The following is a 57,671-nucleotide window of genomic DNA, read 5'->3' on the forward strand; positions in this document are numbered from 1 at the left end:
ACCCGTTGTTCCAATCCTGAAACAGACAGAACGACCTTTTGCCTCGTAATCAACAAAATCAGCCCGAACTGGGTTGAATAAGAGAGGTTCTCAGCCTTCTTATTGGTCATAACGACGTTCGACATAGCCAGAGCGCCGCTTTTGAAGCCTGCATCGATTGTGACAGGAAGCGAAATCAACGTTCCGCTTTTCTCCTTCAACGCCTTATTATCCGTATTGTGCAACAGAAAGCGATACACATTCGTCTCGCCAATCTGCTCCTTTTCCAAACTATGCCCTTCGATCCGCTCACTGTTCAAAGTGACAGAACTTAGATCCAATGTCATACCTTGCGGAATAGCCAGATCAAACTGCAACGCCGTTATAGAATCGGTATTTTCCAGTGCCAACTGGATAGTCGGTTTCTCTCCGGACTTTACGCTTATCGCCTCCGTTTTCCAGATATTCTGGGCGGTGGCAGTTACTGCTGCCGATAGCAGCAGTAACCCCATAGTCAAACTTTTCTTTATTGTATGTGTATTCATAACTTACTTAATCATAAATGTGTTAGACTTACTGTATGTAGTAACCCCTTGCTTTTGAGTAACAAGACGGTAGATATAAGTACCACCGGTAAGACGGGTTGAATAGACAAAGCGGTTCTCACCTGCCTGCGTACCCAAACCTTCCACTACATCGACCAATGAACCGTTGAGTGCATATACCTGGATAAATGCATTGTCGACGGGTTCATCCAACTGGTAAACCAAAGTAGTCGTTCCCCGGAACGGATTCGGATAGTTGAGGATACGGTCGTAAGAAGACAGGCCGATCTTCTCGTTCGATGTCGCAATATCGCCTCTTGTTTCAACCTTCAGGCTACGGGCTTGCGCATCAGAGAAGGCAGCGCCAGCCAGACGTGCACCTTCCGGCCACCTCATCAGGGTAGTCTTACCTGCGGGAATCGTTTCTCCCTTCAGGCTATAAGCAAGCATACGGAGCGTATCGCCGGCATAGGAAGCTTGTGTAAAGCTGGCAGCCTTACCCAACAACGGCTCTGCTTTTACCATACCGGTCAGTGACAATTGCACGCCGGCGACCGGAATATCTGTTTCCATGCAAAGGAAGCCATCTTCTGCGGTCAGGCAAACGACCGGAACAAATTCGCTACGCAAATCGTTGCTCTTTGTCACCGGCTTACCCATAATCAAATTGGCTATACCTGTGATATCGGCAATTTCTATTTTATCATCGACATTCACGTCTGCTTCATACCAACCGAAATCAGAATTAGGAAGAACATTTTCATTTTGTAATATCCAGTTTGCCGTAACTGAAATATCACGGACATCCACTTTATCATCGAGGTTGGCATCTCCGTCACGGGTATAAAATTCGCCACAGACAGACATCTCCCAACCCGGGAAGGTCTCGTTGGTGATAATTGCTTCAAAGCGATCTTTTGCACGGCCAGATATTGTAAACTCGCCCTCACCGGTTACCTGCATTGCCTTTTCTGCCTCTGTATCACGGTCATAAGCGGTCCATTTCACTTTCGAAGCCTTACTACCTATTAACATTTCGGATGAAAGGTCGATAGGCTGGCCGGCAGGTACCAAATAACGGGTTACTCCCGAAGCATAAGATCTGAATCCTTCTATCGGCAAACTGGTCGAATAATAACCTCCGGACCAGAGTTTCCCCTCCTTCAACTTTACAGTCGAGAACTTGAGTTTCGAATAAGTAGGGTCTAAAGTCTGCAATGAATCCAGTGTATTCATATCAAATGATTCAACGTTTCTTGGTACACCATATCCCCTTAATTTCTGAAGGCTACTAACATCAACATCCAACTCCATACCATTGCACCAGAGGTATTCCAGTTTTGACAATTGCGATAGCTCCAGCGACTCAAATTTACAGGAGCGTACACTCAGGCTTATAAGATTTGTATATCCGGCGACATCCAATGTTTCGAGCTTCGTACAGCCGTCACATTGCAAAAATTCCAAGTGTGTTTTATCTTCAGGCAATGTAAGCGTTGTCAGTTCAGGGCTATAGCCGCAAGAGAGAACTACCAGGTTGGCATTTTCAGCGACTGACAAACTTGTCAAGCCGGAACTTTCACAAGACAGAGCGGTTAATCCCTCAAATGCAGAGACATCTAATGTAGTAAGAGTATCCTGCAAACTATTAAGCTGTAAGTCGGACAAATGGTATGTATTCGTTTCCTGATCCAACATCCACCATGCATTGAAACGCCAATCATCCAAATAATACCCGTTTTTCCATGCCTCACTGTCCCACCAAGCTTTTAATGAGGGGCTCTTACAACCATCCACGATCGCTTTCAGGGCAGCAACTTCGTCTGTATCGTAAGTTGCGGGAGGAGTCTGGATTTGTATCTGATAAGTTTCAAGACGCCAACCGCTCCAACTGTTAATCGTCCAACCGTCTCCGGTATATTTTTCATTTGTGATAATACAGAAATAGTTCTTACCGGGCTTACCATTTGCAACAAACACCCCTGGTCTGTCTTTTACCGGAAGAAACGCATCCGTTACTTCAGTTCTGGATTTGTTGTCTACCCAAGTATAAACAGAAGCGATCCCACCCATTACCGCTTCGGAAGAAAGGTCTACCGTATCACCATTTTCGATTACATATTCATCAAATACATTTAAATCGAAGCCTGGAACAGGCATCATAGTTCCACCACCAACATAAATTCCATCCTTTGCTTTCAGAGTAGAATACTTCAAACCGGAGCCACTTACTCCCATATTACGAATATTTGTATTGGTAATATCCAGCTCTGTCACCTGCTTAGGTACACCATATCCCACTAAAGACGGATATTTCGATAAATCCAAAGCGGGATAATCGGTCCCGGTATAATATAAAGATTGAATAGTTGAAGGAGGATTTACTGCGTAACGTTCCAACTTAGAGGTATTGTCCATCCTCAACGTAACTAATGGAAGTCCCGCCAGATCCGTTTCCAGATCATAGCAAGCAGATACATCCAGGTAAGTAAGCTTCCGGCAATTAGAGATATCCAAGTTTTTAAGCACATGGCTTGACGAGAGGTCCAGATCTCGCAATTCCGTATTCTTTGACAAATCAACTTCACTCAACGTCTGGTAGTTACCGGAAGCATACAAAGACTGCAACTTCGTATTCTTGGACAAATCCAACTTTGTCAGGTTTAGCTCTACGCAATCCAGATATTCCAACTCCGTGAAACCGGAAAGATCTAACGAAGTAACCGTTTTCATAGACCGTACACGCAGTTTGGAGATACGTGCCGGGGTCTCGTTATTCCAATCGACAGCCACCTTCCGGTTTTCGTCTAGCCAATAACTGTCCGGCCAGGATTCTGTCCAACCCTGCACGGTATCGGCAACAAACATCCGCAACTCCTCACAATCCGGATTGGCCGTAGCAAGTGCTTTCAAGAGCTTTATATCATCAGGATTATAATTGACAGGTCCACGGCCCAGGCGGATCTGTTTGGTTTCATAAATCCAATTAGGATATTTTGTAGTTGATATTTCACAAGAATAAGTCACATAGTTCTCTATCTCTGACGGTAAAATAAAGACACCTTCAGAAATTGATTTCAATGTTATTTCCATATGTGAATTATTATACCAAGTAAACTTCACACCATCCTGTGCTGCATATTCCGATAGATCTACTGTATCGCCAGCCTGAATTTCACACAGATATTCTTCTTGCCCCTGTACAGGTGTGCCGATTGCTTTGGTTGGCATCCTACCCCATACAGACAAGCCCGGATTTTCCGGCAACTTCACATCTGAATAAGTACTGATTTTAGTATTATATATAGACAATGAACTCAAATTTCCAAGAGAAGTTAAATCCAAAGAAGCGACATCGCAATTCTGTATACTCAAGTCCTGTAACGCGTCAAAAGAGACATCACTACTCCATGCGGTCAGTCCCTCTCCGAGGTTGTTCAATGACAAAGAGCTCAATTGTGCAGGAGAAACTTTTTCATTCCAGCGTGTATAGACAGCAACATCCTGACTTCCCTCACCCTGCGTCAGCCAACCCTTATTTGCTACATAGTCTTTCAACTCTTGGCTACTGTTAGCATTGGCTATTGCCTGTAAGCCTTTAACGTCCTGTTCCGACACCGAATATGGTATTTGAACCGGTATATGCAAACTGTTAGGTATTTCTATTTCTTCCGTTCCTTCTATTTTTTCTCGTAAGCTGACATAAAGTTCATCATTAACCTCTTGATTCGCACTCAGATTAAAGGAATAGGTAGTCTCGGCCATAACCTTGTCAACCTGAATCCACCACCCATTATATTCTGACTGTAATGCCTGCTCATCTGTTGAAGTAAGGTTGAAAACAGTACTGTTATTATTACTAATTCTCAATACGAGATTTTCACGGTTTGTAAAAGTGTCACCCCCTCTTAGCGTTATAGAGAATTGAATACCATCATTAACTTCTCCTCTAATCTTTTTTATGGAAGGGATTAATTCGACAGGATTAACAACTACCACACTGCCGGTAAATGTTGCTAACGGATCCGCATCGACACTCTCACTGTGAACAGAGATTGTATAATCAATAACTTCTCCTGCAGATGAGCCATCAGCACCATAATATATAAAATAAGAGTATTTATTTCCTTCTCTTATTGCTTCATCCAAAGGAAGCCAAAGTTTCCCATCTGATCCCAGAACATAATCATTAGTATCAGATGTCCTACCAGCCTCAAACTGGAATTTAGCAATCTGTTCAGGTTTTGTCAGTTTGAATAAAAGGTAAGCCCCCTGAGCACCCTCTGAAGATTCAAGGTACAAACCACCTCCTGTACCTTGATTTATACCTAAATAATTTTTTCCTACACAGCCTCCGGACAAAGTATAATTCCCTTGTGTTTGAGACCATTGTCCCTTCACCGGTAGACACCATGCCGTAATAAACATGAGCATGAGAAGGGCTGTACGTTTAAAAGTAACATATTCATTCATAAGCCTTAAGTATTGAAATATGATTAGTAATAAGTAATTTATTCGTTAACACTTTTTAGTAAGGGGTATGGGAACACCGTTGTTCCCATACATATCAACACCACTGTTCCCATATACCTCAACGCCTCTGTTCCCATACCACTCAACACCAGTGTTCCCATAGTGAGGGACACCGGTATTCCCTACATGTCCAGAAGGAGCCTATAACTCTCCGGGACGTTCTTCTTCGCCGCCGGGATCTCCGACCGTCAGTAAGATAGGAAGACGATACGTACGGGGTTCCTTCACCATTGAATATCCGGCACCAGCTTGCGTCGTTACACTCAGGTAATAATTTCCGTCGGCCAACGCCGGGATGGAGACGATGATCTGAGACGTTGTATTCGTGACAACCAGAGCCACTTTGACCGGTTCACCTCCATTTTCGGGAGTAAAGTAAACACCGACAGAAGGGTCGGTGCCTTTCAACAACAACGTGCTGCCATTGATAATAGCGGGGGCAGAAGGAGTTAAAATGCTGTCTACTGCACCTGTAGTTGAATCGGTGATGTGTTCGATCATTGGTCCTACTGTTGCGATATCTGCATTTACATAGATGTTTTCCAATAGCTTCATCAAAGCGGCACTGGGAATAAACGTAACGCCGATTTTGTTATCAGGAGATTTATAATCGGTTTTCTTGCCCGGAAAGGAGCCACCGATGTTAAGAAAGAGATGTCCTAAGCCGTCCGAGATGCATTTGCCCTCTGCAAGAGCCTGCAGCTTCTTATCATCTGACATACCCAGGATGTTTTCAATGGTTTCCGGACGGTACTCACTACGGTCGTCAGTGATCCCGGTGGAAACTTCTTTGTTACGAAATGTGCCGGTGATACGGATTTTTCCTGAATAGTCCCCAGGTTTTTCTGTTAGCACATTGTCGTACAAATCGACAGTCAAAATGGTCTTCTTAATTGCCATAATTTCATAAATTTAAGTTACCCGGTGGTAAGACGGGGACTACCAATACAATCATTTATTACCCTTAATTCTGATATAAGGGTAATAACCGCTCGACCTAAAATCCTACCATAAAACAAAAATCAAAACAGCCGGATAACCCTGTTTTTTGACCGGATAGAACCACAATTTACAAAATTGGACATAGGTAAATCCGATGCCCCGGACTTTCATGTACCTTTAAACACAGTTATTTAAGCCTGTTTGATTTAAACAAGTGAATTTGTTACTTTAAACTTTGTTTTTTATAAATATTCTTTACCTTTGCAAGCAAATCATTCCAATATCCGATATAAAATAAGGTTCTTTCAATATAAACACCCTACCTTATATCAGAATTAAGGTTAAGCCCTCCTCTTCACAATATTATCTACAGTTCCCGTAATCAAAATATTTGCCTTACTTAATTCCGACTGGTCCAATTGTGCCAGATAATGCCGTGTCGTCTTCTCAGAGGTGTGTCCTAACGCCTGGCTAATAATAGCGACCGGAGTATATTTCCGGTAGGCGATCGTCGCCCATGAATGGCGGATGACATACGAGGTCAATGAGGTCGGCAGATCCAGCCGTTTCCCGATTTCTTTCAAACAGTCGTTATAGTTGCGTAAAAGAGACTTGTAATGTTCATGTGGGACAGGTCCTTCAGGCGGAAGGAGGGAAAACAGATACGGATTGTCTGCCGAGCTATATTTGTCCAGTAAATAATTCATTCCCGGAGTAAGATCAATCCGTATAGGTGCTCCGGTCTTCGCCCGATTATAAACAAGTGTGTCACCGTTGATATTTTCGCGTGTAAGATGAGCCAGATCGACAAATGGCATACCACAGGCGATAAATGAAAAGACACAAAGATCAGCAGCCTTTTGCATTTCAGGCTCATCTTTCAAATCCAAAGCTGAAATCCTCTCAAAGACATCTAACCCGACTGCGCGTTTTGTTGTTTTCTCAGGATGGATAACGATATGCGCAAAAGGATGCCGACAAGGGATATAGCCATGTTCACGGGTTATTACATTATACATTGCCCGAAACGCACACACATAACTATTGACCGAATTCACCTTCAGGCTGCCAAACCTTTGAAGGTAAACGATAAAATCATCGACAAGAGCCGGAGTGATTTCCGATAAACAGAGGTTCCGTTTCTTGACAAATTTTCTTAACCAATTACTGGATGCCCGATACAAATCGGCTGTCGAATCTTTTCCTATGCTACGCTTACGCAAGATTAATATATCCATATGGTTAAACAAATCGATCTTGGAAGCCTGCTTTTTTGTTTTGTTTGTTGCCATATTCTAACTATTTATTAATAAAACGAATATACAACAAACAGAAAAGAGAAGTGTTTTAAATCTATATTGGATAGTAAACTAAAAGATGCTATCTTTGTAAAGCTCGTACACAAACGTACCCGCAACCGGCTTATGAACACAGCGATCAGAAAGATGCCGATCGGCATACAGAGTTTCGAAGAGATACGGAAGGATGATTATGTATATGTAGACAAAACAGAAATCGTCTACAATCTCGTCACGATGGGAAAGCCTTATTTCCTGAGTCGCCCGCGACGTTTCGGGAAGAGTTTGTTCATCTCCACACTCGAAGCCTACTTCCTCGGGAAGAAGGAACTTTTCAAAGGGTTGGCCATCGAGAAACTCGAACAGAACTGGCTGACTTATCCGGTGCTGCACCTCGATTTGAATGCCCGCAAATACAAAAAAGTGGCAGACCTGGAAGCTATGCTAAATCAGCATCTCGAAATATGGGAAGCGACCTACGGAAAAGAAAAAAACGACAGGAGCCCGGAAGAACGCTTCGCCAACATCATCCGCCAGGCCAAACAGCAGACAGGCCGCCACGTTGTTGTCCTGATCGACGAATATGACAAGCCGCTACTACAGGCTCTCGGTAATGAGGAATTGCTCGACGCATACCGGTCGACACTGAAAGCGTTCTACGGAGTACTGAAAAGTGCGGACCCGTTCCTGAAGTTCGTGTTCCTTACCGGCGTGACCAAATTTGCACAGGTGAGCGTGTTCAGCGACCTCAACCAGTTGATGGATATCAGTATGCATCCTGACTATATAACAGCTTGCGGAATCACAGAAGAAGAATTGGTTGCTAACTTCCAGCCGGAGTTAGAACGCATCGCCCGGGAAAGCCATCTGACAGATAAAGAGATCGTCGAGCTGATGAAAAAGAAATACGACGGTTATCACTTTAATGAACGATCGGTCGGAATGTTCAATCCGTTCAGCGTGCTGAACGCGCTGAATAGCCGGAGGCTCGACTACTTCTGGTTCCAGACAGGCACGCCCACCTTCCTCGTCGAACTGCTCAAAAAGAGCGAATACGACCTGCGCAAGCTAATCGACGGGCTGGAAACACAAGCGTATGCCTTCACTGAATACCGTGCGGATGCCAACAACCCCATACCGCTTATTTACCAAAGCGGCTACCTCACGATAAAGGACTACGACCGCGAATTTCAACTCTACAAACTCGAGTTTCCAAACGAGGAGGTCCGCTACGGTTTCCTCAGTTTCATCGCGCCTTTCTACACTTCCATTACGGACGACGACAAGGGGTTCTATATCGGCAAGTTCATACAGGAGCTACGGGCCGGCAAGGTGGATGCTTTTCTTACCAGACTGCGTGCCTTCTTCGCCGACTTCCCCTACGAGCTGAACGCCCGTACGGAACGGCATTATCAAGTCGTATTCTATCTCGTGTTCAAGCTGATGGGACAGTTCTGCGAAGCCGAAGTACGCAGCGCACGCGGACGGGCCGACGCGGTCGTAAAAACAAAGGACTACATCTATGTATTCGAGTTCAAGCTCGACGGTTCCGCTTTTGATGCGCTGGAACAAATCGAGCATACAGGTTACCTGATCCCATACACCGCCGAAGGGCGCCAATTAGTGAAAGTAGACGTCTCCTTCGATGCCGGGGAACGGAACATTGGGGAGTGGGAGATTGAGAACGGTAAATGATGATTTACCGGCATCCTGACATTTATTATCCAACCCTTTTACACCTTAACGCAAAGTATAGGATATACAAGAATGCCAGTAGCGGGACCACAAAGCCTATCGCCATATTATCGGCACCGATATAGCCCATCAGCATCGGGGCGAAAGCACCGCCGGCTACTCCCATGACGATGTAGGAAGAGGCTTTTTTAGTATGGACGCCCATGCCTTCCAGGCCCAATGCGAAGATTGTCGGAAACATAATGGACATAAAGAAGAATGAGAGATAAAGCGCATACAGCGAAACCGTGCCGATAGAAACCACCACCAACGCCATACAGATAGCATCCGCCAGCGCAAACCACGTCAGGAGACAAGCCGGAGACATCCATTTCATCATAAAGCTACCGGACAGGCGGCCGATCATGAACAAGGCCATTCCACCGAAAGCCAGGATACGCGAAGCCTCGATATTTGTCATAGAAGCGTCAGCCTCCGTCACGTAATTAATGAAGAAACTGAAAATTCCCGTCTGTGCGGCGCAATAGCAGAACTGAGCTATAACAGAACGGACAAACTGCAGATGCCTCCACATGGGAACTACACCCGCACCGGGTCCGGATTCGTTTTCAGCCGGATTCGTCTCTTCTTCCTCAACCTGCACCTCCGGCAGTTTGGTAAAAAAGAAAAGTATAGCTACAAGCAAGACAATCGATCCGACCAATATATAAGGTTTCGTCAAAGCGAACGGATCATCTTCCGCACCTCCGAAAATCAGCATTCCACCTACAAGCGGACCCAATATCCAACCCAACCCGTTGAAAGATTGCGACAGGTTCAACCGCTGTGCGCCGGACTCTTTCGGTCCTAAAACAGTGGAATAAGGATTGGCTGCCGTCTCCAGAATACACAATCCGCAGGCAATTACGAACAATGCCACCAAAAACGGCGAAGCCGAATGCAAGTAAGCTGCCGGGATAAAAGCAAACGCCCCGGCGGCAAATAAAGACAAGCCCAATATAATTCCTTTCTTATAGCCAAACCGCTTCATGAACATTCCGGCAGGGAGCGCCATCAGGAAGTAAGCGATATAAGTAGAGAACTGCACAAGCCCGCTCTCCGCTTTCGTCATCGTAAAGACACCCTGAAAATGTTTGTTCAATACGTCCAGCAAACCATGAGCAAAACCCCACAACAGGAACAGGCTGGTGATCAATATAAACGGGACAAGATAAGATTTCCCGTCAGGAGCGGAAAACAAAGTTTTCTGATTATTTTTTTTCATACTTGCTATTTGTTATGAGTCGACAAAGGTAAGCATTTATAAAAATATTATCCGGTTAAAGCAAACCATTCTTTTTTTATCTATATCTTTGCCTGTATAAAATTGTATTGTATTATAAATCTAATTGAAAGAAAGGAAACAGAATTATGATTTTAAGCAAGAAATTATCTGAAGCATTTAACGCACAGGTAAATGCAGAAATGTGGTCATCAAACTTGTACCTGTCCATGTCCGTACACTTCCAGAAATTGGGGTTAAACGGTTTCGCCCACTGGATGAAGAAACAGGCTGAAGAAGAAATGGAACATGCCCACAAAATGATCGACTTTGCTATCGACCGCGGCGGTGATATCACAATCGGCCAGATCAATGTCGTTCCTACTGCATGGGGCAGCGTTATCGAATTATTCGAACACGTCTACAAACACGAATGCTACGTTTCCGAACTAATCGACAAAATGGTCGACATCGCAGAAGAAGAAAAAGATCACGCTTCAAGAGACTTCCTTTTCTGGTTCGTCCGCGAACAGGTTGAAGAAGAATCTACAGCCAAAGAAATCGTAGAACAGTTGAAGAACTACGGCGAATGCCATGTCGGTATTCTTGACCACAGATTAGGCAAACGATAATAAAAATTGAAAGTGGAAAATTGAAAATTAAAAGAATGGTTCAATATTATTTTTCAATTTTCCATTTTCCATTTTTAATTATATCAAGTATTGCTTTCCCCCAAAGCTTCCCCAACGCCGAAGCCCCTTTTTTATTAGGATGTAAATAGAAAGTTCCCGCATTTCCTTTTTCAGGAAACAGCTCGCCTTTGTGATGAGCCTTGAAATACTCGAAACCGTCCGTATCTCCCATAAAGACCTGTCCGGGAAACCGTTTGGAATAATCGAGGACCAGTGCCTGTAACTCCGGATAATAACTTTGCAGGCGATTCAATCCTTCTTCCAGATATTTGGCTCCGTTATATGTATTCGGGCTGTACCATACCGGACGATGCAATACGATCTTGCAATCCGGGTAGAGTGCCAGCAACTTATCGATAATCGTTTTCATATTCTCATAATATTTGGCAGGAGAAGCCGGAGCCCCGTTAGGCCCCGTAATGGCACTATCGTTCGTACCAAGCATAATGGAAAAGATCAAAGTTGCCCATGTCTCATCCTTGAACTGGTCGGCTACCTCCACTACTTTCGGAAAAAGAAATTCGGTCCGGGGCAGGAAATCAAGCGTGGTACTTCCGCTTACCCCCTGGTTGGAATAGCGGACAGTTCCGATTGACGGTTGACTGCGCAGATATAAAGCAGCTTTCACAGGAGGCGCGTCATGCCGCGGGTTTTCCAATAAAGCCCCTTGCGTGATGCTGTTTCCGATAAATACTATATTCAGGTTTTTCTTCTCCTCACCCATCATATAACAACTGATTGTCATACACAACAACAATACTATAATCTTCCGGATATCCTTCATAATTCAATTTTTTCTACTACTCCGCGAATGTAGGAAAAAATTCATTTACTTCAGGATGTTTGGATAGCCAAATTTTTACTTCCTCTTCTTCATGCATCGGATTACCTTCCACCAAATCCATCAATTCGCTCAATTGTTCGTTATCGAGGGAAAAGTTCCGGAAGAATGCGGCGGCATACGGATCTTTTTCAGAAAAACCTTTGGTAGCCATAATCTGGATATGCTCGGCATCACCGTACTGCTTCTGCGAATCATCCAGGAATTTTAGGTCGTAGCGGGAGAACATCCAGTGAGGGGTCCAGCCGGTTACAACGATCCATTCCTTATTTTCGATGGACTTCTGGAGGAATGCGACCATTGTCGCACCGCTCGAAGGCTTCAAGGTCAGCTCGACCGGATATTCCTGAATGACACGTTCCGTTTCGTTCATCAGGCCGGCCCCCACGTCGATACCGATTATCTCGTTGCGAAATTCATCTTTATGTCCGTTCAATTCTTCTATGGAGCTGATCGTGACATACGAAGGGACTACCAGCCCCATCCTGGCATTTTTGTAGGCAACACCCAACGTTTCCAGATTATCGCCATATTTTTTTATATAATCGGCATGCGTGGCCGGAAGCCAGGAGTCCATAAAAACATCGACTTTGCCGGCCGCCATAGAGACAAAGATCGGCGCGATATCTGCATTCCGCAGCATCACATCATAACCTTTGCTCTCAAGCATGACTTTCGCCAAATAGCTCATTGCAATTCCTTCCGACCAGTTTACATAACCGATCGAAACAAGCTTCTTGTCTTTCGAGGAATTGCTGCAATCTGCAAACATCATCATGAAGGCAACAATAAGGGATAAATTTATAATGATAATCAATCTTCTCATAAATACTTTTCTTTTTATCTGTTTTACTTTCTGCGGACAAAGCCTTGCGTAATGCGGTCCAGGACGATCGCCAGAATCACAACGGCAATACCGCCTTCAAAACCGAGTCCGATTTTCATCTGCGTGATTCCTTTCAGCACGATCTCACCTAATCCGCCGGCCGAAATCATGGCTGCTATCACAACCATAGACAAGGCCATCATGATCGTCTGGTTTACCCCCGCCATAATGGTCGGTAAAGCCAACGGGAGCTGGACCTTAAAAAGAAGCTGTCCCGAAGTGGCTCCGAACGAACGGGTTGCCTCGACAATATCGTCCGGCACCTGACGGATGCCCAAGTCGGTAAGGCGGACAACCGGAGGCATGGCAAAAATCACGGTGGCAAAAGCACCCGGGACAGGTCCCAGCCCGAAAAACAAAACTGCTGGAATCAGATAGACGAAAGCGGGCATCGTTTGCATCAGATCCAGAAGCGGGCGGATCACTTTAGCCGCCTTATCGTTACGCCCGGTCCAGATTCCCAGCGGGACACCGAACAGGAGGGCGATAATCGTCGACGACAAAACGAGCGCCACGGTCTGCATGGTCTGTAGCCAGAACCCCATTCCCCAAATCAAAAGTAATCCGAGCAAGGTCAGGACGGCGGTTCCTTTTCCGGCTTTCCACCAGGCTAAAGCGGCGATAGCCGCAATCATCAGGTAGAACGGGATCCACATCAGGATTCCCTGGAAACCGTCGATAAAGCCGCCCACGATTCGGTTGATCACATCAAAAAGGCCGGCAAAGTTTTCTGTAAGCCAGTTAATGGCTATTTCTATATATTTTCCGATATTCATAAGTCTATTGCGTTTTGAATGATTTCTTCTATTTCCTTCTGATCCTTTCCGGTCATCTCGATGATGATGGCCGAGGTCGATACGACGCCTTTCAAACGATTGTTCTCATCGACTACCGGCAGAGCCTGCTGGACTTTCGGCAAAAGGGGCAACATATCTTCCACTGTCGTATTCTCCAATACGGAAGGGACTTCTTTCATGACGATCGAACTAATGTCTCCCGTTCCCTCCTTACGCAGTCGCAACACATCTTTCAACCGTATTTCGCCGAGGAACTGATCGTCCGTACCGATCACAGGCAAGGCATACAAATGTTTTTCCCTCATCTTGCGGATAATGGCCTCCGGGCCATCCCTACGAATACGGACGACAATCGGCTGAGTCAGCATGATGGAAGAAGCCGTAACGACACGGCCGCGATCCACGCTCTCGGTAAAACGGGTGACATAGTCATTCGCCGGATCCGTCAGGATCTCTTCGGGCGTCCCGACCTGCACGACTTCGCCATCTTTCATAATGGCTATACGATCGCCCAGCTTGATCGCTTCATCCAGGTCATGTGTAATAAAGACAATAGTACGTTTCATCTTCTCCTGCAAGTCCAGCAATTCATCCTGCATCTGCTCGCGGATAAGCGGGTCGAGAGCCGAAAAAGCCTCGTCCATCAGCAAGACCTCCGGGTTGTTCGCCAGAGCACGAGCCAGCCCGACACGCTGCTGCATACCTCCGGAGAGTTCGTCCACACGCTGGTTCTCATACCCTTTCAATCCGACAACGGCTATGCTTTCATGCGCTTTCTTCTCACGCTCTTCTTTTGGTATCCCCTGCAACTCGAGTCCGAAAGCGATATTACTCAATACCGTACGGTGAGGCAATAACCCGAAATGTTGAAATACCATCGCCATCTCCCTGCGGCGGATTTGCAACAGTTCTTTATCCGACAGGGATGTGATATTCCTGCCGCTCAGCCAAATCTCCCCCATAGAGGGTTCGTTCAGTCGGTTAATACAACGCACCAACGTCGATTTACCACTGCCGGAGAGTCCCATTATCACGAACATCTCTCCTTCCTTTATTTCCAGATTGGCATTACGGACGGCTACGGTACAACCTGTTTCCTTTAAAATGTTCTGTTTGCTTTTACCTTGCTTAATCATCTTTTTCGCTTTGGCCTTCTCTGGTCCGAAAAGGATAGATAAGTCTTTTATTTCTATTTTCGTCATACTAATAATTATATTTGGTTATGTTTAGAAGTAATTCCCGGGACCGGGTTTGTGGCGTCTATTTATTAAACAGGGAAAACTGAATTTAGTTTAAAACCGGTTTTTATCCATATTCAAGGACTATTTCGAGGCAAGGGTCCAAAGCCAGCATGACATTTTCCGGCATCCGGAACTACATGGTCTGGTAGATATCATGCATTACCGAAGACAAATGATTATTAACATAATTGGGAGTTGATCGAGTATTCTTCCAGGTCCTTACATCAAACCCCGGAATCATCGTATATCCTATCGGTTGATTATCTGCCAACAGACCTCCAACAAAATGCCCGATTTATGATACAAGGTTCCGCCAGCCGGATAGTAAATAAAAAAAGTCCGTTAAAAGTATTTGTTTCACAGATGCTTCATTCATGATCTCTTTAGACTTAAAAGGATTTCATGCAAAGTAAATTAAAGTTTGGCTACAAAGGATACATATTGTGATAAAATAGCATTAAGGTAAGAAACCGGAATCCTCCACAAAGGACGACAGGAACAAAGCGAAGTGCTACATTGTTATGAAAGTAGTAAAACAAAAACTTTGTAGTAATATGAAAGCATTAATTGGTAAAAAAGCACCGGAGTTTCATGCCCCAGCCGTAATCAATGGCAACCAGATCGTCGAAGACTTTTCTCTGGATCAATATTTAGGTAAAAAGTATGTCGTGCTGTTCTTCTATCCGATGGACTTCACATTTGTCTGTCCGACCGAACTGCATGCCTTCCAGGAAAAGCTGAACGAGTTTGAAAAACGTGATGTGGCCGTTGTAGGCTGTTCAGTCGATTCCGAATATTCACATTTTGCCTGGTTGAACCAGGACAGAAATAAAGGAGGTATTCACGGGGTCAAATATCCTATCGTTGCAGACTTTTCGAAGACGATAGCAGAAAACTACGGTGTATTGGCGGCCGATTATCTGACCAATGAAGAAGGCGAAGTGGTAGCGAAAGGTGCTCCCGTTGCTTATCGCGGCCTGTTCCTGATAGATAAGGAAGGAAAGATCCGCCATTATGTAATCAACGACCTTCCGTTGGGACGCAATGTGGACGAGGCTATCCGCATGGTAGACGCGCTGCAACATTTCGAAGAGTTCGGCGAAGTATGTCCGGCAAACTGGTCAAAAGGCAAAGATGCGATGAAAGCGACCAGCGAAGGAGTTTCCGGTTACCTGAGCAAACATTGATCCACCAATAAGAACACAGTAGACAGTTGGCCGTTCATTTGGTATATTCTGTTTTGGTCATCCTATAGTTTTTTGGGGAACTGCCGGCTGTCACTGTCTGTTCTTTCACGCTTTCATCCTCTTGCATTTACCGGAAATATGCTCGATGTCCAACCGCAGGATATTCGTCCGGTGAAAAGACTTGTCGATATACTTCTCTCCTAACGCTTCAAAACCGGGGCAATATTTCTTTGTCAACAGGCGTAACGCATGCCTGCGTTCTTCCTCAGGAAGTTCCATGTGAATCGTGCCGAATGCAAGCACAGATTCAAAAGCCGTTGTAAACTGGTTCGGAATGACACATGTTTTTCCCACTACGCAAAAGCTCACTTTCGGGTTCTCCCGGAGGCATTCCAATTTATATCCTTCCGGCGCACAATGGAAATAGATGCTTTCGCCTTCCTTTACAAAAGAAATCGGGATCCCATACCCGAAACCATCCGTCCCGACCATCGACAGGAAACCGTATTCACCCGTTTCCAACAATTCGATTGCCTCTTTCTCATCCAACACCCGGTCTTTTCTTCTTATTTCGCGAAACATACTGTTACATATTTAAATGATATTGGCTGGCAAATCTACAAAAAGTCTTATATTTGCGAGTATAAATTACACATAATAACGCATACTAATATGAAAACAAAGATTTCACTTTTGCTTTTTGCCGTTCTCTGCAGCATCTCCGTATTTGCCCAGAATGACTTTGACAAGTATTTCGAAAAGAAAAGTCTCCGGGTGGATTTTGCCCTGAGCGGTAATCTAAAGTCACAATCAGCTGCTATCCAGCAATTACGTGAAGAGCCGGTATGGGGCGGTCCGGTTAAGAACCTGATCGACCCGTTCAACTATGGCGGCTACTATATCAATGTATATGATAAGGCTACGAATAAATTGATCTATTCACGAGGTTTCAATACGTTGTTCGAAGAATGGCGTTCGACGGAACAGGCCAAAACGGAAACACAGTCCTGGACCAACAGTGCCTCCATTCCTTTCCCGAAAGCACCTGTTTATATAGAGATTACGGCACGCGACAAGGCGGATATGCAGTTTCATCCGTTGCTAAAACAGGAGGTCGACCCGAAAAGCATCTTCATCGACCGGGGAAAACTGAAAGATAACAAAGTCTACCAGATACTGAAAAACGGCGATTCGCCGGAAAAGGTGGATCTCGTTTTCATTGCCGAAGGATACACGGCGGATGAACAGGAGAAATTCGTGGCAGATGCAAAACGGTTTACAGAAGCCTTGTTCGCTACTCCCCCCTACACGACACGCCGCAACGACTTCAATGTATGGGCCGTCTGCCTGGTATCGGAAGAATCAGGTACGGATATTTCCGGCAAAGGTATCTTCAAGAATACGGCTCTAAACTCCGGTTATTATACCTTCGGGGTAGACCGTTACCTGACTACACCGGATATGAAATCGATCCGCGATGCCGTTTGGAACGTGCCTTGCGATGCCATATTCTTATTGATAAACACCGATATGTACGGCGGTGGCGGTATGTACAACTTCTATGCTTGCGGGACAGCCGACAATCCACGTACCCCTGTTGTCTTCACACATGAGTTCGGACACAGCTTTGCCGGCCTGGCAGACGAATATTTCTCATCGGAAGTCGCTTACCAGGATTTCTATAACCTGAAATACGAACCGTGGGAGCCGAACATCACGACTTTAGTCGATTTCGACAACAAATGGAAAAATCTGTTACCCGCCGGCACTCCTATTCCTACCCCGCTCGATGCCGGACATAAGGATAAAGCCGGTGTATTCGAAGGAGGCGGCTACCTGTCCAAGGGAATTTATCGTCCGATGGATCATTGTATGATGCGCGATTACGCCCCGTTCTGCCCGGCTTGCTCACGGGCCATTCTCCAGATGATCGATTTCCTGACAGATAAAACGAACTAAAACGATTGCTCCTACATTTAAATAACCGATCACAAAGATGGCCCTGCTATATCGGTCCGGTATACAAGTGCGGTATCACTTATTGTAAAAAACAGGTTATTTAACAATTAACGGAGCTTGACGATAAAAAAGTCCAAGTGCCTCTTCATTGAAGACAAAACGGACTTTTTTCATTTATTTGCCGGTTTTTCCCCGTGACGACCGTCTTCATTGCCATGAACATTGACTTCATCGCCATGAAGACGGTCGTCACTACCTATGATCACGGCAACTCACGGCAACGAAGACGGTCGTCACGGCGATGAAGACGGTCGTCGTGGGAAAGTTCTGCGCACCTCACGGCGGAAAGGCGGGAAAAATCTTTTGGAGAAATCGGGATACAGATCAACTTTGTCCGCAAATATTCGATTCTCCGGAAGTTGAGATTTATCACATTGTCCGGTTATTTGCAATCAGACCGACAATACAAAACCTATATTAGGATGAGCTGCCGTCTTCACACCGCCTGTTGTCACCTCAGGCTTATCTAAACCGAATAAAATGTAAGTTCAAAATGAATCGGATTTTCAGATGAAATAGAAAAACGAGCGAAAAGGGGTTATTGTCATATTCATATTACTTCAGGCTTCTTGCTTCCCCATATTTGCTAATATCTATCAATTTATAAGTATCGACCTTGATTTTCCCCCGGATGAGTTCGGGGATATTGAAGGAGAAAAGAGAACGTTCATAGTAATCCGTCTCTTTCTGAGGCAACAGGAAAGGTTTGCCGGGAACACCACTTGCATCCAGATAACAAATGTAAGGGCGCGTATACAGCCCGTCATCCCGGCGGGAGCTGAAAACAAACCACCGGCCGTTGCTGCTCCAGGAATGGTAACTTTCGACATCGTTGCTGTTCACACCGGGGAGCGAATCTGTTTTGTGCGCCACCAGATCCAGCAACCGCAAATCCGCATCTTTATGCCAGATGGAAAAATTGCCATAATCGGAAACCGTGTACATCAGGTAACGGCCATCGGGCGATACCCTCGGAAACTTCGCGCTACGCCCTTCCTCTTCCGCATTGTAAAGTGTATCTATCGCCTGCCCGAAACTACGTTTCTCCGGATCAAAAATTATGCTTTGAAGATTGTAGCGTATTTCTCGATACGATTCAGGCATCAGCTTTGCCGGTGCGGAACAGAAAAACAACCGTGTACCGTCCGACGAGAATGCCGGAAAGGTTTCCATATTATCATCCGAAGACAAGTGTGGAACTGTTATGATTTCATGTCTTTCCACATCATAGACCACTACATCCGATTTATTGTCGAACACTTCTACCCGGTTTGCATCCGAAAGATGAAAATCCTGCTTCGTATCGTTTGTCGAGAATGCGACATATCGTCCTGACGGATGCCAGGCAGGATAGACTAAAGCGGAGATTGTCCGTTCAGTCTTCGTGTCTAACTTTTCGATATGACCGTCTGTCAGCATATAAGTACCGGCGTGTACCGCACGTTGGTGGAAAAGCATCCTGTCCGGATTCTGCATACAGAAGGAATGACAATTCATGCAATTATTATTTGTCTGCTTATTATCAAGGAAAGTCTTTTCCGTAAAATCCTGCAGACAACGCTGATAAATCCCCATCCTGTTCCACATACGGTAACCTGGTGCGATACGGCGATAAACTAAATAGGGATCGATTTTCTCCCTGGCTACCCGGATGGAAAAAGGAGGATATCGGAACCATTTATCTCTTTTACGGATATAGATTCCGACCGAAATACTCCCACCTGCCGATACGTCGAGCAACCGATGCCACTTCTTCTCCGGGAATTGAAAAGAACCGTTATCCGAATCCACGCGTATCTGCCCGTCCTTACCGGATAGAACAACAATTGCTTTGCAAGGCTCTTCAAGCTTAAAGTTCAGGGGAGCGATATTGCAGGGGATCGTAACCTCCTTATAATCCGGGAAAATCCCAGCCTCTCCTTTCAGCTCTTCAGCATCAGGTAACATATCGTTGCAGGCTGAAAAAGCAATCATACACAACCAGATCAAGAAATATAAATATGTCATAGACTATCCATTCGATTTTTTACAATAATAATAAAACCAGAAAGTATCTCCATATTGCTGGTAAAGCCAGGAAAGACCGTCACTACTATTTTGGGCCGTCAGCATATCTTTTTCGAATTGTTGGTAACGTTGCACTATTTCAGGCTTGATAGTAACTTTTTTAAGAACAGAGAGATCTCCAATAGCTGAAACCAAAGCCGCTTCCTGAAAATGAACGGGAAGGGCTTGTCCTTCTGAGAGCGTTCCGGCATGCAACAGGAATGTCTTGAACTTCTCCATCTCCTTTGCCAACAGATAGGAACAACCCAAATATTCCCATGCTACCCGATTTACTCCCGGCTCCGAAAGATGTCCTGTCCAGAGGCTATCGATGTCTACTAAGCAAAGCAAATTATCCGGTTGCGAGACCGGCATTGTCTTCATGCCAAGTTCTTCATCCTGTCTTATCCTTTCAGGATAATGGACATAAACGGCGTATTTTTCCGCCCAACGGCGATAGCGGGGCAACCGGTCGAGTATATTTAGATACTTATTTGCCAAAGCAAAATCTCTCCGTACCAAACTGATCTTCACCAACCGTTGAAGCATCCGGGGACTTCCTCCCCGTTTGGCAAGCGTCAAGCCTTCCATAGCATATCCTTCCGAAAGACTGATGTCACCGATCATATAATAGATGTCACTCAACAGACAACTCATATAATAAGTCCTGTCCCAGGAAGCCAAAAGGCTTTGCGGACCTTTTTGGTCATAATGGAACAACCGGTCACCCAAAATGCCTTTTTGAGCTAATGCCATATTTAAATAGTTAAGGCTTACGCAACTCATCGTCCCATTCTCCGATTGCTCGCGGATAATTGTGTCCCAATCGTTTCTTTGCTCCAAAACGGATAATTCATTCATCCGATTGTTCCATACTTCATAGGGTCCAGGCAAACAAAACGTAGAAAAACAAAACAAGAGAACTGACCAGCAACCTGTAACGGCGACTCTTACTAAGCGCTTTCTCCAGTGTAAAACTCTCATTGAGAAGGCTATTATAAAAAGAATAAAGAGCAAGGCTACAAAACGAATCCAGATATAATATGTATAAGAATCTGGTTGCAATTGAGATTCCTGATACCTTTCCGAGTAAATTCCATCTGTTAACGGAATACCGACAGCCAAGCGAATATCGATATAAGTCAAAAGCAAGCCGATCAAGCATACAACAAGCAAACCAAACCATTTTTTCCTCCGGCACAAGATATTCGTGAAAACAACGACTAAACCGTAAAGCATCACCAGCTGGCCAGCCAAGCCATAGATAAAAAATACACTTGCCACACCATAAAACAACTGCACCTTCGGTTTCCGGATACGGACAAAAACATAAGAAAATAGAAGGAGAATGAAAAGCCCGATCGTCCCGTCCAGCACATAAAAAGAGCTGGTATGGGCTTTCACCAATACTAAAACAGGGAATAAGGCAAGCAATAAATTATATCCACGCGGTGCAATCTCCTGCAAAAGCAAATAACTCAAGAAACCGATGACACACAAGAAGGCGCTGTTAACCCACAACACAAACAGGGAAGAAGTATAATATTGAACCAAAGCCTGTCCGGCAACCGCACAAAAACCGCCGGGAAGAGACAGCATATCCCGGATAACTCCCCATTCGGGAATAAACAACTGCACTTCTTCCTGCCGTTGGAACGTGGAAGTACCGAACGACCAAAAGAAAAGCCAAAGTCCAGCAAATACGGACAGCCAAAATACAAGCATCCTACCTTTCATAACCCTATTGCTTTCGATAAAAAGAAGAGAGGAATTCACCTTTTGGCGACTATCCCTCTCTTCCCCGGTCTAAAGAGTGAATTTATACTTTATAGTTTTTCACTTTCTACTTATCACCGTAACCCGGGTTCTGTTCCAGCAGGTTATTAGCACCGATCAGACTGTAATGGATCGGGAAACGATTCAGGTTGGGATTATTTGTTGCTTTATGGTCCCACCAGTCTTCCGTCACGTAAGCATCCCAACGGATCAAGTCCGTACGGCGGCGTCCCTCGGCCAAGAATTCCAATTGCCATTCGTCCAACATACGGTATTTGTCCAGATTAGCGGCCGTTACCGGATCGGGATCGTTGCCACCTTCGAAATAACGCTTGCGAACCGTATTGATCAGACCGGCAGCCCCCTGTTTGTCACCAGCACGCATCTTGCATTCGGCCAGCATATAATAGATCTCGGCCAGACGGATCACCGGCACATCCGGATCGCCTTTTCGTTTGAACTCTTCCTGAGTCGGGCGCGGACTGCGTTTCGTCACACGTACACATGAGTTTTCCTCTGCCGTGGCAATCGTTGAAGGCAAAGAAGCCAGATCCGGGTACTGCGGATCTTTTCCTACTTTGGCAAAATAAGCGACCTGGTCTACAACCGTGATGACTTCTCCGGCATATTCACGTGTACCCGTACAAGTCCATTCAGGATTCAGCGGATTCACCAGTTTGCCTACGATAAACATACCGCGGTATTTGCCGTTGCCTTCATATACATAGGGTTGCTTACGGATGTCCTTATCATGGAACTTCGCATACGCCCCACCCAACTTATACGGATAAGGTTTGCCGGTCGGATCCAGACTCGGAATCAAACCGATGCCATTATCCGAACCGGAGCCTTCCAGACCACCTAAATAATTCTTATAATTATAGGGGACCTGCCATCCCCAATACATACCATCTGTTTCGGTCTTTGCATTCTGACTCGGCACAGACCAGATAATTTCAGGGCAACGCTCGTTGTCGAACCCGAAAATGTTCGTCCAGTCTGATTCCAAAGCATACTGGCCGTATTTGCCGTCGATAATATCCTGGCAAATCTGGGCTGCCTCCGTAAACATCTCCTTACCGATATAAGATTTGGCATTGAAGTACAAGCGAGCCTGCAAAGCTGCTCCGGCAGCACGGTTGATCGAACCGGTTTCCATTCCTCCCAATGTTTCCTTGACCGGAAGGTTGGGAACGGCAATCTTAAGTAAGGAGTCGATGAAGTTGAAAGTCTCGACATCTGTCGAACGTCCTTTCACTTCGCTTTGGGTCGTCGTGTACAGAGGTACTCCTCCGAAAAAATCCAAACCGTCTATATAGAACGAAGCAGCCAACACACGCTGCTGGTTCAACATGGATTCACGTGTGCCCTCGGGGAAGCCTAATGCATCGAAATCTACTTTTTCCAAATCTTCCAACGCATCCCAAGACAAAGCGACTCCCATTGCAAAATTTGTCCAGCCTGTTTCTATACGTGTCATATCTTCCGTATATTCATGATGGTGGAACTTCTGATAGTTCGCCCCGTCATACCAGTCGCTTCCACGTGTCGGCAGGCAATACTCATCAGTTCCCAGCTCTTGCAACGCCCAACGGGGATCATTATGGGCGATATACCAACGCCAATGTGTAAACGGACGGTTGAAACGTTGCCATACGGCATCCTGAGAACTGTAGAACGTTTCCGGAACTACCTGCGAATAAAAATCAGGTTCGACACTACAAGAAGTAGCGCACATCAGGCAGATCACTCCGGATAAAAACAATTGGAATATATTTTTCTTTTTCATCTTAGAATCTGTATTAGAAGTTAAACTGCATACCTAATGTCCAAGTACGGGTAACTGGATAGAAACGGTCTACATCCCAGAATTTTTCCGTACCTTGATCCCAACCGGTGATATTGACTTCCGGGTTCATACCGCTATAGCCGGTGATCGTACAAACGTTACCTACCGTACCGTAAATACGGATACGGTCGATCAGATTATTCGTGTACTTCTTCATCGGAAGCGTATAACCCAATGTGATGGCATCGATCTTTAAGAACGTACCGTCTTCCAGATAGTAGTCGCAAATCTGCTTTTCACCCTTGATGTGGTTGAACTTTCCGTAAGCGTCTTTCAAAACATTCAAGTTGCCTTGGCCTTGGATACCGTAATACATATTGATCGTATTATACACGTCGAAATCAATCCAACTACGCAAATTGATACCTAAGTCGAAATTCTTGTACGTCAATGTATGGCTCCAGCCGATAATCAATTTAGGGGTATAATTACCGATGAACTGTTTGTCGTTCTCCGTCTTTTGAGCGGCCGGAATCACTTCGCCATCTTTGTTATACAACAAGAAACTACCTTCATCATCGAATCCGGCGAACTTCCAGATATAGAAAGAACCAATAGTCGAACCAGCTTCCATACGAGCGGCATCACCCGGAGAACCCGGAGCTACGAAGCCGTTACCATTATGATAGGAGTTGTCGCCTTCCAAAGTCAGGATCTTTCCTTTGTTATGACTCAGGTTTATATTGGATGACCAAGTGAAATCTTTTGTCCGGATAATATCGCCACCGACTTCAAATTCCCAACCTTTACTTTCCATCGAACCGATATTCTGCATCTGGCTGCCTTGCGTATAAGGCGGTTGCGGGACCTTTACTTCAAACAACAGGTTGTCCACCTTACGGCGATAGTAGTCGAACTTACCATACAAACGACCATTAAAGAAAGAATAATCAGCACCCAAGTTCCATTCCTTCTTTTCTTCCCATCCTAAGTTCGGATTGACATTTTGTGATTTGCCATACGAATAAGCCCATGTACCGTTCGGCATCATCCAGTTCGTATCTGATCCTAACATATTGGCCATATAAGTCGCATCAAAATCATTATTACCCGTCACACCATAACCGAAACGGACTTTCAAGTCGTCCAACCATTCGAAGTCTTTCATGAACTCTTCGTTCGAAATACGCCAACCGGCTGTTGCAGACCAGAAATTCGCCCAACGGTTATCGGCAGCAAACTTAGAAGAACCTTCATGGCGGATAGAGGCAGAAAGCATATATTTATCCTGATATGAATAATTGGCACGAGCAAAAACCGAGAACAGACGTTCTGTTACCGACTTATTGGAACTCATCCCAGCCTTGCCATCCGACAAGTAGCTGCCCTGGCCTATATCCCAATACTTGATACCATCGACAGAAAAATTATAGTTATCCATACCGAAATATTCCTTGTTATATTCAAAATAAGAATAACCGGCTGTCGCATTTAGGTTATGCCCCCCTTTAAAGTCTTTTATATAAGAGAAATAACCTTCTGAAGTCAAATGTTCTTTTTTTTCAAAGTACAAATGAGCATGTCCCTTACGTGAGTTGTCTATTTCACTACGATGCGTACTGGGCCAATATTGGTGCAATTCCCATTGACGGTTTTCATATCCGATAATCTGCTGATAGTTCAAACCTGGAATAGGTTTAATATTCAACTTCAAGTTTACTTCCGGTTTGAACCATTTATCCAACCCGTAAAAATCTTCCAACATGACATCCGCCACAACATTATAGTCCAATGATTCGTTGTTCCATACATTATAACCGGTCTCGCTTTCCGAATCATACGGTGAACGGGTCGGATTATTACGCATGGCCTGCTGGAAATTCGGGATATGGTTGTTACGGGCTGCTTGGCGATAGTCTACAGATGGACGAACTTCCAACCAGTCGTCAAACAGTTTGAAAGAAGCATTCACACGTCCACCATAATCCTGACGTTCATCCTGTAAAGCGATCCCCTGGTTCTTCTCATAAAAGAAAGAGGTATAAACTTGCGCTTTCTCCGTACCCATTTCCAACGCCAAATGGTGTTTTTGAGAGAAGTTATCCTTATTGATCATCTCATCCCACCAGTTTGTATCGGAACCGTAATCCGTACCAATATTATGTTCGGCATATTCGCGTCCGGACAACATCTCCGGAGCATTGTAGTTTTGTTTCTTCGTGAACTCGTTGCTATACGTGAGTTTTACTTTACCATTCGTGTCCGAACCGCTCTTCGTTGTAATCAAAATCACACCGGCAGCAGCACGAGTACCGTAAATAGCACCGGCAGAACCGTCTTTCAAAACATCGATAGACTTGATATCATCCTGCGTCAGCGAACGGATATCACCACCGGGAAAACCGTCGATCACGATAAGAGGTTCTTTTCCTGATTTGATAGAAGTCATACCACGCAGCTGAAAAGTCGTACCTGCATTGGCACTACCCAAGTTATACATCACCAAACCGCCGATCTTGCCCTGCAAAGCCGAAGAAATATCCGCTCCACTCACACCGACCATCAGATCGTCTGCTTTCAACGAGGTGATTGCACTGGTTACCTGCTTCTTGTCCAAAGAACCGTAACCGATCACCACGACTTCTTCCAATGCTTTGGCATCTTCAACTAACTTAACGTTGATTGTTGCAAGATTCCCGATTTTCACTTCCTGGGTAATATAACCGATATAGGAAACGACGAGCGTCGCATTGTTTGGAACATTCTGTAGGATAACTTTACCATCCATATCGGAAATATTCCCGTTTGTTGTTCCTTTCACAACAACATTAGCCCCAATAACCGGTCCCATTTCATCTTGTACCGTAATAGTAACTGTTTTCCCTACTTGATCAGGTACTGCACTCTCAATTCGATTCGAAGTTAACAATTCTGCTTTTTCACCGGCGGCGAATACTCCTGTCGTCAAACAAAAGAGCAATCCGCAAGTGATCTTTGTCATTCGAGATATTGAACCATTCCAACCTATAGGAAGGTCACAATTCTGTTTCTGTTGCATTTTCTTGTATTATTATAAAAAGGTTAATAATAAATCGATCTAAGCCTGAAGCTTATCACACTCTAAATAAGACCTAAAGTCTTTCTGTCAGTTTTCTCTATTCCTATCTCATAGGCCTATATATTTAAGTTGTCCATATAAACTATTTTTATTTAATACAGGCAGTTAAAATGACTATAGTCTTAATAGAACTATGGTACTTGTTTTCGACTTTTATGATATGGTTTGAATATTAACAAAAGCGGCTACTGGTTTTACTTTCATCTCTTCAAAAGAAGTTTTTCAAATAAATAAGTATATCTGTAGTAGCACATTAAAGTACTTTAAGAACTTTTCAACGTATCTTCCTTTGAAACTTTTTTGGAAACCGATTCTTTTATTTGAACATTTTTATTTAATTTTACGCCCAACTAAAAGGTATATGTTAAAACATACCCAAAGTAAAAGTTTGTAATGTGTTTTTAATAAATTTTTAATCACAATACACGGTACGTTTGTAAAAATACCATAGTTCTATTAAGACTGTAGTACTTTTCTTTCCAACAAGAAATTTCTCCAATTGAATTTATATAAAGGTATGAAAAGGCTTCCCTGTACATACATAGGTATGTACGGGCAGGAATATAAGAACCTTGTACATAAAAAGTGCCGACCTTCATGCAAGAAAGTCGGCACTTTTATAAGACATAGTCCCCTATTCTGAGAAAAACCATCGTCGGAGACATTCTATTTTGTCTGGAAGCATCTACCGGACGGACTGTTCCGGATAATCATTTTGCCTGCTACCCTCGACTATTTCTATCACGACCGGCAGACATAAGCCTATTGGCATTCCTTCAGCAAACAAAAAGATTCATATAGCTCCATTCCGGTAGCAAAACGGAAATCCTTATCTCCGCGAGAAGACGATAAACGCAATCTCCCGATCCTTAGTCAATAGAAACCGAAGCCAATTTGACGTTTTGTCATTTTGACAAAGATCATTCCATCGGAACTTCCATCAAAAGCACGGTCGCGTGTTTCAGGACCTCTATGGCAATGCTGTCGGTGTCCCAGAAACCGGCGCCGTCACGTTTGGAAAGAACCGTGTTGGCAACCTCAACCTCGCCTTCGATCACAAACAGATAAACTCCGTTCTTCGGGCTATGCAATTTGTATTCCTTCACCAGTCCCGCATCCAACGTACCCATCGAAAACCACGCATCCTGGTTGATGGAAGCCGGGGCGGAACCGTCCGGTGCAATCATCAGTCCTAATTCATTTTTCTTCAGAACGGGACGGATATCATAGCTCTTATAATGGGGTTCTGTATTCTCCTCACGCGGGAACACCCAGATCTGAAGGAAATCCAACTGCTCTTCACCGCTGTCGTTGAACTCGCTATGGGAAATCCCCGTACCTGCACTCATCACCTGGATATCGCCCGGAGTAATCACTTCGCTGTTTCGGATACTGTCGCCGTGACGCAGATATCCTTTCAACGGGATAGAGATTACTTCCATATTCTTGTGTGGATGTGTATCGAAGCCCTCTCCCGGAGCGACAGAGTCGTCATTCAGGACACGAAGCATGCCAAAATGTACTCGCTTCGGGTTGTAGTAATTAGCAAAACTAAAAGTATGATGGGTCTTCAGCCATCCATGATTTGCATACCCGCGAGTATTGGCTTTATCCAGTACTGTTTTCATAAATAATTCTCCTTTATTAATTACGTCTATAGAACATTATGAAAGGAAGAAAAGTTTTTAGTACTTTTGTACCCTAATAAAATCATCCAGTAAATATAAACACTATGGCAGTTTACTTAAACGATGTATCAAGAACATTCGGTGAATACTTGCTTATTCCCGGTTTAACCACCAAACAATGTGTGCCAACCAACGTTTCGCTGAAAACTCCGCTTGTGAAACACAAAGTGGGCGAAAAGCCAGCGATCGAGTTAAACATTCCTTTCGTTTCAGCGATCATGCAATCTGTGTCCGGTCCCAAGTTGGCCATCGAACTGGCCCGCAACGGTGGACTGTCTTTCATCTTCGGTTCACAACCTATCGACAGCCAGGCTGAAATGGTTCGGAGAGTAAAAAAGTTCAAAGCCGGATTCGTAATCAGCGACTCCAATCTGACTCCCGAAAATACGCTGGCAGATGTAATCGCTCTGGTACAGCGCACCGAACACTCTACGATCGGTGTGACGGACGACGGTACTCCTAACGGTAAATTGCTGGGAATGGTGACCAGCCGCGACTATCGTGCGGAAAAGGATTCTCCCGACAAGAAGGTGAAAGAATTCATGACTCCGTTCTCCAAACTGATCGTCGGCGAACTGGGCATGACGTTGAGTGAAGCCAACCAGATCATCTGGGATCACAAACTGAATACGTTGCCGATCATCGACAAGGAGCAGAACTTGCAATATTTCGTCTTCCGCAAAGACTACGACAGCCACCGCGACAATCCGAAAGAGTTGTCCGGCAGCGATAAGAAACTGCTTGTAGGAGCCGGAATCAACACACGCGACTATATGGAACGTGTTCCTGCGTTGGTTGAAGCGGGTGTCGATGTCTTGTGCATCGACTCGTCCGACGGCTATTCCGAATGGCAGCAGGAAACTCTGCAATGGATCAAGAAAAACTATGGTGACAAGGTGCTGGTCGGTGCCGGCAATGTTGTCGACAAGGAAGGTTTCGACTACTTGGTCGAAGCCGGAGCTGATTTCATCAAGGTGGGTATCGGTGGCGGTTCCATCTGTATCACCCGCGAACAGAAAGGTATCGGCCGCGGACAGGCAACAGCGTTGATCGACGTGGCACAGGCACGCGACGAATATATGAAAAAGACAGGTATTTATGTGCCTATTTGCAGCGACGGCGGCTTGGTACATGACTATCACATGGTTCTTGCTTTAGCGATGGGTGCGGACTTCCTGATGATGGGACGTTATTTCGCCCGTTTCGACGAATCTCCTACAAAGAAGATGAAGATCGGTAACAACTTCGTGAAAGAATACTGGGGTGAAGGCTCGAACCGCGCCAAGAACTGGCAGCGTTACGATATGGGCGGCAGCGAAGCGCTTAAGTTCGAAGAGGGCGTCGACAGCTATGTTCCCTATGCCGGTAAGATGAAAGACAACCTCAACCTCACATTAGGCAAAATAATCGCCACGATGTGCAGTTGCGGAGCTATCACCATCCCCGATCTGCAAAAGAACGCCAAAATCACACTGGTCTCTTCAACCAGTATCGTGGAAGGCGGTGCGCATGATGTGATTTTGAAGGAGCAGAACTAACAGAAAATCACACTTAACACAAAACCCTATGCATTACGGAAGCGAATGCATAGGGTTTTCTATCCTAACCCATAGGGTTACCACCCGTAAAGCATAACTTTATTTTTCCATCCTATTTGCCGGCAGGAAGTCTATCTACCACCATTGGACGCACAAGGTTGCCACCTATCGAAACAAGGCCGTCTTTGACCGACATATCCACAACAAACGAATTGCGGGGATGTATCTCCGACTCGCTCTTATGCGCATGGAAGACATAACGCATCTTGCCATCCCGATCCACAAAAGGAGCACCATGGCCGACACCGACCAAGCCATCATACCTATGCAATACCGGATTGCCTTCGTACTTTTTCCACGGGCCGAAAGGTGAATCGGAGGTGGCAAAACCGACAGCATAATCCTGGCTTGTATAGCCGTTTGCCGAATAAACCAAGTAGTAAACACCATCCTGTTTCAAGACAGAGGGGCCTTCCACGACTTTGGGGAGAACCAATTCCCACGGTTCTTCGGCTTTGAAGCATTGCGTCAGGGTCTCTTCCTTTATCTCTTTCAAGTTTTCTTTCAGCTCTGCACACCAAATGACATTGCCGTCATTGAAGCGAACGAAATAGAGATAGGCCTTCCCGTCTTCATCAAAAAAGACAGAGGTATCAATGCTCTTTTCCTCGCGGATCGGCTTATGTTCGTCCTGCTTGAACGGTCCTAAAGGAGAGTCTGCCGTAGCGACACAGATATGCTCTTCCGTCGAATAGAACATATAGAACTTCTTCTCTTTTTCGACATAATAGACTTCCGGCGCCCAGAACATCGACTCACCGTACGAATTCGTATGGCTAAGCGACAAAGCCGAAGCCCGCTCCCAATGTTCGAGGTCTTTGGAATAATAGACATCAAATCCGGTCCCGACATTCGTCCCGTAAATATAATACAGGCTGTCGTGCACCAAGACATAAGGATCTGCCAGCGGAACCGTTTGCGACAAAACGGTTATCGGCTTTTCCTCCTCCGTTCCTCCCTCTTCCTTTTTGTCAGACCCGGAATCCGAACAACTCATGCAAAAGCAAAGGGAGAGTGAAAACAACAATACAAACCATTTCTTATTCATGACTATACATTTAATTATTATTTAATGACCGGACGGAACGCACCGTAAGAAGGTTCCAACTTATCTACATAAGGCCATCCTTCTGCATCCCACAAGATACGGTCTAACAACACCTGCCGTTGTGCGTCCAAGCGTTCCAGTTCAAAGGCGTGATAAAGCATCCATGTGTTCTTTTCATCATCTTCGAGAAGAGTGGAGTTGTGGCCGGTACCGACAAAACGGTCGTTCTTATGAAGGATAACTTCATGCTTGTTGTCCAACATCTGCCCACCCTGTTTATCGACATACGGGCCGAAGAGCTCTTTCGAACGTCCCACAACGGTCGTATAGGTGCTCTTCTGTCCTTCGCAACAGGAACCGATGGAGCCGATCAGGTAGTAGTAACCGTTGCGTTTCCAAAGATTGATCCCTTCGTAAGCGTTGCCGGCGATCTGACGCTTGGTGTCGAGCTTAGGCGTGATCGTCACATCATCCGTCACATCCAGTTCCATGATGTAGATGCCGAAAAAGCTGCCCCAAAGCATATAATACTTGCCGTCCTCCTCGTAGAAATACTGGTCGATGGAGTTCTCCACATTCACTTCGCGACTGTCGAACACTTTACCTTTCGGCGTGAACGGTCCTTCGGGAGAATCAGAAACGGCATAACCGATGGTGCTGACCCAGTGATTGCCCCATTGTGCCAACGAATAGAAGAGCACATATTTGCCTTTCACATAGCGGATTTCCGGCGCCCAAAGATGGGCACGTTCCTTGACATCCTTGTTATCCGGCAAGAAGTCCGGGCGTGTTTCTTCGGTGAAAGCCGTCCCGATCTCTTCCCATTCCACCATATCTTTCGATTTGAAAATCGGAAGGTTACGGATATCTTCGGTCGCATACAAATAATAATAACCGTCTTTTGCCCGCATGGCTGTCGGGTCGGGTGCGGCAATCCGTATCACCGGGTTGTGATAAGCGAGTTGCGAATCATCGACTTCCGGAACATCCTGTTTACCCGAATTTCCGTCATTACCACTCCCACCGCACGCCGTACAGCAGACAGCACAAGAGAGCATCAAAAAATCTTTTACATTCATTGTTTTCTATCTATTTTAATCAAAAAAGCTGTTACAAAAGTACGAATCAAAAACATAAACTTTTGTAACAGCTTCTTTTTTTAGCGAATCATTACTTCCAACCCGGATTCTGTTCCATATTCGGGTTCATCTGCGTTTCGTTATACGGGATCGGATACAACCAGTAATGGTCTCCGCCCCAAGCATAATGATAAGTGGCCTGTCCCCAAACCTGGCGCAGCCCGTTCACCACCTGCTTGCCATTGTCGTCGTATGTGGCAAACTTCTTGTCCTTCCAAGTCTTCCAACGAAGTTCATCGAAGTAAATCAGGTCTTCACCAAGCAATTCCCAATACCGTTCGTTCCGGATGCGTTCGCGCATATCTGCCTGTCCCGCCACGGTCGTCGGAGCATTGGAGTTGAGCAGTTGGGCACCGGCACGGGCACGCACCTGATTGACAACAGCGACCGCTTCGTCCGTCTTGCCCTGTTCGTTCAATGCCTCGGCGAGGTTCAGCAGGACATCGGCATACCGGATTTTCGGCATATCGATACCGGTTCCTTTTTGGTTCCCTTCGCCAACACCTTCCGTCACGAATTTGCGGTTCAGATAATAGAACATCGCCTGCGTATCAGTTTGCAAATCTTGCCCCACACGGGTAATCGATCCATCCGCATTGGTCGTCTCAGCCCACTTGTTACGGTAAGGATAGCGATTTGTAAAGTAGTTATCAGAACCTCCATCACCTCCTAAATAAGTAGCATACGGCGTAATGACACTCATTTCCAAACGAGGATCACGCTGATCGTAAGCCTTGCGTATGCGAGCTTCGTTGCCGTTCGGCAGATAATAATCCATATTGGCACCCTGTTCTTTCGCGTTGGCAATTTCTGATTCAGTCAGGTTATCGCGCAGGAAGAAGACACGGCGTTCGTTGACCGTCAGCTTATAATACTCGGGAATGACCTTCGACCAGTCGAACTTGCTACCGTCCGCACATTCGTAGGTATCGACGAAATCCGGATTGACCAAATAGTTATTCCACATGGAGCCATAGGTACAACGGTTACCAAACCCCCGATTCTTAGAGTTCCAATAACCATCCTCTTCGATACACTGGACGGAGAAAATCATCTCATCACATTGCTCGTTGGCTTCCTTGAACAACTTTTTATAAGCATCCGCGCCGGAAGTGAACAGGCGATAACCACAATCACCGACCTTTTTGAAATCGGCTTCGGCAGATGCCCAGTTTTCCAACCACAGGTAGATCTTGCCTCTAAGTGCATAAGCTGCCCCTTTCGTAATGTGGCCGTAATCATTGTCGCCGCTGTTGTATTTGTCCGGCAAGTTAGGCTCGTTGATGCAATCGGTCAAATCCTTAACCAGTTCATTCCAGAGATCCGTCATGGGAAGACGGCTACCCTTCGCTTCATCAATGTCCTTAATCGGCTCCGTGTAATAGGGTACACCGCCGAACAGCAAGTTCAATTCATAATACCAATAGCTACGAAGGAATTTGGCTTCTGCGATCAGACGTGCTTTCTTCGCTTCCGGAAGGCCAACCACGTCCGGCATATTGGCAATCACGTCATTGCAACGGATGATAAACTTATAATTGTCATGCCAAATCCAACTCGGTCCGTCTCCGGAAGTCGTCTGATTGCCAAACAACATACCGAAGTTACGCCAGTTCGCATCGCGGTCCATCGTTGCCGAGAAGCAATCGAACCACATATTGTAATTATCATTATACAAATGGTTCAATCCATTATAGAGACCGGTCACGGTCTGTTCGGCCATCGTGGCATCCGCCCAAACCTCTCCTTCGCTCGGCTGATTTTTCGGAGTCAAATCCATATCCACACAACCGGTCAGGAACAAACCAGACAAAACTGTTGCTGAAAAAAGTTTTGTCGTGTTTTTTATAATTCCAAAATTATTCTTGTTCATACTTTTTTCACAATTTAAATTAGAATGTCACATTAACACCGACCGTATATTGGCGGATCGGCAGATAACCGTCGCCGGCCATACGTTCCGGATCGCTTCCTTCGAATTTCGTGATCGTCAGCAAGTTTTCGCCGGACAGATAAACACGCGCATTCTGAATGAAGGCCACTTTCATCCACTCTTTCGGGAAAGTGTATCCGATCGTCAGGTTTTTCAGCTTCATGTAGTTACCATTCTTCAGATGCCAAGAGCTGGTAGCACTTGCCTGGCCGCTGTTCTGATAACCGACAAGACGCGGTGTTTCGGAGTAAATGTTCGTACGCGGATCACTCGGATTTTCAGGATCGAAGAAATAGTGGTCATAAGCGATGTCGTAGCCGAGACCATATCCGTGCGTGACACTGACGCTGTTTTGTGTCTGTTTGTAATAATCAATCTTGAATCCGGCTGCACCTGCCCAGTTCATCGACAGGTCGAAACCTTTCCATGTCATGCTTGCCTGCAAGCCGAAGTAGTATTTCGGTCTCCAAGAAACCCCTTGAAAATCTCTGTCATCGTCATTACCATAAATACCGTCTCCGTTATAGTCGGCATAAATCATATCACCATACCAAATCTTATCCTTGCCGATCGCTTGGTTCGGGTAAAACTTGTACCCGGCATCAAACATCGCCTGCAACCATTTCATATCAGCCTCGGTACGGATCATACCGTCTTTCGGTCCACCATTGACATTCACCGTCCCATCGCCATTGAAATAAGAACCATTACCTTTATAGGGGTTCATCATGTAGTATTCATTCATTTCATGGCCTTCCACGATCAAGTTAGACCAACCATTCGCCACTGTCCCGACATTCTGGTACCACACTTTGTTGCCGTTGGCATCCGTACGCCATTCGCGAACCAGTTCCCCTTTGTATTTCGTCACTTTATTTTTGTTATAAGTGAAGTTTCCGGAAACCGAGTAAGAGACATCTCCAACACGGTCATTCCAGCCCAAGGTAATTTCAATCCCTTTGTTGTTGACACCTGCCAGATTCTGAAGCGGAGAAGTAAACTGGTTCAGAGATTCCGGGAGCGTCGGACGATACAAGATACCATCCGTCTTCTTGTCATATACTTCGATCGTTCCGTTCAAACGATTGTTCAAGACACCAAAATCAAGACCGATGTTGGTAATAGCCGTCTCCTCCCATTCCAAAGCATAATTGGAGAAAGTCGTCATGGCCAAACCATTGGTTTTATTGCCGTTGAAGGCATAGTTGTAACCGGAACCGTAAAGCGCCTGCCACTCGTAGTTGCCGATAGAGTTATTACCCAGTTTACCCCAAGATGCACGCAACTTCAAATTGCTCAACCAATCCACGTCTTTCATGAATTCCTCTTCAGAAATACGCCAACCGGCAGAGAAAGAGGGGAACAATCCCCAACGGGAATCGGGGGAGAAACGGGAAGAACCGTCATAACGCATATTCATTTCGAACAAGTAACGGTTGTCAAACGCATAATTGATACGGCCGAACCAAGAACGGGAAGAATATTCGTATGAAGCCCCCTTGATGTAATAAGGATCCGTCATTGCATTGAAGTCCGTCAAATTAATGCTTGACATACCTTCCTTGCAGATATCCACTTCGTCTCCCCAGTTACGCGATTCTTCATAACCGACCAATGCGCCCACATCATGCTTTCCGTAAGTATGCGCCCAACTTACCAACATATTGGTTTTCCAGTACTTTTCACGTCTTTCCCAGTCATACACCTTATAAGTAGCCATATCCGTAGAGGTCGGAGGCGTGTTCAAGGTCATCGCGCGATTGAAGCTGTACTGTTCTTTATAATCAGACGGTTGCCATCTGTGGTGGTTCGTAAACTGGTCATAATAGAAGTTGGCCGTAAACTTGAAGTCTTTCAAGAACTTCACTTCCAGATAGGGATTCACAAAATATTTGTTCTGCTTGTAGTAACCATACGAGTTACTCATGTTCAGCAACGGGTTTCCAGCCTGTCCATCTTCTTCGTTGGTTTCGATTCCACCATATTTACCGTCATAATAAGGATAAACACCGGGAGTCACCTTCTGCATATTCAGCCCCCACATATCCCCCAGGTTATTACGATCCTGGTCGGCATTATATCCCCAAGCACGCATTCCAACGGTCAGGAAATCGGTCACTCTCGACTCTATATCGCTCCGCAGGTAATATTTCTTTACGCCCGATTCGATGACCAAACCCGGATTGTTCAGGTAAGTACCCGAAATCGCATAACTGGTACGCTTTTCCGCACCGGTCAGGCTGATGGTATGTTCCTGCATCCATTTCGGATCATAAACAACGTCATACCAGTCCGTATTAGGATGCGTCACATAATTCGGTATGCCGGCGGCATTCGTCGCGTTCGGGTTATTGGCTGCTTCACGCCATTCGTTGATGGTCGACTGGGAGAACTTGGCAGCCTGGTTTGTATTGAGATACCCTTCGTTGACAAACTCCATATAATCCGCATAGTCCGTTACCTGACGAATCAGCTTGGCCGGAGTCTGATAGGAGAACTTACCCGAGTAGGTCACGTTGATCTTTCCATCCGAACCACGTTTCGTCGTCACCAGGATTACCCCATTGGCACCTCTGTTACCGTAGATGGCACAAGAGGCGGCATCTTTCAGGATGGAGATCGAAGCCACATCGTTCGGGTTCACTTCATTGAGACTCATTTCCATTCCGTCTACAAGGATCAGCGGACCGGCATCATTCATCGTACCCACACCACGGATCAGGATAGAAGACCCTTCGGCATTCGGCTGGCTACTGGTGTTCATCACATTGACACCGGCTGCCATACCTGACAACGATGCTGCAATCGTGGTAACAGGACGGTTCAATTTCTCATCCGTAAAATTGAGGCTGGCTACAGATCCGGTCAAATTCACCTTCTTCTGGGCAGCATAACCGACAACGACAATTTCTTCGAGAGCTTGCGTATCATCTTTCAACACGATTTCAAAAACTCCTTTATTACCTACAGCAACCTCTTGGGCCACATAGCCGATATAGGAGATCGAAAGTTTTGAATTGTCAGCTACGTTTTCCAGAGTAAATTTCCCGTCCATATCGGTTATTGTCCCATTGGTAGTGCCTTTTACCGAAACATTCGCACCGATAACCGGTTCACCATTGACATCCCGGACAACTCCAGTGATAATCTTCCCTTGTTGGAGAACATCGGTTTCTTTGACTGTAATAATAATGTTTTTATTAGAAATCTTATAACTACAATTCGGGAGAATTGTAGTCAGTATATCTGATATACTGACTACAATTCGGGAGAATTGTAGTCAGTATATCTGATATACTGAGATCCTCAGCATTCAAAGTGACACGTTTGTCCACGTCTATTATTTCGTCATTATAAAAGAACGTAAACTCACTGGAATTTTCAATTTTCTTTAAAACCTCCTTGACTGTTGAGTTTTTCATATTGAGACTAATCCGGACAGTCTGAGAATAAGACTCGGTAGCAGAAAGCCCAGTTAGCATGACAGTTAACATAAACAGGGCTAATTTTATCACCCTGATTTCTTTTTGGATAAAAGAATACAAAAGATCCTTTCGGTTAAAATAAATCATATTCTACATAGATTTTCAGTTAAACTTTACCGCCGGAAACAAATACCGGACGATAGGTTAATTAATATTTTCGACAGACGAATACCAGATATCTGCACACATCTGCCTTTTTGCTCTCACGATAACATCATTTGTTTTTTCCCATAAGCAATTTGTTTTAAACGTTAAACATCTATTCCAAAGGGGTTATATACAGTTTATTTCCCTTTATCTCATACTTGACCGGAACAATCTGGCTCATTGCCTCCATCACCTCTTCGATGCTCTCCTGCCGGATCGTGAAAGAAAGGCGAGTGGAAGCGGCAAACTGCTTCGGGCATTCGATATCCATATTATAGCGTCCCTCCATACTGATCAGGATATCAGACAGGCAGTCGTTGTCAAACACCAGGCGGTCCTTGATCCAGTCGGCATACAAACCGACTTTCGCTTCTTCGACAGAGGCGATCTGATCCGACTTGCGGTATCTGAACAGTTCATTCGGTTTCAAGTAAACCGGATCTTTCAAAGCTTTTCCCGATATCTTCACACTGCCGTTCAGCAAAGCGGTCTCTACAAATTCACCGGAAGAATAGCTATCGAGGTCGAAGCAAGTACCCAAGACCTCCACATCTATCTCTCCCGCCTGTACGACAAAAGGTTTTTTCGCATCTTTCGCCACTTCGAAATAGGCTTCTCCTTCCAAAGAGACTAACCGCCTGTCATCGGCAAACTGATTCGGATAAGTCAGTTTGGTTGCTGAATTCAGCCAGACAACCGATCCGTCCGGCAGTGTAAACCGGCCTTTGCTTCCTTTCGCCGTTATCAGCTGATTCTGCACTATGACATCGGGAGCGGAATGCTCCCTCCTACTTCCGATACCGTAGCCTATTCCCAACAAAAGCAGCAACACGGCCGCTATCCGTGTCCAACGCAAAACGACCGATAATGTTTTTTTCTTCGTACGCGATTCTCTTCCCATCCGGTCTTGCTCCAGCAAGATACGGTCTTTCAGTCTTCCCAAAGCGACATCGACCTCCAACTCATTTCCGGCAGCGACATTACAAGACAGCCACAGGTCGCGGGTTGCAGTAAAATCATCCCGGTTGCCATCCGATTGTTTCAGCCACCGGAGCAATAACATCTTCTCTTCCAGTTCAGCCGTACCATCCAGATAGCGGATTATGATTTCGTTGATATCGCTTGTTCTTTCTTCCATTACAGATACGTTTATTAATAATACAAGAAAAGATGTTTTTACCCTACCTTCTCCCGTAAAAAATTTCTTTTCCCCAAAAGAATAATTGCCCGGCATGTGTAACTCGCTAACCCACCGGATGCTTTTTTCTCACGATTCTCAAAGCCATGAGAAAAAATACTCATCTGCATGAGAATAAATACTCATCTGGATGAGAAAAATTTCTCACTGGTATGAGAAAAATTTCTCACTGGTATGAGAAAAAGACACCATTAATGGGAAAGACAAGTTACGGCCAGCACCAATAGAGGTAATAAGTCTTTTTTGACAAGATGTTCCTTCAGGCCGTAAAGAGCTTTGCTTATCTGCTTTTCAACCGCTTTGATGCTAATACCGAGTTGATCCGCTATCTCGCGGTTTTTCAACCCGTAGCTCCGGCTTAGCATAAATATTTTATGACATTGAGGGGGAAGGGTGTTTATATAGGACATGATTTCATCTTCCAGTTCTTTCAATAACAAGTTCTGTTCGGAGTTTTGCATATAAGAAGTGACATAGTGATCCAAAATATCCGGTTCTCTTGCCGGCTCCAACGTGTACACATTATCCAGCTTTTTATTCAGCGCATTCAAGGAATGCGTATAAACCGCCTTGAAAAGATAGGACTTCACAGCGGCATCCTCAAAGCGGATGCTTTCACGTCGTTGCCAAAGTTCAAAAAAGACATCCTGCACGATATCTTCAGACAAATCCTTGTCGTTAACAAAACGGAAAGCATACGCCCGCAAGGGTTTATAAAAACGCTTGAACAGAGCTTCCAACGCCGCAAAATCTTGAACGTATCTTTCTGATGACATGAGTATATAACTTTAGGAAGACAAAAATACGGATATTTTTCATTTAACTCCGGTAGAAAGGAAATATTGACAACTCTATGAGCGATATTGCCATTTACAATACAACCATATTATATGTATCTTTGCAGTATCAATAATAAAAGGAAACATTATGACACCCATTGAATTAACAAAAGCGGAATTTATACAGCGAGTAGGAAACTTTGAAGAAAATCCCAAAGATTGGAAATATATAGGAGACAAGCCTTGTATCGTAGACTTTCATGCGCCCTGGTGCGGTTACTGCAAACGCCTGGCTCCGATATTGGACGAGTTTGCAAAGGAATATGACGGTAAACTTTATATCTATAAAGTAAACGTGGACAATGAAGAAGAGCTGGAGGCGGCTTTCAAGATCCGGACAATCCCGACTTTACTCCTCTGCCGCATGGACGGAAACAGGGAAATGATGCTCGGAACGATGGGGAAACCGGAACTTCGCAAAGTGATCGAAGGCATCTTATAATATATAGTTAGAGATAAAGCCAAGGGGATGAATCAGGAAGCGGACCGCTAATCCTGATCCATCCCTTCAACTTTTATACGGATCGAACGGGGCGTCCGCTGCAAGCAGGAACAAAATATATTCAGATCATTTGTCTTCTGCATTAACTCCTGCAATATCCGGCATTCTTCATCCGACCAGGGTTCATAATGACGGGGAGATTGTTTACGGACTTTCATAATCGACTCGGAGACATCCGTTTTCTGGATTCCCAACTGCCGGATGCGCTGCTTGAAACCGGCTATATCTTCATCTGTACAAGTGTTTACCGGATCGGCATCAAAGAAACCCGGACATATCTTATTTTCGACCGGAAGTCGTTTCGGGACAGATACGGGAACAGGCTTGAAGAAAACAGATTCGGGTTCTATGGCTTCCAATTCCTTCATCAAGTTTGAAATATGTTTCGCTGCTTCGGGAGAAAGCAGTTTCACGGAACATTCATGACGGGAATAGGCCTCGTCCCTGCTTGCGGAAAGCCAGTTAAAGGAACCTTCCACCAAGACAGAATCATCAATAGCAAGCGATTTATTATGAATGCCTTTCAACAGAATCAGCTTGATGCCGTTTTCGACCAAAGCCTTCCGCCCGGCATCGGCCTCCTCCCGCAACGAACCGGTTTGTCCATTATAATCCAAACGGGAATCGGAATACACCACGACTTCCACGCCCCGTTCTACGGCTTCCCGCATTTGAGGTAAAAGGTTATCATGCTCGATCGCCCGGATCGATATAAAAGGAGAAACGATCAGCAACCTTTTTGCCGATTCTTTAAATGCCTGCTGCAACAAACCGGTATGCGCTTCCAAAGTCGATAAACGTTCGGCAGGCTGATAGCGGCAAAGCGGCTCCTTCTGTAGATAGATGAAATTGCCGGACACTTCGTTAGCAGGATCGTCAAACAACCATTTTGCCAGGTTACCGACGGGCGTATTCCGTTCGGAATGAAATATATTCATGTTCCCGAACACCAGAAAATGATACTGTGCGCGTGAAACAGCCACATTGAGCATATTGTATTTTCCTCCCTGCTCCATAAAATAAGAAGCATCACCGGGAGAATTGACCGACGAAAAAATCACGACCGGGCACTGCGCCCCCTGCAAAGAATGAACGGTACCGATCGTCATGCCGGCAAACGCTTCCGCCTCCGGCGATTGTTTCGCGAGGTGGCGGATGATTTCTTCCTGCGCTTTAAAGGGAGTGACTATCGCCACTATTTTACAAACCGGATCCTTATAAACGCTTTCCAGCTTGTCTTTTTCCTTTTCGAGCCAGGAGACGATTGCGGCCGCTTCCGCCTTGTTTAAGACACTACCCGTCTCTCCTTTTTCGCTGACTCCGTTTACATGGACATACCCTTTGGGCGGCAAGTCTTTATACTTTACCTTGTTTCCCTTCTTCGGCAACAACCGGCCATGATACACGTAGTCGTTGCAGTAAGCAATAATCGGATCGACGCAACGCCGGTGTTCGGTCAGGAAAGCACCTCTTTCTCCTGCGACTTCAAAGCTACAACTCTTCCGAGCCATCTTCATGATACTTCCGGATGAAGACAGGAAACCGTTTTCATACAGGAACGCATACCGCTTATCGGATTCGGAGGAGATCAGGCCGAAACGTTGCAAATTGATACAAGAATATTCGTCCGAGATAGACCATATCGGTTCGATCTGTTCCACGTCTCCCACCAAAATAGCCTGACGGGCAAGGCTGAAAGAAGGGATAGCCAGTTCGGGAGACACCTGTCCCGATTCATCCACAATCAACAAATCGATCGAATCATAGAGCGGCGCATCCCACTCCCCGTTATCCACACAAACCATATATTTCGGCAAAGAATGGAAAGTCGAAATAAAGACGGGCATCACACAGGCCAGCCTCTTCAACCGTTCGGTATAATCTTCGCGGCCACGGGTTTCCTCTTCTTTGTCGCATTCGGCCAACCGGCGGATGAACTCGGCTTCGCGGTCATGGATGGCATACCAAAACAAGAGATAACGGTAACTGATATCTAACCGCACCGCCATATCTTCCGTATAAGGAAGGGCACTATATTCCGGGTTGGCAGTCAGCGTGTCATAGCGTTTTTTAAAATCCTTCGTCTGCTCCCAGCCACTTATCACTTCTTCATAGCTTGGAAGCTTTTGAAATTTACGTAGCAGTCTACTTAAAAACCCTTTATCCCCCATTTCTTTTCCATACTGTTTGAAACAGGCAACATCCAGGCAGGTTTCGATCTTATCCCGTATCTTCTTCATTTGCCTACGAAGGAAGCGCTGGCATGCGACTTCATCCCGGCAAGCCGTCCGAAAGAAACGATTGAAATGTTCCAAATAGAACCTGCGATATTCTTCCAACCGGGCAGGATCATCATATTCATTCGGAAAGCCGTCACCTTTCGTGTTAAACATCATTTTATACTGATCCTTCTGCTCGTCTTTGCCGGACAAATACAATCCCAACGTATCCAAACCGGGTAACCAGCGGAGAGACAGCTGGTTTACCGGCTTACCTTCAGCAGGCTGTTCGATCTTGAAATCTTTCAGAATATTGGTAATCGCCTGGTTATTGGCGGAACTGGCTACGATGATATCCGGATCATCCGGATGATCCAGTACGGTATGGACGATCCGGTTGGCAATCACTGTCTGCAGAAAGGTTGTTTTACCTGTTCCCGGAGGTCCGTTAACTGCAAAAATATCGGAACAGCCCGGTTCCGTATACATAGCAAGCGTCTCACGTTGGGAAACGGACAAAGGGAACTCGCCACTCATCTGTGCCCAATGGGATCTATTGCAATAGACTTGCTGTTTATCCGGCACAGGTAGCAATCTTTCCTGCTTTTTACGGATCAGAAGTTCCAGTAAAGGGTGGGAAGATTTACTTTCCAATAACTTATCATACAGATTAATGATCTTTTGAGCCATTCCCCGTCCGGGTGCTTTCACAACGATGATTTCAGGCTTGTCGGCGTAGTTCATTTCCCGGAAAGTCAGGCCGGTCGCATCCCGGAACAGGGTTTCACAGGCATTCCAATATTTCTTCCAATCCGTCTCTTCGGTATCGAACTCACTTAAAAGCCGGTCCACATTCGAAAGGGAAGCAATAGTTCTGTCATTGCGCGCATTCGGAGCCAGAAACTTACGGACAAAAACCGGTATACGTTCAGATTTGTTGTCACAGACCTGAAAAGTTCCGTCCGGCAATAATGTCGCGGTAATCAGAAAGGAGTATTCCGGAACATTCTGCTTGGAAGTCCATCCGTTTTCATACTCAGGAAGAAAGACACAAGGGGCAATCTGTATTTTACGTTTCTCGTCATTCTTCTTTTGTTTCTCTTTCGGGAAAAGCAGGGGAATGTCTTTACGAAGGATAAATTCCGGAACCTTATCGCCTATCCGCAAGGTAACCCGCGCCTCTTTCTTTAACGACCTGCTCTTCCGTTCTGCATCCAGCAGGCAGTTTTTCCAGTATTTCAGTAGTTTTTTGTCCATTCGATTAGTTAGCCGTTGTGTCGTATCTTTTTATTTCTTTTCCCGAACGGTTATATGGAAACAACCCTGCTTGCGTTCATGCTTGACATAGCAACGCTCTTCCCGCTTCAAGTCGCGCAAAACCATTGCCAGCACCATCTTTAACCGGTCTTTGTCTATATTCAAGGTGTCGCTCTCGTCTACTTTGGCATAGCGAGCCCACGAGACATCGAAGGTCGTCCCGTAGCGATGGGCCGAGTTCTGGGAAGAGTTTGTATTTCTTTTTTTCAGGTTCTTGACATCATCGACCGTACGGGTGACACTGGTCACTTTGACTTTATAGATCGAAGCATTCAGATTCCGTAGGGAATCCTGGAAGTTATGTCCGATATCTTCCAGCAACTGTGCTGCCGAAGGAATCAGATAGGGAATGGAATGCGTCAGCTTTTCCACTTCATAATATTCGTTGGTTTCGATCTCTTCCATCTCCTTTTTCACCCTCTCCGCTTCTTCACGGTTCGATGCTGGTTTGATACCGATACGCTCGGCCTCGGCCAGATGCACATCGTTCAAATCTTTAAAGTCGCGGTTGTAACTTCCGTTATACCAGATACGTTTCAACTCACCGCGTTCTTCCTTTTTTCCACAAGACGAACATATCACTGCCACCGAGCAAGCAACAACCATCAACCAAATATTAAATACAATCTTCTTCATCATTTTTCTTTTAGCGGAAACAAAAGTAACTAAGATTCACAGATTTCAAAATATTAATGACTATTTTTGTGAATCCGAATATAAACTAAATAGCTAATTGTATGGACGCATTGGAATTAAGATTATCGCTTATCGAACAGTTGAAAACGATCGACGATGTAAAGCTGTTGACGCAGATCAAGAACCTGATCAGCATTGCCACAGAGAAGAAGGAAACGCGCTATCCGGCACAGATGACGCTGGATGAATTGAAAGCAGTGTTAAATAAATCAAGAGAAGATTTTAAACATGGACGATATATGACTACGGAAGAATTACGTAAACGACACCCACTATGCGAATAGAAATAGCCTGGTCAGATAATGCCATTGCCTTACTTGACAACATTTACAGATTCTACAGTAAAAAGAGCCAAACCGCAGCTATCCGTTTATACAACAAACTATTGGATTCTGCCGAACCTTTACGCGTTTTTCCGCAAGGCGGACCTATCGAACCGCTACTGAAAGAATATGATTGCGAATTTCGTTCCCTTGTCGTCGAGAAGCATTACAAGCTGATTTACACGGTAACGGATGAATTGATCGAAATTCATGCAGTATGGGATTGTCGCCAGGAAAACTGGCGCCTGCAAGAAATGTTCAAATAATCTTCATGAAGACGCAACAAAATACCTCACAATTTCTTTTTACATAAAGAATATTACTAATTTTGTCTGCCTGAATGAAAGCGGCAAAAGTCCGTGACAAAGGCAGAACTAAAACGAATTGAATGATTGAACGAATTTATATTCTTGAGAGCGTAGATCCGGTGATTTTCTACGGAGTAAACAATGTCAATATGCAATTGATCAAGACATTGTTCCCCAAGTTGCGCATAGTGGCAAGGGGAAATGTGATGAAAGTGATCGGAGACGAAGACGAGTCGGAACTCTTTCTCAAGAAAATTCGCGAGGTAGAGAAATATTGTGAAGAATTCAACTCGCTCAGCGAAGATGTCATACTGGATATCATCAAAGGCAAAGCCCCGGTAATCACCAAGCAGGAAAACCTGATCATCCACGGGATGAACGGCAAACCGATCGTCGCCCGCACGGAAAACCAGCAACGCCTTGTCAAAGCATTCGAAGAAAACGACCTCGTCTTTGCCACAGGCCCCGCCGGGACAGGTAAAACATTTGTCGCCATAGCCCTCGCCGTAAAAGCTCTTAAGAACAAGGAAATCCGCAAGATCATCCTGAGCCGCCCCGCAGTGGAAGCCGGCGAGAAATTAGGATTCCTCCCCGGCGAGATGAAGGATAAGCTCGATCCGTATCTCCAACCTTTGTATGACGCCCTGCAGGATATGATACCGGGAGCCAAACTGAAGGAGTATATGGAGAACAACGTGATCCAGATCGCCCCCTTAGCCTTTATGCGCGGACGGACGCTGAACGACGCGGTTATCATCCTCGACGAAGCCCAGAACACGACAACGCACCAGATCAAGATGTTCCTCACCCGCCTCGGCATGAATGCCAAAATGATCATTACCGGAGACGTGACGCAGATCGACCTCCCGCCGTCAGCGACTTCCGGACTCATACAGGCCATGCAAATCCTGAAAGGTGTGAAGGGAATCGGCAAAATCGAATTCGAGAAAAAGGACATCGTCCGCCATAAGCTCGTCCAGCGTATCGTCGAAGCCTACGACAAGTTCGACAGCAAACGTATAAAAAACAACATTAATAACAGTCAGGACGCCTGATAAGCGCCCCCATAAAAACAAAGGTATGAAGAAGGCATTAACAAAAACAGACTTCAATTTCCCAGGACAGAAGAGTGTCTATCATGGTAAAGTACGCGACGTTTACAACATCAACGACGACGTATTGGTGATGGTTGCAACAGACCGTATCTCGGCATTCGACGTAGTCCTGCCGGAAGGTATCCCTTACAAAGGACAGATGCTAAACCAGATCGCCGCCAAATTCTTAGATGCGACTACTGACATTTGCCCGAACTGGAAACTGGCCACTCCCGATCCGATGGTGACCGTAGGCGTTATGTGCCAGGGATTCCCCGTTGAAATGATTGTACGCGGTTACCTCTGCGGAAGTGCATGGCGTGCTTATAAGAGCGGCGTACGCGAAATCTGCGGTGTAAAACTGCCGGAAGGTATGCGTGAAAACGAACGTTTCCCCGAACCGATCGTTACCCCGACGACAAAAGCCGAGATCGGCGAACACGATGCCGACATCTCCAAAGAAGAAATCCTCGCCCAGGGCCTGGCTACTCCCGAAGAATACGAACTGCTGGAGAAATACACGCTCGCGCTCTTCAAACGCGGCACGGAAATCGCAGCCGAACGTGGCCTGATCCTCGTCGACACGAAGTACGAATTCGGCAAACACGACGGCAAGATCTACCTGATGGACGAAATCCATACACCGGACTCCTCCCGCTATTTCTACAGCGAAGGATACGAAGAACGTTTTGCCAAAGGCGAACCGCAGAAACAGCTCTCCAAAGAATTCGTCCGCGAATGGTTGATGGAAAACGGTTTCCAGGGTAAAGCCGGCCAGAAAGTTCCTGAAATGACTCCGGCTATCGTGGAAGGCATCAGCGAACGCTACATCGAGTTGTTCGAACACATCACAGGCGAGAAGTTCGAAAAAGGCGATACGGACAACCTGTTGTCACGCATCGAAAAGAACGTAACCGAATATCTCAACAAATAAGATAAACGGATATGACGAAGTACGGTTCAGAACAGATTCTACCCTACAACAACGAGGAGCACAAAGCTACACAAGTCAGGCGTATGTTTGACTCCATCGCTGGTACATACGATCAGCTGAACCATACGCTCTCGCTGGGTATCGACAAAATATGGCGCAGGAAAGGGATTGCTTTCCTGCGTCCTTTTTCTCCCGCCTCGATCCTCGATATCGCCACAGGCACGGGAGACCTGGCTATCTCCATGTACCGCCGTCTGAAAGCCGACCGCATCGTCGGGGCCGACATCTCGGAGGGCATGATGGAAGTCGGACGACAGAAAGTAGCCGAAGCCGGATTGTCGGGCCACATCACGTTCGAATACCAGGACTGCACGGCGCTGACCTATCCGGACAACTCGTTCGACGCCGTCACTGCCGCATTCGGAGTACGGAACTTCGAGAACATAGAACAAGGGATCGCCGAGATGTACCGGGTGCTGAAGCCTGGCGGCCATCTAATGATCCTGGAACTGTCCTCGCCGGTGCATTTCCCGATGAAACAGCTCTACAATATTTACTCGAAGGTCGTGATCCCCACCGTCGGACGCCTGCTTTCAAAAGAGCATACGGCCTACAGTTATCTGCCGGCCTCCATCAAAGTCGTCCCGCAAGGGAAAGTAATGACCGACCTGCTCAGCCGGGTAGGTTTCAGCGAAGCCCGTTCGCACACTTTCACTTTCGGCATTTGCTCGCTTTATACGGGCAGTAAGGAATAAGGACGGTTCACAAGCCGCCCCTACGAAACAACGGTAACAATATTAATCATCTTAATTTACAGGTCATGCAAAAATATGGTTTAATTGGATATCCCCTCGGACACTCTTTTTCGAAGAACTACTTCAACCAGAAGTTCGAATCCGAAAAGATCGATGCAACTTATCTTAACTTCGAGATCCCGAACATCAAAGATCTGAAGACTGTATTAAAAGACAACCCGGAATTGAACGGCCTGAATGTCACGATCCCCTACAAGGAACAAGTCATTCCCTACTTAGATGATCTGGACGAAGACGCCCGCCTGATCGGCGCCGTCAACGTCATCAAATTCACAAAAGGCCTCTTCGGCAAAAAGCTGAAAGGCTACAACTCCGACATCATCGGTTTCAAGCGTTCCATCGAGCCGCTCCTGAACGAGACGCACCGCAAGGCCCTGATCTTAGGAACGGGAGGCGCTTCGAAAGCGGTCTTCCAAGGATTGAAGCAATTAGGCGTCGGCGCCACGCTGGTTTCACGCAAACCGAAAGAATTTTGCATCACCTACGATGAGATCACGCCCAAGACGATGGAGCAATACACCGTCATCGTCAACACGACTCCGCTGGGAATGTTCCCGAACATCGATGCCTGCCCGGACATCCCCTACGACCTCGTGACTCCGAACCACCTGCTGTACGACCTCTTGTACAACCCGGACGAAACCCTCTTCATGAAGAAAGGGAAAGAGAAAGGAGCCGTCGTCAAGAACGGACTCGAAATGCTCCTGCTACAAGCGTTCGCGGCTTGGGAGATCTGGCAGAAATAAAGAAAAAAGGGGGCTGCAGGAAGCCCCCTCTCGATTATTTCAAACCCATACATACTCAATCTACCGGTGTTGGCATCGGATATTTGAAATGTGCTTTCGCATAAGTCAACACGATCGGATTATACTCCAAACTATCCGGCTTTACTTTCACCGCACCATTGAATTTTATCTGACATCCAATATAGGAACGCATTTCATCTTCCTTCTCATCGTCCCCGCAGGATGCAAAACCACTGCAAAAGACGAGTAGCAAGCAAATGAGCATTGTCTTATATTTCCACGTTTTCATAATCATCAGTTATCAAGATTACAAAGCGGACTGATTTTCGCATACGTCAATACAACCGGATCATATTCCATTCCTTCCAACAGGGGTTTGATTTCTCCGGAAAAAGTAATAAAGCCAATATCACAAGGGACTTCGCCTATTACATGATAAGACTCCAACATGAAAAATTCCAATAAGAAGGAATCCGGCAAGTTGACGGGGCAATAATACGTTTCCGAACCATTTTGATGCCTATATCTTATCAGAAATTGTATCTTTCCTTCCTTATTTACCGCCAATAACTCTCCTCTCATATTAGGTTAGAAATATTACTCTGATGCAATTACCCTAAACCGTCAAGAAACCAATTCAAAATTATTTCCGCATAATCCAACACGATCGGAGTACACTCCATTCCTTCTAAACGAGGCTTCACTTCGCCAGAGAACCGAATAACGCCTATCGTGACAAACGTTCCAAATGAATCACCAAAAGAGTAATCCGAAAACAAAGACTCCGGCAAATTGACAGGATTAAAATACAATTCAGAACCATCCTGATGCCGATAATAAATCCGATATTGTATCTTACCGTCTATCACTCGTATCTGCAGTTCTCCCTCCTTATTGGTTATACCATAAAGCGTATTGGATTCCAGATAAACCACATCCGCTTTTTCCAACGCAACCTCGATCCAAGGGGTATACTCCTTCTCATCGTCCCCGCAGGACGCAAAACCGCTGCAAAACGAGAGCAACAAGCAGAGAAGGATCGTTAAATTAATATTGTCTTTTTTCATTGCAAAATAATTTTATAAGTTGAACCATTGATTTTAACGAGATAAAATCCCGCCTTGGAACTACTAAGATCGACAGTTGTAGTCCCTTTTGAGAGATTGCATAACGAGCGCCGGATGTAGTAACCGTAAGCGTCGTAGCTCCGCCGGGCTGGTAACCGCAACTCGTTTTGCTTCTGCATTGAATGGTATAAGTACCTGGACTAGTAAACCGGATATTACAACTCCGCGGATCGGAAGAGAAAGGTTCTACTTCCGCAGAAGGAGTAACAGACCATTCGAAATCAAGAGAATAATAAATGTCTGTAACAGGTTTTCAAAACGAGTTCCCGCCAAAGCGTCACCCTCTGGGTAGGAACGAGTTTCAACCTGGGCTGACACACTCGCTACCTCAATCCATAGGAGAATCAATCCAAAGATAATTTTTGACACTTTCATAAGCCATTAAGATTAAAAAGTTTGAAACATTTGCAAGTTACCAAAAAACTGACAAATAAAGTCTTTTTATCCTTATTATATCAGGGCGACCGCACCAAATTCATTTTTAAGCAATACGATCTTATGGACTACATAATATAAGGAATAATCTATCCCCGCTACAAGAAAACTTATCTACATAGGCATAAAAAAACATCGGAATGCCTATCAATTCTGTAATCAGTGCCAGTGATTATAAAATCAGTGCCAGCAATTATATAATCACAACCACTGATTATAAAGTCACTGACACCGATTACAGAATTAGCAGGCACTTAAGAAAAAATTATTCGGGACAAAAACGGGTTTTTCTCTCCATAGAAATAAAAAATTGTTACTGCTGGATTTGGTGCGGTTGCCCTAAATCTATATTGGATAGTAAACTAGAAGATGCTACCTTTGTAAAGCCCGTACACAAACGTACCCGGAATCGGCTTATGAACACAACGATCAGAAAGATGCCGATCGGCATACAGAGTTTCGAAGATATACGGAGGGATAATTATGTATATGTAGATAAAACGGAAATCGTCTACCGCCTCGTAACGATGGGAAAGCCTTATTTCCTGAGCCGCCCGCGACGTTTCGGAAAGAGCTTGCTCATCTCCACTCTCGAAGCCTACTTCCTCGGGAAAAAGGAACTTTTCAATGGGTTGGCCATTGAGAAACTTGAATAGGATTGGCTGACTTATCCGGTGCTGCATCTCGATTTGAATGCGGAAAAATACGATTCGCCCGAAGCACTGAACAAGATGCTGGAACTTCACCTCGACCGCTGGGAAGACACCTATGGAAAAAGAGGAAGTGAGACTACGCTTTCCGGACGTTTCGCCAACATCATCCGTCATGCCAACCAGCAGACAGGCCGCCAGGTCGTAAATACAAAGGACTACATCTATGTATTCAAGTTCAAGCTCGACGGTTCCGCTTTTGATGCGCTGGAACAGATCGAGCATACAGGTTACCTGATCCCTTACACTGCCGACGGGCGGCAATTAGTGAAAGTAGGCGTCTCCTTCGATGCCGGGGAACGGAACATAGGGGAATGGGAGATTGATTCAACTCCGGGTTAAGACGAAATCAGGGGTGACGAGGTAGTTCAACTGATAAACCGCGCCTTGCCCCGTGCGCGTTTCATAGACGGTGAAACTTCCTTCTTCCGCATACGGGAACGGACGGACGTGCAGGTGGCGGAGGAAATCGACCTCTTCCCGGCCGATCATCTTAAACAATGTCTCTTTCGCGCACCAATGGAGCAACAGGTGTTCCGTTTCGTGTTCCTTGTCTATACCCGCCTCTTCTTCCGGGTTCATAAAACGGCTGCGTATCTTCGACACCCGCCCGGAGCGGTATTCGATGTCGATACCGGCGGCAGGACGCTCCTGCAACAGGACAGCGGCATAACCTTTCGTATGGGAAATGCTGATATGCAAAGGCAAGTCCGGCAGAAAAGGCGCACCGTCCGGACGATAAGCAATACGGGCCGGGCCACCCGTAAGCTCCTGCAAAAGCACACGGCTGGCAAGCCATTCCCGGCGGCGCTGTTCCGCATGGATCAGCGCCAATTGCGAAAGACAGGCTTCTCCATTCTGCAAAAGGGAAAGGAGCGTATCGGAAGATTCCTCGATCTTCCAGATTCCCCACAACGGACCGGTATGTTTCTGCAAGAGAGGCATTATTTCTTCCAGTTAAAAGATTGGATCAATTCTACGACATCCTGTTTCAGGTAACGGGTGACAGGAGCCAAAGAGTCGGCATTCGGTACACAGTCGTAATACAAAGCCCCCCGGAAAAAGCGGGAGACACTGTCGGTCAACATAAATTGCAGCGGCGAGGCGGATTCGCCATCCAGCATAAAAAGCGAACCGTACACCGAAGCCTCCGGATTGCTGTACGCCTGCTCCCTGATCCGGTCCGGATATTTCGCCTGCCGGACAACCAAAGCGCGACATTCCTGCTCCGCCCTGCCCAACGTGGCAGGAGTGACAGGCAGGTAACTGCAATAGAACTTCACATTCAACTGCGGATAAGAAAGATTGATCCATCCCGCCGGATTTCCTTCCGGGGGAAGCTCCACCTCCGCCCATCTGGAAAGCCGGAAAGTATAAGGCAAATCCTCGACCGGAAGTGTCTGGTATGAAGGCGCAGGCGGCTCAATGCGGAAATAGCCGCGTGGCTTCGGTGTATATTCCGTGCAGGAAACACACAAAGCCAACAGCAAAAAACAGACTATACCGGCTGGTGTACGCATTACTTCTCTTCCGGGTCCTTGTCCAGGTCTGAAATACGGTTGAACTTGACTTTCAAGATACGGCGGTTATCGATCTCCAGTATCTGGAAACGGTAGCCGTCATACTCGATGATCTCGCGGCGGCTCGGGAAGTCCCCCTTGATCTCCAGCAGGAGTCCGGCAAGGGTTTCGACCTCTTCGGTCAGTTTGCCGAACTCGGTAGGATCGGCGCCGATCACGCGGAAGAAGTCGGTCAGCAATATCTTGGCTTCAAAAATAAGGCTGCCATCCGCCAGGCGGATGAACTGCTTTTCATCTTCGTCGTATTCATCGGAAATCTCGCCCACGATCTCTTCCAGGATATCCTCCATCGTCACGATGCCGGAAGTGCCCCCGAACTCGTCCACCACGATCGCCATGTGGATCTTGCTGGTGCGGAACTCTTCCAAGAGGTCGTCGATCTTCTTCGTCTCGGGCACGAAATAGGCCGGACGGATCAGGCTCTGCCAACGGAACGTGTCGGGTTTCTCCACATACGGCAAAAGGTCTTTGATATACAGGATACCTTTGATATTATCCTCCGAATCGGCATAGACCGGAATACGCGAATAACCGGATTTGATAATGAAATCGACCACGGTGCGGAAACTCGTCTTTATATCGATATCCTCCATATCCAGACGGGGCGTCATGATCTCGTCGGCGGTCTTGTTGTAGAACTTGATGATCTCCGAAAGCATCTCTTTCTCCTCCGGCATTTCAGTGGAAGTGAGTTCCAACGCTTTGGAGAGCTCGTCGACCGAAAGGTCGTATTTTTTCTTTACCAACGCCTTGTTGATGACGCTGGTCGAGGTGACCAATATCTTCGACAGCGGACGGCAGATGCGCTCCACGACATTCAGCACGGGGGCCGAACTGCGTACGAACCGCAACGAGTTTTTCTGTGCGTAAATCTTCGGCATGATCTCTCCGAACAACAAAAGCAGGAAGGTCAGGACAATCGTCTCCAGGATAAAGCCCAGCATAGGGGCGGAGGAGAAATTGACGATCGCATTGATACCGTAGGTACAAAGCATCACGACAGCCACATTCACGAAGTTGTTGGCTATCAGAATAGCGGCGAGCAGATACTCGGAACGATCCAGCAAACGCTGGATTAATGGGTCGGAAGGCGCATTCTCCTCCCGGATGTCATTGATATCACCCGGGGTTAACGAGAAAAATGCCACTTCGGAAGCCGACACGAAGCCGGAAACTAACAGCAGGAGAATTGCAAGGCTTAACGCTATCACAGGGCCTGCCGTGAGCGCCTGTATAGTAACTTGGTCGAATAAGCCCGATAAATAATAGTCTGAGTCCAAGGGGAACAGTATTAGTTAAACAATATCAGAACGGAAGATCATCCGCACTGTTGGAATCTAAAGAGTTATCCGGCTGTCCGGATGCGGGTTGCTGGTAACCGGTAGATTGCTGGTATCCGGTAGACGGCTGTGTTGTCTGCGTCTGGCCACCTGGCTGGCTGGCCATACCTGTTCCGGTGTTGCCGCCTTCGCGGTTGCCCGTACCTGTTCCGCCACCCATGCTGTAAAACTCGACACGGTCTGCATGGATTTCGGTTATGTAGCGTTTGGCTCCCGACTGGTCGTCATAACTGCGGGTACGAATCTTTCCTTCCACATAGAGGCCGGAACCTTTCTTCACCCATTTTTCAACAAAGGAAACGAGATCACGACGGACAACAACATTGTGCCACTCCGTGCGTTCCGGCACGACAGTACCATTGGCCAACGTATAACCCCTATCCGATGTTGCAAGCGGAAAATTGGCGACTGCAGCACCACTATCGAAGTAACGTACTTCCGGATCGCGTCCGACGTTACCGATCAATATAACTTTATTCAATGACATAGCTCTATTCTTTTATTTGTTTACAAAGAAACATAAATTCAATCATTCTGACAAGTTTCCTCCTAATTTCTCCAAATAAATATGTATCAGGCGCGGAACTGCATATTTCTCCACATCCCCGCGCGCCACAGGGAGGAAAGCATTCAGAGCATCGTTCTCACGCTCTATCTCTATCCGGTAGAAAGCGGCATACAGGATCTGATGGGACAGGACGTGTTTCACGCCTTGCAAATCCACCGAAACATTCAGCCTCCCCGCCCCTTCGAACAACCGGCGAAAAGCATCGGTCGCCTGCAACGCAGCAAAGTCCATAGCCTTGTCTGTTTCAATAAGCGGGAATTCGTAAAGCCCCTCCCAAATATCTTTCCCTTTCCGGCGGGACAACCAGGTTTTCCCTTTATATATAATGTATAAATAATGGAAATACCGGTCACGCGTCTTGGTCTTATGCTGTTTCACCGGATAATCCTGCACATCGCCCGCCGCATACGCAGCACAACGCTCTTTCAGCGGACAGGCTTCGCAATCCGGATTTTGCGGCACGCATTGCAGGGCGCCCAATTCCATTATCGCCTGGTTATGCTGTCCGGCATGCTGCGGGTCCATCACCAGGCCGGCCAACTCCGTAAAGGTTTTCTTTCCCTTAGCCGTATCGATAGGAGCGCCCACCGCAAACAGGCGCGAAAGCACCCGGAAGACATTCCCGTCCACTACCGGATACGGCTGGTTCCAGACAAACGAAACGATGGCGGCAGCCGTATACTCCCCTATCCCTTTCAAGGAGATCACATCCTTATATTGGTTGGGAAACACCCCGCCGAAACGCTCCATCACATCTTTTGCCGCGGTATGCAGGTTACGGGCGCGGCTGTAATAGCCAAGCCCTTGCCAGTATTTCAACACCTCGTCTTCCTCTGCCGAGGCCAGCGAGGCCACATCCGGGAACCGTCCGGTGAAACGGATAAAGTAATCCATCCCCTGGACCACCCGTGTTTGTTGAAGGATAATTTCGGATATCCAGATGATGTAGGGATCGGAAGATTCGCGCCAAGGCAACTCCCTTTTATGTTTTCGATACCAGTCACGCAACAAACGGCTGGTTTCTAAATCGTTTTCTATCTGCGACATACAGCTCTTTTTTAGTCTTCTTCAGGCCTGCAACTAATTGATTACTGCAAACATACACAGTTCTAACGGATTGTAAGGAAACTTTTTTCTTAAAATTTGGTTGACAATTCTTTTTCCACTTAAATAAAAAGCTATATATTTGCATTCCAAAAAATTAATAGGTCCAAATCAATTATTTAATTAATTTATAGACATGACTAAAGCAGATATTGTTAGCGAAATTTCAAAAAGCACTGGTATCGACAAACAGACAGTGTTAAGCAGCGTAGAATCTTTTATGGATATCGTAAAAAGTTCGTTGTCTCAGGGTGAAAACGTATACCTGAGAGGTTTCGGAAGTTTCGTGATTAAGAAGAGAGCCCAGAAGACTGCTCGTAATATTTCAAAGAATACTACGATCATCATCCCGGAACACAACATTCCGTCATTCAAGCCGGCTAAGACTTTCCTGAACGAAGTAAAGTAATCGAGTTATTATAGTTTAATTTAAAATTTTAAAACAATGCCTAGCGGAAAGAAAAGAAAAAGACATAAGATGTCTACGCACAAGCGCAAAAAGAGACTAAAAAAGAATAGACATAAGAAAAAATAAGTCTATTTGAGCAACTCTGAAGAACAAACTTAATAAGAGACCTTTTAAGTTTGTTCTTTGCGTATTTAATAAGGTCTCACATTTAAACACCTCTTTTTATAGTGATTAGTGAATTAGTAGTTGACGTACAACCCAAAGAGGTATCTATAGCCGTACTGGAGGATAAGAACCTTGTCGAGCTCCAAAAGGAAGCCCGCAACGTCTCTTTTGCCGTCGGCGATATATATCTGGGCAAAGTTAAGAAACTGATGCCGGGGTTAAACGCTGCTTTCATTGATGTAGGTTATAAAAAGGATGCATTTCTTCACTATCTGGACTTAGGTCCTAATTTTAACACCCAGCAGAAATTCCTTAAGCAGGCACTGGGAGAACAGAAGGGAGAGAAAAAACTTCCCGCCATCTCCAAACTGCAATTGCTTCCCGAAATCGAAAAAGACGGAAGCATCAGCAACGTGCTCAAAGTCGGACAGGAAGTGCTGGTGCAGATCGCCAAAGAGCCGATTTCAACAAAAGGTCCCAGACTGACTTCCGAGCTTTCTTTTGCCGGAAGATACATCGTGCTGATACCGTTTGCCGACAAAGTGTCGGTTTCCACAAAAATCAAATCGAGCGAAGAGCGTGCCCGTCTACGCCAACTCATTCAAAGTATCAAGCCGAAGAATTTCAGCGTAATCGTACGTACCTCTTCGGAAGGAAAGCGCGTTGCCGAACTCGATCATGAATTGAAGACATTACTGAAACGTTGGGAAGACAATATTCCTAAGATCACCAAAGTAAAAGCTCCTGCGCTCATCTATGAAGAGACGGCAAGGGCAGTGGCTTTGTTGCGCGACATTTTCAACCCTTCTTTTCAGAACATTTACGTGAATGATGCGGACATCTATCACAACATCCGTGATTATGTCAGCCTGATTGCCCCCGGACGGGAAGAGATCGTACAACAGTATACCGGCGAACTTCCTATCTTCGACAACTTTGCAATCACAAAACAGATCAAGTCCCTATTCGGACGCACCGTCACGTACAAAAGTGGAGCCTATCTGATCATCGAACATACGGAAGCCATGCACGTTATCGACGTGAACAGCGGGAACCGTTCCAAAGGCAGTGATGCCCAGGAGAAAACAGCTATCGACGTCAACATGGCAGCGGCAGACGAAATTGCCCGTCAATTACGCCTGCGCGACATGGGTGGTATCATTGTAGTCGACTATATCGATATGGCAGAAGCTGCCAACCGGCAGAAACTGTTCGAGCACATGACGAAAGCGATGGCTAACGACCGGGCAAAACATAACATTTTGCCGCTGAGTAAATTCGGCCTGATGCAGATCACCCGCCAACGTGTCCGCCCGGCAATGGATGTCGATACATCCGAAGCCTGTCCGACCTGTTTCGGTACGGGCACTATCAAACCCTCTATCCTGTTTACCGACAGCCTGGAAGGAAAGATCGACTGTTTGGTTAAAAAACACAACGTGAAGAAATTCGCCCTGCACGTACATCCTTATGTTGCAGCATTTATTAAGAGCGGAAGATTCCCGCTCAGTTGGAAATGGAAACTGAAATACTCGATGGGTATTAAAGTGATCCCGAAT

Annotated in this window: 45 protein-coding genes and 1 pseudogene (2 of these 46 running past the window's edge); 15 read left to right on the forward strand and 31 right to left on the reverse strand. The window is 45.8% G+C overall.

Translation table 11 applies throughout. From position 1 onward, the window contains the following. From ACPYIV_RS10135 to ACPYIV_RS10150, 4 genes are all read right to left on the reverse strand, one after another. Nucleotides 1-524 carry the beginning of an InlB B-repeat-containing protein gene (locus tag ACPYIV_RS10135; RefSeq protein ID WP_425886453.1) on the reverse strand. The gene continues 2,929 nt to the left of window position 1, outside the view, so only the first 524 of its 3,453 coding nucleotides appear in the window; its start codon is at nt 522-524; its stop codon lies off the left edge, out of view. Nucleotides 525-527: 3 nt separating this feature from the next. After that, the gene (locus ACPYIV_RS10140) at nt 528-4,394 is read right to left on the reverse strand and encodes a T9SS type A sorting domain-containing protein (protein ID WP_425886454.1); all 3,867 of its coding nucleotides are present in this window, start codon (nt 4,392-4,394) and stop codon (nt 528-530) included. Between the two features lie 804 nt (nt 4,395-5,198). Beyond that, complete coding sequence (locus ACPYIV_RS10145) at nt 5,199-5,957, reverse strand: DUF4469 domain-containing protein (RefSeq protein ID WP_293734316.1); 759 nt, start codon at nt 5,955-5,957, stop codon at nt 5,199-5,201. A gap of 383 nt (nt 5,958-6,340) precedes the next feature. Next, nucleotides 6,341-7,291 carry a site-specific integrase gene (locus ACPYIV_RS10150; RefSeq protein ID WP_293739501.1) on the reverse strand — a complete coding sequence of 317 codons (951 nt, stop codon included), beginning with the start codon at nt 7,289-7,291 and terminating at the stop codon, nt 6,341-6,343. Between the two features lie 132 nt (nt 7,292-7,423). Between ACPYIV_RS10150 and ACPYIV_RS10155 the strand changes: the two genes are divergently transcribed. Beyond that, nucleotides 7,424-8,992 carry an ATP-binding protein gene (locus ACPYIV_RS10155; protein WP_425886515.1) on the forward strand — a complete coding sequence of 523 codons (1,569 nt, stop codon included), beginning with the start codon at nt 7,424-7,426 and terminating at the stop codon, nt 8,990-8,992. A 25-nt stretch (nt 8,993-9,017) separates the two neighbouring features. Here the strand turns inward: ACPYIV_RS10155 and ACPYIV_RS10160 are convergent, their stop codons facing one another. Then, nucleotides 9,018-10,256, reverse strand: coding sequence for a sugar MFS transporter (locus ACPYIV_RS10160; RefSeq protein ID WP_293740448.1), 1,239 nt, complete (start codon nt 10,254-10,256; stop codon nt 9,018-9,020). Between the two features lie 146 nt (nt 10,257-10,402). Between ACPYIV_RS10160 and ACPYIV_RS10165 the strand changes: the two genes are divergently transcribed. Next, entirely contained in the window at nt 10,403-10,885 is a 483-nt protein-coding gene (locus ACPYIV_RS10165; protein WP_293734328.1) for a ferritin, read from the forward strand. Between the two features lie 46 nt (nt 10,886-10,931). On the opposite strand, the gene ACPYIV_RS10170 is transcribed toward ACPYIV_RS10165, so the two are convergent. From ACPYIV_RS10170 to ACPYIV_RS10185, 4 genes are read right to left on the reverse strand one after another with little or no spacing between them, the layout of a single operon-like run. Beyond that, a complete protein-coding gene (locus tag ACPYIV_RS10170) occupies nt 10,932-11,729 on the reverse strand; it encodes an SGNH/GDSL hydrolase family protein (RefSeq protein ID WP_425886455.1) in 798 nt (265 codons plus the stop codon). A gap of 16 nt (nt 11,730-11,745) precedes the next feature. Continuing rightward, nucleotides 11,746-12,612, reverse strand: a complete 867-nt coding sequence (locus ACPYIV_RS10175) for a glycine betaine ABC transporter substrate-binding protein (RefSeq protein WP_293734326.1) — start codon at nt 12,610-12,612, stop codon at nt 11,746-11,748. A gap of 23 nt (nt 12,613-12,635) precedes the next feature. Continuing rightward, on the reverse strand, nt 12,636-13,448 hold the full coding sequence (locus ACPYIV_RS10180; RefSeq protein ID WP_300761317.1) for an ABC transporter permease: 813 nt from the start codon (nt 13,446-13,448) through the stop codon (nt 12,636-12,638). Next, nucleotides 13,445-14,671 (reverse strand): quaternary amine ABC transporter ATP-binding protein, encoded by a 1,227-nt coding sequence (locus ACPYIV_RS10185; protein ID WP_293740445.1) that lies wholly within the window; start codon nt 14,669-14,671, stop codon nt 13,445-13,447. The genes ACPYIV_RS10180 and ACPYIV_RS10185 overlap by 4 nt, the downstream gene beginning before the upstream one ends. 593 nt (nt 14,672-15,264) lie before the next feature. Between ACPYIV_RS10185 and ACPYIV_RS10190 the strand changes: the two genes are divergently transcribed. Beyond that, on the forward strand, nt 15,265-15,897 hold the full coding sequence (locus ACPYIV_RS10190) for a peroxiredoxin (protein WP_293734323.1): 633 nt from the start codon (nt 15,265-15,267) through the stop codon (nt 15,895-15,897). A gap of 105 nt (nt 15,898-16,002) precedes the next feature. Here the strand turns inward: ACPYIV_RS10190 and ACPYIV_RS10195 are convergent, their stop codons facing one another. Further along, a complete protein-coding gene (locus ACPYIV_RS10195) occupies nt 16,003-16,479 on the reverse strand; it encodes a pyridoxamine 5'-phosphate oxidase family protein (RefSeq protein ID WP_293740443.1) in 477 nt (158 codons plus the stop codon). Between the two features lie 90 nt (nt 16,480-16,569). On the opposite strand from ACPYIV_RS10195, the gene ACPYIV_RS10200 reads away from it, so the two are divergent. Beyond that, the gene (locus ACPYIV_RS10200) at nt 16,570-17,856 is read left to right on the forward strand and encodes a M64 family metallopeptidase (RefSeq protein WP_425886456.1); all 1,287 of its coding nucleotides are present in this window, start codon (nt 16,570-16,572) and stop codon (nt 17,854-17,856) included. A 262-nt stretch (nt 17,857-18,118) separates the two neighbouring features. Here ACPYIV_RS10200 and ACPYIV_RS10205 read toward each other — a convergent pair whose 3' ends face one another. The 6 genes from ACPYIV_RS10205 to ACPYIV_RS10230 all read right to left on the reverse strand — a co-directional run bounded on the left by ACPYIV_RS10205 (nt 18,119) and on the right by ACPYIV_RS10230 (nt 28,273). Then, nucleotides 18,119-18,289 carry a hypothetical protein gene (locus ACPYIV_RS10205; protein WP_293734321.1) on the reverse strand — a complete coding sequence of 57 codons (171 nt, stop codon included), beginning with the start codon at nt 18,287-18,289 and terminating at the stop codon, nt 18,119-18,121. Nucleotides 18,290-18,471: 182 nt separating this feature from the next. After that, a complete protein-coding gene (locus ACPYIV_RS10210; protein WP_425886457.1) occupies nt 18,472-19,923 on the reverse strand; it encodes a TolB family protein in 1,452 nt (483 codons plus the stop codon). A 3-nt stretch (nt 19,924-19,926) separates the two neighbouring features. Beyond that, the gene (locus ACPYIV_RS10215; protein ID WP_425886458.1) at nt 19,927-21,699 is read right to left on the reverse strand and encodes a DUF6057 family protein; all 1,773 of its coding nucleotides are present in this window, start codon (nt 21,697-21,699) and stop codon (nt 19,927-19,929) included. Nucleotides 21,700-21,805: 106 nt separating this feature from the next. After that, nucleotides 21,806-23,527 (reverse strand): RagB/SusD family nutrient uptake outer membrane protein, encoded by a 1,722-nt coding sequence (locus tag ACPYIV_RS10220; RefSeq protein ID WP_293734318.1) that lies wholly within the window; start codon nt 23,525-23,527, stop codon nt 21,806-21,808. Between the two features lie 13 nt (nt 23,528-23,540). Then, a complete protein-coding gene (locus ACPYIV_RS10225; RefSeq protein WP_425886459.1) occupies nt 23,541-26,585 on the reverse strand; it encodes a SusC/RagA family TonB-linked outer membrane protein in 3,045 nt (1,014 codons plus the stop codon). Nucleotides 26,586-27,565: 980 nt separating this feature from the next. Next, the gene (locus tag ACPYIV_RS10230; protein ID WP_293733585.1) at nt 27,566-28,273 is read right to left on the reverse strand and encodes a pirin family protein; all 708 of its coding nucleotides are present in this window, start codon (nt 28,271-28,273) and stop codon (nt 27,566-27,568) included. 104 nt (nt 28,274-28,377) lie between these two features. Between ACPYIV_RS10230 and ACPYIV_RS10235 the strand changes: the two genes are divergently transcribed. Then, nucleotides 28,378-29,871, forward strand: coding sequence for an IMP dehydrogenase (locus ACPYIV_RS10235; RefSeq protein ID WP_293733584.1), 1,494 nt, complete (start codon nt 28,378-28,380; stop codon nt 29,869-29,871). A 112-nt stretch (nt 29,872-29,983) separates the two neighbouring features. Here the strand turns inward: ACPYIV_RS10235 and ACPYIV_RS10240 are convergent, their stop codons facing one another. From ACPYIV_RS10240 to ACPYIV_RS10265, 6 genes are all read right to left on the reverse strand, one after another. Continuing rightward, entirely contained in the window at nt 29,984-30,979 is a 996-nt protein-coding gene (locus tag ACPYIV_RS10240) for a glycoside hydrolase family 43 protein (protein ID WP_293733583.1), read from the reverse strand. A 17-nt stretch (nt 30,980-30,996) separates the two neighbouring features. After that, nucleotides 30,997-32,058 (reverse strand): family 43 glycosylhydrolase, encoded by a 1,062-nt coding sequence (locus ACPYIV_RS10245; protein ID WP_293740438.1) that lies wholly within the window; start codon nt 32,056-32,058, stop codon nt 30,997-30,999. A 91-nt stretch (nt 32,059-32,149) separates the two neighbouring features. Then, nucleotides 32,150-33,991 (reverse strand): RagB/SusD family nutrient uptake outer membrane protein, encoded by a 1,842-nt coding sequence (locus tag ACPYIV_RS10250; protein ID WP_293733581.1) that lies wholly within the window; start codon nt 33,989-33,991, stop codon nt 32,150-32,152. 19 nt (nt 33,992-34,010) lie between these two features. Continuing rightward, nucleotides 34,011-37,316 (reverse strand): SusC/RagA family TonB-linked outer membrane protein, encoded by a 3,306-nt coding sequence (locus tag ACPYIV_RS10255; RefSeq protein ID WP_425886516.1) that lies wholly within the window; start codon nt 37,314-37,316, stop codon nt 34,011-34,013. A gap of 479 nt (nt 37,317-37,795) precedes the next feature. After that, nucleotides 37,796-38,821 carry a FecR family protein gene (locus tag ACPYIV_RS10260; RefSeq protein ID WP_425886460.1) on the reverse strand — a complete coding sequence of 342 codons (1,026 nt, stop codon included), beginning with the start codon at nt 38,819-38,821 and terminating at the stop codon, nt 37,796-37,798. Nucleotides 38,822-39,072: 251 nt separating this feature from the next. Further along, entirely contained in the window at nt 39,073-39,657 is a 585-nt protein-coding gene (locus ACPYIV_RS10265) for an RNA polymerase sigma-70 factor (protein WP_425886461.1), read from the reverse strand. Between the two features lie 151 nt (nt 39,658-39,808). Here ACPYIV_RS10265 and ACPYIV_RS10270 point away from each other — a divergent pair, with 151 nt between their 5' ends. Further along, nucleotides 39,809-40,162, forward strand: coding sequence for a thioredoxin family protein (locus ACPYIV_RS10270; protein ID WP_425886462.1), 354 nt, complete (start codon nt 39,809-39,811; stop codon nt 40,160-40,162). Between the two features lie 47 nt (nt 40,163-40,209). Here ACPYIV_RS10270 and ACPYIV_RS10275 read toward each other — a convergent pair whose 3' ends face one another. Then, nucleotides 40,210-43,698: an AAA domain-containing protein gene (locus ACPYIV_RS10275; RefSeq protein WP_425886463.1), complete on the reverse strand. Its 3,489-nt coding sequence runs from the start codon at nt 43,696-43,698 to the stop codon at nt 40,210-40,212. Between the two features lie 30 nt (nt 43,699-43,728). After that, nucleotides 43,729-44,397, reverse strand: coding sequence for a DUF5715 family protein (locus tag ACPYIV_RS10280; RefSeq protein ID WP_425886464.1), 669 nt, complete (start codon nt 44,395-44,397; stop codon nt 43,729-43,731). 98 nt (nt 44,398-44,495) lie between these two features. Between ACPYIV_RS10280 and ACPYIV_RS10285 the strand changes: the two genes are divergently transcribed. From ACPYIV_RS10285 to ACPYIV_RS10310, 6 genes are all read left to right on the forward strand, one after another. Next, nucleotides 44,496-44,738 (forward strand): hypothetical protein, encoded by a 243-nt coding sequence (locus ACPYIV_RS10285; protein WP_299360521.1) that lies wholly within the window; start codon nt 44,496-44,498, stop codon nt 44,736-44,738. Continuing rightward, the gene (locus ACPYIV_RS10290) at nt 44,729-45,043 is read left to right on the forward strand and encodes a type II toxin-antitoxin system RelE/ParE family toxin (protein ID WP_301705236.1); all 315 of its coding nucleotides are present in this window, start codon (nt 44,729-44,731) and stop codon (nt 45,041-45,043) included. Before ACPYIV_RS10285 ends, ACPYIV_RS10290 begins: the two co-directional genes overlap by 10 nt. A 122-nt stretch (nt 45,044-45,165) precedes the next feature. Next, nucleotides 45,166-46,140 carry a PhoH family protein gene (locus ACPYIV_RS10295; protein WP_293733574.1) on the forward strand — a complete coding sequence of 325 codons (975 nt, stop codon included), beginning with the start codon at nt 45,166-45,168 and terminating at the stop codon, nt 46,138-46,140. A 25-nt stretch (nt 46,141-46,165) separates the two neighbouring features. Then, nucleotides 46,166-47,113, forward strand: a complete 948-nt coding sequence (locus ACPYIV_RS10300) for a phosphoribosylaminoimidazolesuccinocarboxamide synthase (protein WP_293733573.1) — start codon at nt 46,166-46,168, stop codon at nt 47,111-47,113. An 11-nt stretch (nt 47,114-47,124) separates the two neighbouring features. Next, nucleotides 47,125-47,868, forward strand: a complete 744-nt coding sequence (ubiE, locus tag ACPYIV_RS10305; protein ID WP_425886465.1) for a bifunctional demethylmenaquinone methyltransferase/2-methoxy-6-polyprenyl-1,4-benzoquinol methylase UbiE — start codon at nt 47,125-47,127, stop codon at nt 47,866-47,868. Between the two features lie 65 nt (nt 47,869-47,933). Continuing rightward, nucleotides 47,934-48,674 carry a shikimate dehydrogenase family protein gene (locus tag ACPYIV_RS10310; protein ID WP_293733571.1) on the forward strand — a complete coding sequence of 247 codons (741 nt, stop codon included), beginning with the start codon at nt 47,934-47,936 and terminating at the stop codon, nt 48,672-48,674. Between the two features lie 55 nt (nt 48,675-48,729). Here ACPYIV_RS10310 and ACPYIV_RS10315 read toward each other — a convergent pair whose 3' ends face one another. Then, entirely contained in the window at nt 48,730-48,963 is a 234-nt protein-coding gene (locus ACPYIV_RS10315; protein ID WP_293733570.1) for a hypothetical protein, read from the reverse strand. Nucleotides 48,964-49,285: 322 nt separating this feature from the next. Beyond that, nucleotides 49,286-49,741, reverse strand: a complete 456-nt coding sequence (locus ACPYIV_RS10320) for a hypothetical protein (protein ID WP_293733569.1) — start codon at nt 49,739-49,741, stop codon at nt 49,286-49,288. 911 nt (nt 49,742-50,652) lie between these two features. Here ACPYIV_RS10320 and ACPYIV_RS10325 point away from each other — a divergent pair. Next, a pseudogene (locus ACPYIV_RS10325) lies at nt 50,653-51,288 on the forward strand (AAA family ATPase). Here ACPYIV_RS10325 and ACPYIV_RS10330 read toward each other — a convergent pair. From ACPYIV_RS10330 to mutY, 5 genes are read right to left on the reverse strand one after another with little or no spacing between them, the layout of a single operon-like run. Beyond that, nucleotides 51,274-51,891, reverse strand: a complete 618-nt coding sequence (locus ACPYIV_RS10330) for a 4'-phosphopantetheinyl transferase family protein (protein ID WP_293733565.1) — start codon at nt 51,889-51,891, stop codon at nt 51,274-51,276. The pseudogene ACPYIV_RS10325 and the gene ACPYIV_RS10330 sit on opposite strands and share 15 nt — an antisense overlap. Further along, on the reverse strand, nt 51,891-52,466 hold the full coding sequence (locus tag ACPYIV_RS10335; protein WP_293733564.1) for a gliding motility protein GldD: 576 nt from the start codon (nt 52,464-52,466) through the stop codon (nt 51,891-51,893). Before ACPYIV_RS10335 ends, ACPYIV_RS10330 begins: the two co-directional genes overlap by 1 nt. Then, nucleotides 52,466-53,806 carry a gliding motility-associated protein GldE gene (gene gldE, locus ACPYIV_RS10340; protein ID WP_293740429.1) on the reverse strand — a complete coding sequence of 447 codons (1,341 nt, stop codon included), beginning with the start codon at nt 53,804-53,806 and terminating at the stop codon, nt 52,466-52,468. Before gldE ends, ACPYIV_RS10335 begins: the two co-directional genes overlap by 1 nt. Before the next feature lie 25 nt (nt 53,807-53,831). Then, entirely contained in the window at nt 53,832-54,353 is a 522-nt protein-coding gene (locus tag ACPYIV_RS10345; protein WP_293733562.1) for a single-stranded DNA-binding protein, read from the reverse strand. Nucleotides 54,354-54,395: 42 nt separating this feature from the next. Beyond that, nucleotides 54,396-55,481, reverse strand: a complete 1,086-nt coding sequence (gene mutY / locus ACPYIV_RS10350) for an A/G-specific adenine glycosylase (protein ID WP_293733561.1) — start codon at nt 55,479-55,481, stop codon at nt 54,396-54,398. Between the two features lie 193 nt (nt 55,482-55,674). Between mutY and ACPYIV_RS10355 the strand changes: the two genes are divergently transcribed. Together ACPYIV_RS10355 and ACPYIV_RS10360 are read left to right on the forward strand one after the other, a co-directional pair. Next, complete coding sequence (locus tag ACPYIV_RS10355) at nt 55,675-55,947, forward strand: HU family DNA-binding protein (protein ID WP_008148996.1); 273 nt, start codon at nt 55,675-55,677, stop codon at nt 55,945-55,947. Between the two features lie 227 nt (nt 55,948-56,174). Next, nucleotides 56,175-57,671 carry the 5' portion of an Rne/Rng family ribonuclease gene (locus ACPYIV_RS10360; RefSeq protein ID WP_293733560.1) on the forward strand. It continues 84 nt past the right edge of the window, so the window shows 1,497 of its 1,581 coding nt (coding positions 1-1,497); its start codon is at nt 56,175-56,177; its stop codon lies off the right edge, out of view.

Origin of the sequence: Parabacteroides vesiculifaciens, from assembly GCF_049860805.1 — a bacterium.
GTDB lineage: Bacteria > Bacteroidota > Bacteroidia > Bacteroidales > Tannerellaceae > Parabacteroides.

Excerpts from the sequence above, each read along its gene's own strand:
- ACPYIV_RS10265 (WP_425886461.1), bottom strand. The coding sequence starts at position 39,657 with ATGTCATCAGAAAGATACGTTCAAGATTTTGCGGCGTTGGAAGCTCTG.
- ACPYIV_RS10150 (WP_293739501.1), bottom strand. The coding sequence starts at position 7,291 with ATGGCAACAAACAAAACAAAAAAGCAGGCTTCCAAGATCGATTTGTTT.
- ACPYIV_RS10260 (WP_425886460.1), bottom strand. The coding sequence starts at position 38,821 with ATGGAAGAAAGAACAAGCGATATCAACGAAATCATAATCCGCTATCTG.
- ACPYIV_RS10210 (WP_425886457.1), bottom strand. The coding sequence starts at position 19,923 with ATGACATATTTATATTTCTTGATCTGGTTGTGTATGATTGCTTTTTCA.
- ACPYIV_RS10145 (WP_293734316.1), bottom strand. The coding sequence starts at position 5,957 with ATGGCAATTAAGAAGACCATTTTGACTGTCGATTTGTACGACAATGTG.
- ACPYIV_RS10345 (WP_293733562.1), bottom strand. The coding sequence starts at position 54,353 with ATGTCATTGAATAAAGTTATATTGATCGGTAACGTCGGACGCGATCCG.
- ACPYIV_RS10335 (WP_293733564.1), bottom strand. The coding sequence starts at position 52,466 with ATGCGTACACCAGCCGGTATAGTCTGTTTTTTGCTGTTGGCTTTGTGT.
- ACPYIV_RS10190 (WP_293734323.1), top strand. The coding sequence starts at position 15,265 with ATGAAAGCATTAATTGGTAAAAAAGCACCGGAGTTTCATGCCCCAGCC.
- ACPYIV_RS10170 (WP_425886455.1), bottom strand. The coding sequence starts at position 11,729 with ATGAAGGATATCCGGAAGATTATAGTATTGTTGTTGTGTATGACAATC.
- ACPYIV_RS10200 (WP_425886456.1), top strand. The coding sequence starts at position 16,570 with ATGAAAACAAAGATTTCACTTTTGCTTTTTGCCGTTCTCTGCAGCATC.
- ACPYIV_RS10310 (WP_293733571.1), top strand. The coding sequence starts at position 47,934 with ATGCAAAAATATGGTTTAATTGGATATCCCCTCGGACACTCTTTTTCG.
- ACPYIV_RS10330 (WP_293733565.1), bottom strand. The coding sequence starts at position 51,891 with ATGCCTCTCTTGCAGAAACATACCGGTCCGTTGTGGGGAATCTGGAAG.
- ACPYIV_RS10180 (WP_300761317.1), bottom strand. The coding sequence starts at position 13,448 with ATGAATATCGGAAAATATATAGAAATAGCCATTAACTGGCTTACAGAA.
- ACPYIV_RS10295 (WP_293733574.1), top strand. The coding sequence starts at position 45,166 with ATGATTGAACGAATTTATATTCTTGAGAGCGTAGATCCGGTGATTTTC.
- ACPYIV_RS10195 (WP_293740443.1), bottom strand. The coding sequence starts at position 16,479 with ATGTTTCGCGAAATAAGAAGAAAAGACCGGGTGTTGGATGAGAAAGAG.
- ACPYIV_RS10300 (WP_293733573.1), top strand. The coding sequence starts at position 46,166 with ATGAAGAAGGCATTAACAAAAACAGACTTCAATTTCCCAGGACAGAAG.
- ACPYIV_RS10215 (WP_425886458.1), bottom strand. The coding sequence starts at position 21,699 with ATGAAAGGTAGGATGCTTGTATTTTGGCTGTCCGTATTTGCTGGACTT.
- ACPYIV_RS10235 (WP_293733584.1), top strand. The coding sequence starts at position 28,378 with ATGGCAGTTTACTTAAACGATGTATCAAGAACATTCGGTGAATACTTG.
- ACPYIV_RS10240 (WP_293733583.1), bottom strand. The coding sequence starts at position 30,979 with ATGAATAAGAAATGGTTTGTATTGTTGTTTTCACTCTCCCTTTGCTTT.
- ACPYIV_RS10245 (WP_293740438.1), bottom strand. The coding sequence starts at position 32,058 with ATGAATGTAAAAGATTTTTTGATGCTCTCTTGTGCTGTCTGCTGTACG.
- ACPYIV_RS10225 (WP_425886459.1), bottom strand. The coding sequence starts at position 26,585 with ATGCAACAGAAACAGAATTGTGACCTTCCTATAGGTTGGAATGGTTCA.
- ACPYIV_RS10280 (WP_425886464.1), bottom strand. The coding sequence starts at position 44,397 with ATGATGAAGAAGATTGTATTTAATATTTGGTTGATGGTTGTTGCTTGC.
- ACPYIV_RS10220 (WP_293734318.1), bottom strand. The coding sequence starts at position 23,527 with ATGAAAAAGAAAAATATATTCCAATTGTTTTTATCCGGAGTGATCTGC.
- ACPYIV_RS10320 (WP_293733569.1), bottom strand. The coding sequence starts at position 49,741 with ATGAAAAAAGACAATATTAATTTAACGATCCTTCTCTGCTTGTTGCTC.
- ACPYIV_RS10275 (WP_425886463.1), bottom strand. The coding sequence starts at position 43,698 with ATGGACAAAAAACTACTGAAATACTGGAAAAACTGCCTGCTGGATGCA.
- ACPYIV_RS10355 (WP_008148996.1), top strand. The coding sequence starts at position 55,675 with ATGACTAAAGCAGATATTGTTAGCGAAATTTCAAAAAGCACTGGTATC.
- ACPYIV_RS10270 (WP_425886462.1), top strand. The coding sequence starts at position 39,809 with ATGACACCCATTGAATTAACAAAAGCGGAATTTATACAGCGAGTAGGA.
- ACPYIV_RS10175 (WP_293734326.1), bottom strand. The coding sequence starts at position 12,612 with ATGAGAAGATTGATTATCATTATAAATTTATCCCTTATTGTTGCCTTC.
- ACPYIV_RS10165 (WP_293734328.1), top strand. The coding sequence starts at position 10,403 with ATGATTTTAAGCAAGAAATTATCTGAAGCATTTAACGCACAGGTAAAT.
- mutY (WP_293733561.1), bottom strand. The coding sequence starts at position 55,481 with ATGTCGCAGATAGAAAACGATTTAGAAACCAGCCGTTTGTTGCGTGAC.
- ACPYIV_RS10315 (WP_293733570.1), bottom strand. The coding sequence starts at position 48,963 with ATGAAAACGTGGAAATATAAGACAATGCTCATTTGCTTGCTACTCGTC.
- ACPYIV_RS10160 (WP_293740448.1), bottom strand. The coding sequence starts at position 10,256 with ATGAAAAAAAATAATCAGAAAACTTTGTTTTCCGCTCCTGACGGGAAA.
- ACPYIV_RS10250 (WP_293733581.1), bottom strand. The coding sequence starts at position 33,991 with ATGAACAAGAATAATTTTGGAATTATAAAAAACACGACAAAACTTTTT.
- ACPYIV_RS10285 (WP_299360521.1), top strand. The coding sequence starts at position 44,496 with ATGGACGCATTGGAATTAAGATTATCGCTTATCGAACAGTTGAAAACG.
- ACPYIV_RS10155 (WP_425886515.1), top strand. The coding sequence starts at position 7,424 with ATGAACACAGCGATCAGAAAGATGCCGATCGGCATACAGAGTTTCGAA.
- ACPYIV_RS10230 (WP_293733585.1), bottom strand. The coding sequence starts at position 28,273 with ATGAAAACAGTACTGGATAAAGCCAATACTCGCGGGTATGCAAATCAT.
- ubiE (WP_425886465.1), top strand. The coding sequence starts at position 47,125 with ATGACGAAGTACGGTTCAGAACAGATTCTACCCTACAACAACGAGGAG.
- ACPYIV_RS10290 (WP_301705236.1), top strand. The coding sequence starts at position 44,729 with ATGCGAATAGAAATAGCCTGGTCAGATAATGCCATTGCCTTACTTGAC.
- ACPYIV_RS10185 (WP_293740445.1), bottom strand. The coding sequence starts at position 14,671 with ATGACGAAAATAGAAATAAAAGACTTATCTATCCTTTTCGGACCAGAG.